Origin of the sequence: Amycolatopsis sp. NPDC051903, from assembly GCF_044452505.1 — a bacterium.
Classification (GTDB): Bacteria; Actinomycetota; Actinomycetes; order Mycobacteriales; family Pseudonocardiaceae; genus Amycolatopsis.
This window is the reverse complement of the sequence record NZ_JBITBT010000054.1, coordinates 1-56,440: the sequence shown is the minus strand read 5'-3', so window position 1 is coordinate 56,440 and position 56,440 is coordinate 1. Positions and strand designations below refer to the sequence as shown.

At 69.5% G+C, this 56,440-nt stretch carries 53 protein-coding genes and 1 pseudogene; 26 read left to right on the top strand and 28 right to left on the bottom strand.

Annotated features, from left to right (window positions below; all coding sequences use genetic code 11):
• Positions 1-126: 126 nt before the first annotated feature.
• From ACIA77_RS48530 to ACIA77_RS48510, 5 genes are all read left to right on the top strand, one after another.
• Complete coding sequence (locus ACIA77_RS48530; protein WP_395892999.1) at positions 127-918, top strand: TetR/AcrR family transcriptional regulator; 792 nt, start codon at positions 127-129, stop codon at positions 916-918.
• A gap of 391 nt (positions 919-1,309) precedes the next feature.
• Entirely contained in the window at positions 1,310-1,510 is a 201-nt protein-coding gene (locus tag ACIA77_RS48525) for a hypothetical protein (protein ID WP_395892998.1), read from the top strand.
• 155 nt (positions 1,511-1,665) lie between these two features.
• Positions 1,666-2,634 carry a DUF389 domain-containing protein gene (locus ACIA77_RS48520; protein WP_395892997.1) on the top strand — a complete coding sequence of 323 codons (969 nt, stop codon included), beginning with the start codon at positions 1,666-1,668 and terminating at the stop codon, positions 2,632-2,634.
• Positions 2,635-2,765: 131 nt separating this feature from the next.
• A complete protein-coding gene (locus ACIA77_RS48515) occupies positions 2,766-3,137 on the top strand; it encodes a YciI family protein (RefSeq protein WP_395892996.1) in 372 nt (123 codons plus the stop codon).
• 17 nt (positions 3,138-3,154) lie between these two features.
• Positions 3,155-4,369 (top strand): RNA polymerase sigma factor, encoded by a 1,215-nt coding sequence (locus tag ACIA77_RS48510; RefSeq protein ID WP_395892995.1) that lies wholly within the window; start codon positions 3,155-3,157, stop codon positions 4,367-4,369.
• Positions 4,370-4,560: 191 nt separating this feature from the next.
• Here the strand turns inward: ACIA77_RS48510 and pip are convergent, their stop codons facing one another.
• The gene (pip, locus tag ACIA77_RS48505; protein ID WP_395893003.1) at positions 4,561-5,535 is read right to left on the bottom strand and encodes a prolyl aminopeptidase; all 975 of its coding nucleotides are present in this window, start codon (positions 5,533-5,535) and stop codon (positions 4,561-4,563) included.
• 201 nt (positions 5,536-5,736) lie between these two features.
• On the opposite strand from pip, the gene ACIA77_RS48500 reads away from it, so the two are divergent.
• The gene (locus ACIA77_RS48500; protein WP_395892994.1) at positions 5,737-6,567 is read left to right on the top strand and encodes a phosphotransferase family protein; all 831 of its coding nucleotides are present in this window, start codon (positions 5,737-5,739) and stop codon (positions 6,565-6,567) included.
• Positions 6,568-6,570: 3 nt separating this feature from the next.
• Here ACIA77_RS48500 and ACIA77_RS48495 read toward each other — a convergent pair whose 3' ends face one another.
• The 5 genes from ACIA77_RS48495 to ACIA77_RS48475 form a co-directional block, all read right to left on the bottom strand.
• Entirely contained in the window at positions 6,571-7,416 is an 846-nt protein-coding gene (locus ACIA77_RS48495) for an SAM-dependent methyltransferase (RefSeq protein ID WP_395892993.1), read from the bottom strand.
• Between the two features lie 201 nt (positions 7,417-7,617).
• Entirely contained in the window at positions 7,618-8,511 is an 894-nt protein-coding gene (locus ACIA77_RS48490) for a hypothetical protein (protein ID WP_395892992.1), read from the bottom strand.
• Positions 8,508-9,059, bottom strand: a complete 552-nt coding sequence (locus ACIA77_RS48485) for a hypothetical protein (RefSeq protein WP_395892991.1) — start codon at positions 9,057-9,059, stop codon at positions 8,508-8,510. The genes ACIA77_RS48490 and ACIA77_RS48485 overlap by 4 nt, the downstream gene beginning before the upstream one ends.
• An 84-nt stretch (positions 9,060-9,143) precedes the next feature.
• On the bottom strand, positions 9,144-9,578 hold the full coding sequence (locus ACIA77_RS48480) for a hypothetical protein (protein ID WP_395892990.1): 435 nt from the start codon (positions 9,576-9,578) through the stop codon (positions 9,144-9,146).
• A gap of 110 nt (positions 9,579-9,688) precedes the next feature.
• Positions 9,689-10,714, bottom strand: coding sequence for a sigma-70 family RNA polymerase sigma factor (locus ACIA77_RS48475; RefSeq protein WP_395893002.1), 1,026 nt, complete (start codon positions 10,712-10,714; stop codon positions 9,689-9,691).
• Positions 10,715-10,875: 161 nt separating this feature from the next.
• On the opposite strand from ACIA77_RS48475, the gene ACIA77_RS48470 reads away from it, so the two are divergent.
• The 6 genes from ACIA77_RS48470 (at position 10,876) to ACIA77_RS48445 (ending at position 18,898) form a co-directional block, all read left to right on the top strand.
• Entirely contained in the window at positions 10,876-11,463 is a 588-nt protein-coding gene (locus ACIA77_RS48470) for a dihydrofolate reductase family protein (RefSeq protein WP_395892989.1), read from the top strand.
• A gap of 251 nt (positions 11,464-11,714) precedes the next feature.
• Entirely contained in the window at positions 11,715-13,172 is a 1,458-nt protein-coding gene (locus ACIA77_RS48465) for a sugar porter family MFS transporter (protein WP_395892988.1), read from the top strand.
• Between the two features lie 2 nt (positions 13,173-13,174).
• Entirely contained in the window at positions 13,175-16,498 is a 3,324-nt protein-coding gene (gene otsB, locus ACIA77_RS48460) for a trehalose-phosphatase (RefSeq protein WP_395892987.1), read from the top strand.
• Positions 16,482-17,270, top strand: a complete 789-nt coding sequence (locus ACIA77_RS48455; RefSeq protein WP_395892986.1) for an HAD family hydrolase — start codon at positions 16,482-16,484, stop codon at positions 17,268-17,270. The genes otsB and ACIA77_RS48455 overlap by 17 nt, the downstream gene beginning before the upstream one ends.
• A complete protein-coding gene (locus ACIA77_RS48450; protein ID WP_395892985.1) occupies positions 17,267-18,271 on the top strand; it encodes an ROK family glucokinase in 1,005 nt (334 codons plus the stop codon). Before ACIA77_RS48455 ends, ACIA77_RS48450 begins: the two co-directional genes overlap by 4 nt.
• A gap of 159 nt (positions 18,272-18,430) precedes the next feature.
• Positions 18,431-18,898, top strand: a complete 468-nt coding sequence (locus tag ACIA77_RS48445) for a hypothetical protein (RefSeq protein WP_395892984.1) — start codon at positions 18,431-18,433, stop codon at positions 18,896-18,898.
• Positions 18,899-18,994: 96 nt separating this feature from the next.
• On the opposite strand, the gene ACIA77_RS48440 is transcribed toward ACIA77_RS48445, so the two are convergent.
• Both ACIA77_RS48440 and ACIA77_RS48435 read right to left on the bottom strand, forming a co-directional pair.
• A complete protein-coding gene (locus tag ACIA77_RS48440; RefSeq protein WP_395892983.1) occupies positions 18,995-19,219 on the bottom strand; it encodes a hypothetical protein in 225 nt (74 codons plus the stop codon).
• The gene (locus ACIA77_RS48435; protein ID WP_395892982.1) at positions 19,212-19,544 is read right to left on the bottom strand and encodes a hypothetical protein; all 333 of its coding nucleotides are present in this window, start codon (positions 19,542-19,544) and stop codon (positions 19,212-19,214) included. The genes ACIA77_RS48440 and ACIA77_RS48435 overlap by 8 nt, the downstream gene beginning before the upstream one ends.
• 51 nt (positions 19,545-19,595) lie before the next feature.
• Here ACIA77_RS48435 and ACIA77_RS48430 point away from each other — a divergent pair, with 51 nt between their 5' ends.
• Both ACIA77_RS48430 and ACIA77_RS48425 read left to right on the top strand, forming a co-directional pair.
• Positions 19,596-20,303, top strand: coding sequence for a DUF3558 domain-containing protein (locus tag ACIA77_RS48430; protein WP_395892981.1), 708 nt, complete (start codon positions 19,596-19,598; stop codon positions 20,301-20,303).
• A 21-nt stretch (positions 20,304-20,324) separates the two neighbouring features.
• A pseudogene (locus ACIA77_RS48425) lies at positions 20,325-20,588 on the top strand (hypothetical protein); the annotation flags it as partial.
• Here the strand turns inward: ACIA77_RS48425 and ACIA77_RS48420 are convergent.
• Together ACIA77_RS48420 and ACIA77_RS48415 are read right to left on the bottom strand one after the other, a co-directional pair.
• A complete protein-coding gene (locus ACIA77_RS48420) occupies positions 20,585-21,769 on the bottom strand; it encodes a cytochrome P450 (RefSeq protein ID WP_395893001.1) in 1,185 nt (394 codons plus the stop codon). The pseudogene ACIA77_RS48425 and the gene ACIA77_RS48420 sit on opposite strands and share 4 nt — an antisense overlap.
• A 107-nt stretch (positions 21,770-21,876) precedes the next feature.
• On the bottom strand, positions 21,877-22,323 hold the full coding sequence (locus tag ACIA77_RS48415; RefSeq protein WP_395892980.1) for an anthrone oxygenase family protein: 447 nt from the start codon (positions 22,321-22,323) through the stop codon (positions 21,877-21,879).
• 90 nt (positions 22,324-22,413) lie between these two features.
• On the opposite strand from ACIA77_RS48415, the gene ACIA77_RS48410 reads away from it, so the two are divergent.
• A complete protein-coding gene (locus ACIA77_RS48410) occupies positions 22,414-22,992 on the top strand; it encodes a TetR/AcrR family transcriptional regulator (protein ID WP_395892979.1) in 579 nt (192 codons plus the stop codon).
• A gap of 384 nt (positions 22,993-23,376) precedes the next feature.
• Positions 23,377-24,828, top strand: a complete 1,452-nt coding sequence (locus tag ACIA77_RS48405) for an amidase (RefSeq protein WP_395893000.1) — start codon at positions 23,377-23,379, stop codon at positions 24,826-24,828.
• A gap of 198 nt (positions 24,829-25,026) precedes the next feature.
• Here the strand turns inward: ACIA77_RS48405 and ACIA77_RS48400 are convergent, their stop codons facing one another.
• A complete protein-coding gene (locus ACIA77_RS48400) occupies positions 25,027-25,776 on the bottom strand; it encodes a methyltransferase (RefSeq protein ID WP_395892978.1) in 750 nt (249 codons plus the stop codon).
• A gap of 102 nt (positions 25,777-25,878) precedes the next feature.
• Between ACIA77_RS48400 and ACIA77_RS48395 the strand changes: the two genes are divergently transcribed.
• Positions 25,879-26,238: an HPF/RaiA family ribosome-associated protein gene (locus ACIA77_RS48395; protein WP_395892977.1), complete on the top strand. Its 360-nt coding sequence runs from the start codon at positions 25,879-25,881 to the stop codon at positions 26,236-26,238.
• 283 nt (positions 26,239-26,521) lie between these two features.
• On the opposite strand, the gene ACIA77_RS48390 is transcribed toward ACIA77_RS48395, so the two are convergent.
• From ACIA77_RS48390 to ACIA77_RS48375, 4 genes are all read right to left on the bottom strand, one after another.
• Positions 26,522-26,902 carry a hypothetical protein gene (locus ACIA77_RS48390; RefSeq protein ID WP_395892976.1) on the bottom strand — a complete coding sequence of 127 codons (381 nt, stop codon included), beginning with the start codon at positions 26,900-26,902 and terminating at the stop codon, positions 26,522-26,524.
• Positions 26,903-26,905: 3 nt separating this feature from the next.
• A complete protein-coding gene (locus ACIA77_RS48385; protein WP_395892975.1) occupies positions 26,906-28,600 on the bottom strand; it encodes a SulP family inorganic anion transporter in 1,695 nt (564 codons plus the stop codon).
• A 432-nt stretch (positions 28,601-29,032) separates the two neighbouring features.
• Entirely contained in the window at positions 29,033-29,686 is a 654-nt protein-coding gene (locus ACIA77_RS48380; protein WP_395892974.1) for a hypothetical protein, read from the bottom strand.
• A gap of 158 nt (positions 29,687-29,844) precedes the next feature.
• Positions 29,845-32,211, bottom strand: coding sequence for an amino acid permease (locus tag ACIA77_RS48375; protein WP_395892973.1), 2,367 nt, complete (start codon positions 32,209-32,211; stop codon positions 29,845-29,847).
• Between the two features lie 504 nt (positions 32,212-32,715).
• Between ACIA77_RS48375 and ACIA77_RS48370 the strand changes: the two genes are divergently transcribed.
• The gene (locus ACIA77_RS48370; protein WP_395892972.1) at positions 32,716-34,146 is read left to right on the top strand and encodes an aldehyde dehydrogenase family protein; all 1,431 of its coding nucleotides are present in this window, start codon (positions 32,716-32,718) and stop codon (positions 34,144-34,146) included.
• Between the two features lie 41 nt (positions 34,147-34,187).
• Entirely contained in the window at positions 34,188-34,709 is a 522-nt protein-coding gene (locus ACIA77_RS48365) for an MmgE/PrpD family protein (protein ID WP_395892971.1), read from the top strand.
• A 136-nt stretch (positions 34,710-34,845) separates the two neighbouring features.
• Here ACIA77_RS48365 and ACIA77_RS48360 read toward each other — a convergent pair whose 3' ends face one another.
• The gene (locus ACIA77_RS48360) at positions 34,846-35,193 is read right to left on the bottom strand and encodes a TraR/DksA family transcriptional regulator (protein ID WP_395892970.1); all 348 of its coding nucleotides are present in this window, start codon (positions 35,191-35,193) and stop codon (positions 34,846-34,848) included.
• A 452-nt stretch (positions 35,194-35,645) separates the two neighbouring features.
• Here ACIA77_RS48360 and ACIA77_RS48355 point away from each other — a divergent pair, with 452 nt between their 5' ends.
• Positions 35,646-36,083, top strand: a complete 438-nt coding sequence (locus ACIA77_RS48355) for an SRPBCC family protein (RefSeq protein ID WP_395892969.1) — start codon at positions 35,646-35,648, stop codon at positions 36,081-36,083.
• A gap of 50 nt (positions 36,084-36,133) precedes the next feature.
• Here the strand turns inward: ACIA77_RS48355 and eda are convergent, their stop codons facing one another.
• From eda to ACIA77_RS48330, 5 genes are read right to left on the bottom strand one after another with little or no spacing between them, the layout of a single operon-like run.
• On the bottom strand, positions 36,134-36,817 hold the full coding sequence (gene eda, locus ACIA77_RS48350; protein ID WP_395892968.1) for a bifunctional 4-hydroxy-2-oxoglutarate aldolase/2-dehydro-3-deoxy-phosphogluconate aldolase: 684 nt from the start codon (positions 36,815-36,817) through the stop codon (positions 36,134-36,136).
• Positions 36,804-38,138 carry a mannitol dehydrogenase family protein gene (locus ACIA77_RS48345; RefSeq protein ID WP_395892967.1) on the bottom strand — a complete coding sequence of 445 codons (1,335 nt, stop codon included), beginning with the start codon at positions 38,136-38,138 and terminating at the stop codon, positions 36,804-36,806. Before ACIA77_RS48345 ends, eda begins: the two co-directional genes overlap by 14 nt.
• Positions 38,138-39,064, bottom strand: coding sequence for a PfkB family carbohydrate kinase (locus tag ACIA77_RS48340; RefSeq protein WP_395892966.1), 927 nt, complete (start codon positions 39,062-39,064; stop codon positions 38,138-38,140). The genes ACIA77_RS48345 and ACIA77_RS48340 overlap by 1 nt, the downstream gene beginning before the upstream one ends.
• On the bottom strand, positions 39,061-40,275 hold the full coding sequence (gene manD / locus ACIA77_RS48335; protein WP_395892965.1) for a D-mannonate dehydratase ManD: 1,215 nt from the start codon (positions 40,273-40,275) through the stop codon (positions 39,061-39,063). The genes ACIA77_RS48340 and manD overlap by 4 nt, the downstream gene beginning before the upstream one ends.
• Complete coding sequence (locus ACIA77_RS48330; protein ID WP_395892964.1) at positions 40,272-41,621, bottom strand: MFS transporter; 1,350 nt, start codon at positions 41,619-41,621, stop codon at positions 40,272-40,274. Before ACIA77_RS48330 ends, manD begins: the two co-directional genes overlap by 4 nt.
• Before the next feature lie 99 nt (positions 41,622-41,720).
• Between ACIA77_RS48330 and ACIA77_RS48325 the strand changes: the two genes are divergently transcribed.
• Positions 41,721-42,434: a GntR family transcriptional regulator gene (locus ACIA77_RS48325; RefSeq protein WP_395892963.1), complete on the top strand. Its 714-nt coding sequence runs from the start codon at positions 41,721-41,723 to the stop codon at positions 42,432-42,434.
• Positions 42,435-42,562: 128 nt separating this feature from the next.
• Here the strand turns inward: ACIA77_RS48325 and ACIA77_RS48320 are convergent, their stop codons facing one another.
• The 6 genes from ACIA77_RS48320 to ACIA77_RS48295 form a co-directional block, all read right to left on the bottom strand.
• Positions 42,563-43,480, bottom strand: coding sequence for a LysR family transcriptional regulator (locus ACIA77_RS48320; protein WP_395892962.1), 918 nt, complete (start codon positions 43,478-43,480; stop codon positions 42,563-42,565).
• Between the two features lie 52 nt (positions 43,481-43,532).
• A complete protein-coding gene (locus tag ACIA77_RS48315; RefSeq protein WP_395892961.1) occupies positions 43,533-44,315 on the bottom strand; it encodes an enoyl-CoA hydratase in 783 nt (260 codons plus the stop codon).
• Positions 44,315-44,791, bottom strand: coding sequence for a MaoC family dehydratase (locus ACIA77_RS48310; RefSeq protein ID WP_395892960.1), 477 nt, complete (start codon positions 44,789-44,791; stop codon positions 44,315-44,317). Before ACIA77_RS48310 ends, ACIA77_RS48315 begins: the two co-directional genes overlap by 1 nt.
• Positions 44,788-46,023: a CaiB/BaiF CoA transferase family protein gene (locus ACIA77_RS48305; RefSeq protein WP_395892959.1), complete on the bottom strand. Its 1,236-nt coding sequence runs from the start codon at positions 46,021-46,023 to the stop codon at positions 44,788-44,790. Before ACIA77_RS48305 ends, ACIA77_RS48310 begins: the two co-directional genes overlap by 4 nt.
• Before the next feature lie 67 nt (positions 46,024-46,090).
• Positions 46,091-47,440 carry an MFS transporter gene (locus tag ACIA77_RS48300; RefSeq protein WP_395892958.1) on the bottom strand — a complete coding sequence of 450 codons (1,350 nt, stop codon included), beginning with the start codon at positions 47,438-47,440 and terminating at the stop codon, positions 46,091-46,093.
• A gap of 389 nt (positions 47,441-47,829) precedes the next feature.
• On the bottom strand, positions 47,830-49,152 hold the full coding sequence (locus ACIA77_RS48295; protein ID WP_395892957.1) for a hypothetical protein: 1,323 nt from the start codon (positions 49,150-49,152) through the stop codon (positions 47,830-47,832).
• Positions 49,153-49,694: 542 nt separating this feature from the next.
• Here ACIA77_RS48295 and ACIA77_RS48290 point away from each other — a divergent pair.
• Both ACIA77_RS48290 and ACIA77_RS48285 read left to right on the top strand, forming a co-directional pair.
• On the top strand, positions 49,695-50,234 hold the full coding sequence (locus ACIA77_RS48290) for a GNAT family N-acetyltransferase (protein WP_395892956.1): 540 nt from the start codon (positions 49,695-49,697) through the stop codon (positions 50,232-50,234).
• 104 nt (positions 50,235-50,338) lie between these two features.
• The gene (locus ACIA77_RS48285; RefSeq protein WP_395892955.1) at positions 50,339-50,668 is read left to right on the top strand and encodes a hypothetical protein; all 330 of its coding nucleotides are present in this window, start codon (positions 50,339-50,341) and stop codon (positions 50,666-50,668) included.
• Between the two features lie 175 nt (positions 50,669-50,843).
• Here ACIA77_RS48285 and ACIA77_RS48280 read toward each other — a convergent pair whose 3' ends face one another.
• A complete protein-coding gene (locus ACIA77_RS48280; protein WP_395892954.1) occupies positions 50,844-51,866 on the bottom strand; it encodes an NAD(P)/FAD-dependent oxidoreductase in 1,023 nt (340 codons plus the stop codon).
• 115 nt (positions 51,867-51,981) lie between these two features.
• On the opposite strand from ACIA77_RS48280, the gene ACIA77_RS48275 reads away from it, so the two are divergent.
• The 3 genes from ACIA77_RS48275 to ACIA77_RS48265 form a co-directional block, all read left to right on the top strand.
• On the top strand, positions 51,982-52,341 hold the full coding sequence (locus tag ACIA77_RS48275; protein ID WP_395892953.1) for a hypothetical protein: 360 nt from the start codon (positions 51,982-51,984) through the stop codon (positions 52,339-52,341).
• Positions 52,342-52,452: 111 nt separating this feature from the next.
• Entirely contained in the window at positions 52,453-52,695 is a 243-nt protein-coding gene (locus ACIA77_RS48270) for a hypothetical protein (protein WP_395892952.1), read from the top strand.
• Positions 52,696-53,735: 1,040 nt separating this feature from the next.
• Positions 53,736-56,440: glycosyl hydrolase (locus ACIA77_RS48265; RefSeq protein WP_395892951.1), on the top strand; the 2,705-nt coding region annotated here is incomplete at its 3' end.

The following is a 56,440-nucleotide window of genomic DNA, read 5'->3' as shown; positions in this document are numbered from 1 at the left end:
CGGTGGCGGTCACCCCGACGCTGGAGGCCAGGTCCCAGGTATCTCCGTCGCTCCTCCCGGAAGCCATGCGCTGTCCCCTCATTCCGTCGAGCCGGGTCGTCTTGAGAAGTGCGTATTTTTCAAGATTTGGCTTGGCTTGCCGGGCTCGGAAAGTTCGCAACCAGAGGGTGGTCGATCTCCCTGCCCCGACGATGCCGAGCCGGTGGTGTCTGCGCGTTCTGTTCGATCAGGGCTGATCAGTGGACCGTAGCGGACACCCGCTTCCGTCCCGCTAAAGTGAGAGCGGTGACCGCTCGTTTGCCTCGCAACCGGCGTTCCGACGCCCGGGACAACCGCGCCCGCATCCTCGAGGCCGCCCGCTCGACGTTCGTCACCGATGGCCTGGACGCGCCGATCCGGGAGATCGCCCGGCGAGCCGAGATCGGGCCCGCGACCGTCTACCGCCACTTCCCGACCAAGGAGGTGCTGTTCACCGACGTGTTCACCGAGCAGAACCTCGCATGGCGATCCATTTTGGACGAAGGGCTCGCCACCCTTGATCCCTGGCACGGCTTCTGCCTCGCGGTCGAGAAGCTCTGTGAACTGCAAGCACGCGACCACGGCTTCACCGCGGCCTTCAAATCCACCTTCCCGCACGCGATCGACTTCGCCGCGAACCGCACCTCCTCGCTGATCTCCGCGGCCGAACTGATCCGCCGTGCCAAGGACACCGGTCACCTGCGCCCCGACGTCGTCTTGGACGACCTCGTCCTCATGATCATGGCCAACGACGGCATCCACGCGGGTACACCGGCAGCACGAATCGCGGCCTCCCGGCGCTTCGCCGCGGTCATGATCCGAGGATTCCACGCGTCGCCGGCGTCCTCGCCACTGCCGCCCGTACCGCGACACGGACCAAGAGGCGGAATCGCACGGTGATCGAGCGTCGAACGCCCGGTCACCGTCTCCTCGGTGAATGCCGACGCCCGGTCGAATCAGCCAGCAGAGCTGCTTTCGCCGGTAAGCCCCGGTGGTTCGACCTCCCTCCAGCACCACGGCAGACTCGTCCGGCGTGTCATTCCGTGGTGAGAACGCCGAGGAAGGCGGTCGCCACGGGGTGGCGTTGGCGCGCTGGGTCATGGGCGAACGGGAGCATCACGACCGCGAGGCCCGGCGCGTGATGTGGCTCGCGGTGGCCGGCGGTTGCGCAATCCCGCGCAACCAGAGTGCAAAACTGGGCATGGCACCCAGCGAGATGAGGTAGGCGAAGCCAACGACGTGCCAGGTCAGCCTCACGCTCGCCGCCGCACCGGACACCTTCGAAGCCGCCATGTCGATCAACACGCTGGGGTACAACACGTCCATCGCGCTCGGGGCGTTGTTCGGCGGACTGGTCGCCGACGATTTCGGTGTCGACGCGGCCGTCTGGTTCGGCGTCGCGCTGACGGCGGCTTCGGTCCTCGTCACGCTCGGCACCCGGAGCACGACGTCGAGCTCCGTCGAAGAAGACGAACTGGCCGCCGGTGAATGAGCCGATACCCGGGAAGGAGCTCGAGTCGACGAGACGGGTGCGTAACCGGCGGTACAGTGGGCACTTCGTCGGGTTTCCGCACACCAGCCGCGCTCCTCCCTCGCGCGGAACGGGCGGCTTCCAAGCCCGCGACTCACCCGCAGCCGGAGGTTCGGATGGACCTGATCCACATCCGGGCGGTGAGCCCGCCGGACCTCACGGACCGCACCGTAGCTCTGCTGCGCGCCGAGCCGTGCGTCCTCAACCTCATCGTGCAGCCCGGCAGCGTGCGAAACCCCGACGGCGACGCCATCGAGTGCGACGTGCTGACCGGAGCCGCGAACGAAGTGTTGCGCGGCCTGCGAAATCTCGGCATCGACCACCACGGCTCGCTCGTCCTCACGCCGGTCGATCTGGCGTTCTCGGAACGCGCGGCGAAGGCGGGAGCCGAGGAGCTCGGCACCCGGGCGCGGGCCCCGGTGTGGGAACAGGTCGAGGCCCGGATCCGGGGCGAAGGCAAATATCCCCCGAGCTTCTACCTCTTCCTGGTCGTCGCCGGCGTCCTCGCCGCGGTCGGCATCATCACCAACTCGCAGATCCTCATCATCGCGGCCATGGTGGTCGGACCGGAGTACGGCGCCATCTCCAGCATCGCGCTGGGGATCGACCGGCGCTCCTGGCCCCGGATCCGGCGTGGGCTCAGGGCGCTGGTCGTGGGCTTCCTGCTGGCCATCGCCGCCACGTTCCTCTTCAGCGTCCTCGTCCGAGGACTGGACCTGCAGCCGAAGGCGTTCGAGCTGGGCTTCAGGCCGGTGTCGAACCTGATCGACACGCCCAACTTCTTCTCGCTCGTGGTGGCGGTGCTGGCCGGCGTCGTCGGCATCGTGTCACTGAGCGAGGCCCGGACGAGCGCACTGCTCGGGGTCTTCATCTCCGTCACCACGATCCCGGCGGCGGCCGACATCGGCGTGTCGTGGGCGTTCGCCGCTGCGCGGGAGGCTTGGGGGTCGCTGTTCCAGTTGCTCCTCAACATCGTCGTGCTCATCCTGGTCGGGACCGGCACGCTCAAGTGCCAGCGGGCGATCTGGCGGCGGGTCAGCCGGCAGCGCGATCAGCGTGCGAGCAGCGGAACGGCCGAGGGCTGAAGAGCGAGGATCGGGGGGCCGGCCGCGTCGCCGCGAGAAAAATTTTCCGAAACCGTGTTGATCCGCGGGCCGCTCGTTCGACACAGGGGGGCGAGGGCCGAGACGCGGCCCCGCCGGATGAGGAGAACACGATGCCGAAGTACATGCTGATCATGCGGGGTACCGACGAGTCGAACGCGGCGATGATGGCGAACATCGAGGAACTGATGGTCACGACCCGCCGGTACATCGAGGACCTGGTCAAGGCCGGCGTCTTCCTCGCGGCGGAAGGACTGGACGCCGCGAGCGACGGCGTCGTGGTCGACTTCAGCGGCGAGACCCCGGTGGTCACGGACGGGCCGTACGGCGAGACCAAGGAGCTGTTCGGGGGCTTCTTCCTGATCGAGGTCGCGTCGAAGCAGGAGGCGGTCGAGTGGGCCAAGCGGGTCCCGGCGGCACCCGGGTCCAAGATCGAGATCCGACGGGTTCCCGGGGAAGAAGAGGTTCCGCAGGTCGACGCCTGATCGGGCAGGACAAAGCCATGAGCACTGCCGATGTCGAGGCCGTCTGGCGGATCGAGTCGGCGCGGATCGTCGCCGCGCTGACCCGGTTCACCGGCGACTTCGGGCTGGCCGAAGACGCGGCCCAGGAGGCGGTGGCCGAGGCCCTGGTGTCGTGGCCGCTCGACCCGCCGGCCAATCCGGCCGGCTGGCTGAGGGCCACGGCCCGGCGGCGGGCCATCGACGCGATCCGCCGCCGGACCGCCCTGCGGGATCGCTACGCCCTGCTGGCGGCCGCCCCGGAAACCGACGACGACCTCGACCCCGACCGGATCGACGACGACGTCCTCGCGCTGATGTTCATCAGCTGCCACCCGGTGCTCTCCCCCGAGGCCCGGGTGGCACTGACGCTGCGCGTGGTCGCCGGCCTGTCCAGCGAGGAGATCGCCCGCGCATTCCTCGTCCCCGTGCCGACTGTGCAAGCCCGCATCACCCGCGGCAAGAAGACGATCGCGGCCGCGGGGGTGCCGTTCGAACTGCCGCTGGCCGGCGAGCGCCGCAACCGGCTGGGCGGCGTGCTCAGCGTCATCTACGTGATCTTCACCGAGGGGTCGACAGCCACGTCGGGCGACCGGCTGCTGCGTCCCGACGTCGCGTACGAGGCGATCCGGCTGGCCCGCACGCTGGCCGCGCTGCTGCCGCACGAGCCGGAGGTGCACGGCCTGCTCGCGTTGTGCGAACTGACCGCCGCGCGCTTCCCGGCGCGGACCGGCCCGGACGGTGCGCCGATCCTGCTCGAGGACCAGGACCGGCGCCGGTGGGACGTCTCGGCGATCCACCGCGGACTGGCCGCGCTGGCCAAGGCCTCGCCCCGCGGCCTCGGCCCCTACGGCCTGCAGGCCGCGATCGCCGCCGCCCACGCGTCGGCGCCGTCGGTGGAGGCGACCGACTGGGACCGGATCGTGGTGCTCTACGAAGCCCTGGGCCGGGTGGCGCCCTCGCCGGTGGCCGAGCTCAACCGGGCCGTCGCCGTAGCTATGGCCTCGGGCCCCGAGCAAGCACTGGCCATCGTGGACGACCTCGTCGCCGCCGACCGGCTCCCCGGCTCACACCTGGTCCCGACCGTCCGCGGCGAACTGCTGGCCCGCCTCGGCCGGCACCCGGAGGCGCGCGCCGAACTGGAACTGGCGGCGAAGCTGTGCGCCAACGACCGTGAACGCTCGGTACTGCTGCGCAAGGCGGCCGCGCTGGACTGAGTTCTCCTGCTCGGCCAGTGCCGGCGCCGCGCGGTCCTGATCTCGGGCAGCCCGCTGACGTCGATCGCACCGGCCGCCGGTGCGAGTCGTCGACCGGATCGCGACGGGAGCAGGTGCAGGGGTTCTCGATCCGGCGGCCGCGGGTGGTCGTGTCGAGCCGGTCGGCGATGCGGTGCGGCGGCGGGCCGCAATCACTCGCCCTGACCGCCGGCGAAGCGGTCGGTGGCGGCGATGATCGCCGCGGTCATGCTGCCGCCGCCGTGGCCGGTGTCGTCGAGCACGACGAGTTCGCTTCCGGGCCAGGCCCGGTGCAACGCCCAGGCTGTGCCGAGTGGACCGCTGACGTCGTACCGCCCGTGGATCAACACGGCCGGAATCCCGTGGAGCCGCTCGATGTCACGCAGAATCTGCCCCTCGTCGAGAAAGCAGCCGTGGGACCAGTAGTGGGTCACGATGCGGGCGATGGCCAGCTGGAATGCCGGGTCGGCGACCGACAGGGACGGTGCGGCGTCGGGGGCCAGCGACATGTGCGTGTCCTCCCACTCGCACCACCCGCGGGCGGCCTCGGCGCGGACGTCGGGGTCGGGATCGTGGAGCAACCGGCTGTAGGCGGCCGACAGGTCGCCGTCGCGTTCGGCGGCGGGCACGCCATCGCGGAACCGTTCCCACTCGCGCGGGAAAACGCGGCCCATGTCACGGGTGATCCAGTCGGTCTCGCTCCGATTGCCGTTGGTCACGGCTGCGAGCACCAATTCGGTCACCCGCTCCGGATGTGCCTGCGCGTAGGCGAGAGCGAGGGTGACGCCCCACGAGCCACCCTCCACCAGCCAGCGCTCGATTCCCAAGTGGACCCGCAGCGCCTCGATGTCGGCGACAAGGTGCTGGGTGGTGTTCGTCGACAGGTCGACGACCGGGTCGGTCGCCGAAGGGGTGCTGTGCCCGGAGTTGCGCTGGTCGAACACGACCACGCGGTAGCGGTTCGGGTCGAACAGGCTCCGGTATCGCGGAGAGCTCCCCGAGCCGGGACCGCCGTGCAGCGCGACGGCCGGTTTGCCGTTGGGGTTACCCGACACCTCCCAATACAGCGAATGGCCGTCGCCGACTTCCAGCATGCCTGACTCGTGGGGCTCGATCGATGGATAACGCCGGTCGGATGTACTCGCCATACCGGCATGATCGCGTACCGGCGCGGCGCAGGACACCGTGGCGTCTACCTGGCCGACCGGGTGCTCGCCCTGTCGCTCTCCCCCGTTACCGTCGTGCAGACGCTGAAGACGGGCCTGCCTTCGCCGCGGGACCAGATCACCAGCCGGGGCGGCGACTCCTGCGTACGCGGGGCCCACCTCATCCGGCGCTGAGGGGATTTCGTGGACGACCTGCTGGAGATCGCCGGCGCGCTGCTGCCCGGCGTCCGACTCGACTCGGCGCGCTTGGCCGCCGACGGCAACGTCCACCACGTGCTGCTGATCCCGGGCGTCGCCGCCGTCCGGGTCAGCAAGCGTCCCCTGGCCGCTTCGGCGATGCCCGCGCGCGTGGCGGTGTTGCGGCAGCTGGCCTCCGCGGGTCTGCCGTTCCAGGTGCCCGAGCCGCTGACGCCCGTCACCGTGTTCGGCGATCGGGCCGCCGTCGCCGTGTCGTGGATCGACGGCGTCGCCCTGCCCGAGGGGGCCGGCGATCCCGTTCAGGTCGCCGAGGTCCTGGCTGCCGTCCGGGCCGTGCCCCTTTCCCCGGAGCTGATGGGCGTTCTGGACGGCCGGGGTGCCGGCCGTCCCTGGTCGGAGCTCATCACCGACGAGGTGCTGCCCCGCCTGCCTTCCCGTTGGCAGCAAGAGGTTCGCCGTCGGCTCGACGCCGCGCTGGCCCTCGACCCCGTGCCCGATGCCTTGGTGCACGGAGACCTCGGCGGATCCAACGTCCACTGGTCGGCCGACGGCAAGCTGGTCGGGATCCTGGACTGGGACCTGGCCATGCCCGGCGACCCCGCCATCGACGCGGCCCTGATGGCTTGGCACGGCTGGGACAACGTCCGGCAGGCCGTTTCCGCGCAGACGTACCGGCGGGCCCGGGTGTGGGACGCCCTGCTCGGCGTCGGCCACCTCGTCGCCACCATGAACGGCCGGGCGCTAACCAACCCCGACGGCTTCCTCGCGGCGGTCCTCCCCTGGCTCGAAGCCACCACCTCCGAGAGTCCCGCCTAGCGGTCAAGGTTTGCGGGCGACTCCGCCGACCATGATCCGCTGCGCGACGTTCGGGGGATTGAGCAGCGGTCCGTCCGGCCACCAGTCGATCAGCGGCACGATCTCCGGGACCCGATTCGGCCCGGGTGGGATGAGTTCGGCCTCGTGGAACAGCTCGCGGATCTCGGCCTTGGTGCGGGCGATCACGCCCTTCAGCGAGCCCGACCGCAAGACTTCCTGGAGTTCCGCGATGGCCTTGTCGTCGCCGGATCCGTCGCTCGGGTCGACGAGGTGGGAGATGACGACGTACGAACCCGAGGGCAACCGCTTCACGAATTCCGCCGTGACCTCGGCGGGCCGGCCCCGGTCGCCCTTGTGGTGGTGCAGCGTGGCGACGAACAGGACGGCGATCGGCTGGTCCCAGTTCAGGTGCGTTCGCACGGTGTCGTCGTCGAGGATGCTCTCCGGCTCGAAGATGTCGGCCTCGACGTAGCGCGTGCGGTCGTTGTCTTCGAGCAACACGCGGCCGTTCGCGGCGACGATCGGGTCGTAGTCGGTGTAGACCACCTTCGACTCGGCGTTGATCCGCTGGACCACCTGGTGCACGTTCTCCGCGGTCGGCAGCCCCGACCCGCAGTCGAGGAACTGGGTGATGCCCGCGTTGGTCGCGAGGAACCGGCACACGCGGATCAGGAACGCGCGGTTCTCCCGTGTCGCGTCCGCGATCTCCGGCATCGTGACCATGATGCTCTCGGCTACCTTGCGGTCCGCCTCGTAGTGGTCTTTCCCGCCGAGCAGGTAGTCGTAGACGCGGGCGACGCTGGCCCGGGTGGGGTCCACCCCAGGAGGAGCGTTGAGCTCATCCGCCACAGGACACCATCCTCCTCGGAATCGTGGCTTTCGCCACACACAGTGTAGTCATTGGTCCGGACGTCAGCGCGCCGGATCGCCCGCGGGCCAGCGTCGGTGTCGCCGTTCGAGTGACTCGACCGCGTGAATCCCGCCGGCTGCACCGGTGACGATCGGAGCGGGCCTGGTCAGCACCCCGGAACCGCCACCACGCGGGGCCGCTCAGGTGAGCATCGGCTCGATCGGGAACGGCCGGTAGCCCGCGATCTCGGGGACGTCGAAGTGCTCGAACACCCCACTCCGCAGGTGCCACCGGATGATGCGGTGGGTCGACACGTGGTGGGGCTGGGAGAAGACCAGTGTTTCGGGCGTTTCCCAGATCGGGGCGAACGGCGGGGTTTCGCCGACTTCGCAGCCCGCGGGGAGCGGGTGCTCGGTGGTCGTCCCGGTGGCGAGGTCGAGCAGCACCACGGTGGGCCCGTTGTGCCGGAACGAGTACACGCTCGCGCCGCCCGGGACGAAACGGCCGGGCGGAGTGCCCATCGTCTGGCGCCGCTCACCCGATGCCGTGAACGCCGTCGGTCCCTCGGCTTCTTCACGGACAGTGGCGCCGGACAGCGGGTCGAGCCGGTGGACCGGCGAGGCGAGTTCCAGGGGTTCTCGGCCCGGTACCCAGCGAGAGGTGGTGAACGTCCCTCCGCCCGGCCGCGTGAAGAAGTGGACAGCACCGTCGTGGATGTCCAGGACGTGGCGCGTCAGGTTGCCGGACTTCGGCAGGCTCCGCAGTTCTTCCGTTGTCACGTCGAAGAGATGCACCTGGTCCCACGGTCGCCGGCCGGTGCGCATCTGGACGCCGGCCAAGTACCGGCCGTCCGCGCTGCGAACGGGCCGGAAGCCCAAGTCCACCGGAAGCCGGCGCGTGGCCCCGTCCCAGGTCATCAGGTGTCCTCGCCCACCGGAGGCGGCGACGTAGATGCCGGCCCTGGTCTCGAACGCGCGGTAGCGGTGATCGCTCTCGACCCGGCCCAGGACCACGGGCTCCCCCGCACGCCACACCACGACCGTGCCATCGCCGGCAACGAACCCCACGCGCGGCGGCGCGCCGGACACGGTCACCGGCTCCGCGCGGCGAACGCTCCGCGCGACCAGCCGTCGAACCGGCGCGGCCCGTGGCGCCGGGCGGGGAAGCGCGCCGTGACGGCACCGTTCGCCCGGCGGATCAGCCTGTCGCTGACCGCGAACTCGAGCAGCGGTTCGACGGTTTCCGCGGGGACAGCCAGCAAAGCGGCCAGCTCCTCGACGCGCGCCGGATTCGACCACGCGGCGATGCTGGTGACATCGGACGCGAGCCAGCTGTACGCGGTGCGAAGTGCGCCGGCCTCCACTCGGGCTCCCACTGTGCCCGGCAGATCGAGCACTTCCGTGGCCGGCCGCGGCGTTCCCGCTGAGAACCCCCCGGCGCCGTCGTCCACGAGCAGCCCCGCGGCGACCAGCAACGGAATCGCGTCCCGGCGGGTACGCGGCGGATCGACGCCGAGCTGGGCGCACACGCTGTCCGGCGGCTGGGCAGTACCGGGCAAGGGTTCGTCGAGCCACCCGTCCGGTCGCTGCACACCGGCGAGCGTGAAGAACCACGACACTTCGACGACGTGGTAACCGAGCACCTCCCGCCAGCCCGGGTCGGGCCGGTGAACCGCCGCTCGCGTGCGGGTGAGCCACCGCGGCGGCTCCGGGGTGCCCGGCTCCGGTCAGAACTGGATCAGCCAGACGTCACCTGCTTCGCCGTCCTCCGCGGTCTTCCGGCACACCCGGACGCGAAAGAGCCCCTTGGCACCCAGATCCAGCTCGTCGCCGTAGGTGCCGCCAGTCAGCTTCGCCAGGCTCACGATCCCCGAGCGGCTGTGGAACGGCGTCTCGACGACCTCTTCCCAGTCCCCGAGCCGCACTCCGGGCGGTCCGTCGTGCGCCTCCCAGCGAATTGCTTGGTACGGATCACCGGTCGTGCCGTGCAGCCAGCCGTCGCCCGCCGTCGCGACCGTGCCGGACAACGCCGTCGTCGCGAGCTCGCCGAGCAGCTCGTTGCCCAGTGCCGGCAAACCGTCCGCGCGGTGGACGTCGCGGAGCACCACGGTGCCGTGGTCGGGCAGGTACTCGTCGTCTTCGCAAAACCCCAGAAGCGTCACGTCGGGGACGCTATCGCCGCGGACCGACAATTCAGGGCCGTCCGCTGGTTCTCCGGCTCGGATCGCCGCCCTGCCAACCAAAACCCCACCGGATCATCGACGAGTCACGGTCACCTGTCGCTCACACCCGGCTCTCGGCTCGGGAGCGAGCGAGGGAGGCCGAACGACGGGAGCACCGTGTTCTCGAACCGGGTCATGGCCCGGATTCCGTCGCGGGTGAGGGTGAGGACGTACAGGCCCGTCCCGTGGCTGACGCCGTTCGGAGTGCGCAGGTAGGCGCCGAACGCGGGCTGGCCGTTGGCCCGAGTCGGCACGAGGTCGAACCTGCGGCCCGCGCCGAACAAGGTGGTGAAGAACCCGGCGACGACGGCACGGCCCTCGTATTCGAGCGGTAGTGGTGGCATCGACACGAACACGTCGTCGGTCAGGAGTGCCACGAGCGCGTCGATGTCGGCGGACTCGTAGGCGCTGACGAACTTCGCGACGATCGTTTCCTCGGCGGACGAGCCTGCGGACGGCGATTCGCGGTCGGTGCCCGGCAACCGTCGGCGCTGCAAGCCGGCGCGCGCCCGTTTGAGCGCGCTCTTGACCGAGTCGACCGTCGTGTCCAGCATGCCGGCCACCTCGTTCGCCGGGAATCCGAGGACGTCGCGCAGGATGAGCACGGCAAGCTGGCGCGGCGGCAAGGCTTGGAGAGCGGTCACGAAGGCCAGGGAGATGGATTCGGTTTGCTCGTACCGGGCCTCCGGGCCGAGCGGCACGGTGATCGCGCCTTCGAGCAAGGCGTCGGGATACGGCTCGAGCCAGACGACTTCGCCGAGCCGCGTCGGCTCAGGCGGCTCGACCCCGGGAACGTCCCACGCCTTGGCGGGGCGCCGGCTGGCCGCGCGAAGCACGCTGAGACACCGGTTGGTGGCGATCCGGTAGAGCCAGGTGCGGATCGACGCACGACCGTCGAAGCCGCCCAGACCCCGCCAGGCGGCCAGCAACGTGTCCTGCAGGGCGTCCTCGGCGTCCTGGAACGAACCGAGCATCCGATAACAGTGCACCTGCAGCTCACGGCGGTGCGGCTCGGTCAGCGCGCGGAACGCTTCCCCGTCGCCCGCCCGCGCCCGGCTGATCAGGTCCGCTCTCACCGGCTCCACGATGACCACCTCGTCTCCCGCGTCTCGTCGCGCTTCCACCTCGTGGTGACGCCGGGCGAAGGCGGAAGGGGGCGGTCGACGAGCGCCCCTTTTCCGGACATCGCGGCGTCTGCCCGAGTGGCCGCCGACAACACCAAGATAGGAGAAGGAAAATGGGGAAGATCGTGATCAGCGAGAACGTCTCGCTCGACGGAGTCATCCAGGACGACCCGACCGGCGAGGACGGCGCCGGGCGCGGCAGCTGGTTCACCCGGATCAGCACCAAGGACCGCGAAGAGTGGGCCGAGGTCGAGTTCAAGGAGGCGCTGGGAGCCGACGCCCTGCTGATGGGGCGGCGCAGCCACACGTGGTTCGTCGAGCGTGGCTGGGCTTCCCGCACCGGCGAATGGGCGGACAGGCTGCGGAGCCTGCCCAAGTACGTCGTCTCGTCCTCCGCCCTGGAACGTCCCGAGTGGACCAACTCGACGGTCCTCACCGGCGATCCGGTGGCGGCGGTCTCGAAACTCAAGCACCAGGTGCCCGGCGAGATCGTCGTCTACGGCAGCGGCCGGCTCGTGCACACGCTGGTGGACCACGGCCTCGTCGACGAACTGCGGTTGATGACCTACCCCGTCGTGGTCGGAGCGGGCGAGCGGCTCTTCGGCGCGACCGGCGGCGTGAAGCCCCTGCGCCTCGTCGACACCCGCACCATCGGCGACGCGCTCGTTCTCCTGACCTACCAACCCGTTCACGAAGGCTAGGCCTCGGTTGCGCGGGACCGGTTCCGGCCGGGCGGTTGCGGCGATCCGTCGCCGTCCGTTGAGAAGCGGCGGAAACCACGTCCGCACAGCCAGCCTCCCGTCGCGCGCTGCTGAGCGCTGGCAGACCTTCAAATCCGGGTGGGGTATCAACCTCTTGACGAGATGTGATTTCAGACACACTCTGTAGAGAAGTGTGAGGGAGCCCGTCGAGCGCAGACCGCCTCGGAGCCCCTCGCGCAGGGGAGGTCCATGTGGGGACCACATCGGGCGGGCAGCCACCGCCAAGCGATTCTTCCCAGCAGCCGGGCGATCCCGCCCAGCAGATCACCTACGCCACCCCGAGCACCGGTCGCACCGTGCTCGTCGCGGCGACGGCGGCGCTCGGCGGCTTCCTCTTCGGCTACGACACCGCGGTGATCAACGGGGCCGTCAAAGCCGTGGGCGAAAACTTCGCCGCGTCACCCTTCGTCCTCGGCTTCGCGGTCGCCGCGGCGCTGATCGGCTGCGCGATCGGCGCCTGGTTCGCGGGCGCGATCGCCGACCGCTACGGGCGCATCCGCGTCATGTGGCTCGCGGCGATCGCGTTCGCCATCAGCGCACTGGGCAGCGGGTTGGCGTTCTCGATCTGGGACCTCGCGTTCTGGCGGCTGATCGGAGGTCTCGGTGTCGGTGCGGCCTCCGTGATCGCGCCCGCCTACATCGCGGAGATCTCGCCGGCCTACCTGCGTGGCCGGCTGGGTTCGCTGCAGCAGCTGGCCATCGTGACGGGCATCTTCGTCGCGCTACTCGTGGACTACGCACTGGTCGCCGGTTCCGGCGGTGCGTTGGATCCCCTGTGGTTCGGGCTCGACACCTGGCGGTGGATGTTCCTGTCGCTGCTGATCCCCGCCCTCGCCTACGGCCTCCTGGCCCTGACGATCCCGGAGTCCCCGCGGCACCTGGTCCAGAAGCAGCAGCTGGCCAAGGCGGCCGAGGTGCTGCGCCGGTTCGTCGGCGGCGACGTCGACGCGAAGATCGCGGAGATCGTCCGGACGCTCAGGGGAAAGACGGAACGCACCGGCTTCGTGACCATCCGCGGCCCCAAGCTGGGGTTGCTGCCGATCGTGTGGGTCGGCATCGGGCTGTCGGTTTTCCAGCAGTTCACCGGCATCAACGTGATCTTCTACTACTCGTCGGCTCTCTGGCAGGCGGTGGGGTTCAGCGAGCAGAACGCACTGGCGATCACCGTGATCACATCGGTGACCAACATCCTCACCACGGTCATCGCCATCGCACTCGTCGACCGGATCGGCCGCAAGCCACTGCTGCTGATCGGCTCCATCGGCCAGTTCGTCTGCCTGGGCGTCCTCGCGATCCTCTTCGGCACCGCGCCGATCGTGAACGGCACGCCGGACCTGGGTGCGGCCGGGCCGGTCGCGCTGATCGCCGCCAACGTCTACGTCGTGTTCTTCGGGGCGACGTGGGGCCCGGTGGTGTGGGTGCTGCTCGGTGAGATGTTCAGCAACAAGATCCGCGCCATGGCCCTGTCCGTCGCCGCGGCGGCGCAGTGGCTGGCCAACTTCCTCATTTCGACGACCTTCCCGGCGCTGTCGGATGTCGGGCTGGGTCTCGCTTACGGCGTCTACACGTTCTTCGCCTTCGTGTCGATCTTCTTCGTGATCAAGTACGTCAAGGAGACGAAGGGGCGGGAGCTGGAGGAGATGGCCTGACGATGACCGAGCCGACCTCGACGGTCCGAGACCTCCCCCACGCACTGCGCGACGGTGATCGGTTCGCCGAGCGGCTGGCCGGCCGGCGCCCGGCGGTGTTCCTCGACTACGACGGGGTGCTGGCCCCGATCGTGGCCCATCCCGAGGACGCCGTGATCTCCGACCGGATGCGGGACACGGTGCGAGCGCTGGCCGTGCGCTGCCCGGTGTGCGTGGTCAGCGGCCGCGACCGGCTCGACGTGCAACGGTTGATGCGGATCGACGACCTGGTGGTCGCGGGCAGCCACGGCTTCGACATCTGGAGCCCCGCCGCCGGCGAGATCCACCACGACGCCGCGAGCGGGTTCGAGGACGTCGTCGGCGAAGTCACCGACCGCCTGCGCGCGGAAACCGGCTCGATCCCGGGCGTGGTGATCGAAGCGAAGAAGGCTTCGGTCGCCGTGCACTACCGGCTCGTCGATCCGGACCAGCGCCACCGGATCACCACCGCGGTCGACACCCTCCTCGCCGAGCACCCGGACCGGCTGAAGATGACGCCGGGCAAGATGGTCTACGAGCTTCAGCCGAAGATCGACTGGCACAAGGGCAAAGCCGTGCTCCACCTGCTGCGCACCCTGCGCCTGGATTCACCGGACGTGGTCCCGATCTACCTCGGCGACGACATCACCGACGAGGACGCTTTCCGGGCGCTGGCCGATCGTGGTGGCGTCGGGATCTTCGTCGGCAGGGCCGACGACCCCGAGGTGGCCGATCGGGCCACGGCGGCCGACTTCATCGTCTCCTCCCCCGAACAGGTCGAGCAGCTCCTGTCCACTTTGGCCGCCGACGAGGGCGCGGCTGCGGACGAGCGGAAATCCGCGTCCGACTGCGTTCTCGTCTACGACCACTTCGATCCCGGCGCCGAGGGGCTGCGGGAGTCGCTGACGTCGACGGGCAACGGGTACTTCTGCACCCGCGGCGCGGCCGAGTGGGAGGACGCCGGCAAGGTCCACTACCCCGGCACCTACGCGCACGGCGGGTTCAACCGCGAGACCACCATCCTCGGCGGGCACCCGGTGCAGAACGAGGACCTGGTCAACCTGCCGAACTGGCTGGTGCTCAAGCTGCGCATCGACGGCGAGGAGGCGATCAGGCTCGGCAACGTCGACGTGATCTCCTACGAGCACTCCTACGACATCCGGCTCGCCACCGTGCAGCGCGTCCTGCGCTTCCGCGACCGCGCCGGCCGGGAGACGACGCTGCGCAGCCGTCGCTTCGTGAGCATGGCCCACAGCCACCAGGCGGGCATCGAGTGGACGCTGACGCCCGAGAACTGGTCCGGTCGCGTCGAGGTGATCTCGGGGCTGGACGGCCGGGTGACCAACCAGATGGTCGCCCGCTACCGCGAGCTGGAGGGGCGTCACCTCGATCCGGTGTCTCCCCGTACTTTCGGCCCGGAGACCATCGCGCTGAAGGTGCAGACCCGGCAGTCGAACATCTACGTCACCGAAGCCGCCCGCACCCGCGTCTTCCGCGACGCCGAGCAGCTTCCGGCGGAGCGCACCCTGCACCAGATGGACGACTACATCCAGCAGGTCATCGCGTTCGACGTGGCGCGGGGACAGCCGGTGCGGGTGGAGAAGATGGTGTCGCTGTTCACCTCGCACGACAACGCGATCACCGAGACGCTGGCGGCGGCCGGCCGGGGCGTCCTGCGCTACCCCAGCTTCGCCGAGGCACTGGCGGAGCACGTCTCGGCGTGGAGGGAGCTGTGGGAGGTCTGCGACCTCCGGCTCCCGCGGGAGCCGCGCGTGCAACTGCTGTTGCGGTTCCACGTGGCGCACGTGTTGCAGGTCTGCTCCCGGCACACCGCGCGGCACGACGCGGGCGTCCCGGCGCGGGGGCTCAACGGCGAGGCCTACCGCGGGCACGTGTTCTGGGACGAGCTGTTCATCTACCCGTTCCTCAACTTCCGGCTGCCCGGGATCACCCGCGGGCTGCTCCTGTACCGCTACCGCCGGCTCGCCGAGGCCCGCGCGGCCGCCCAGGAGGCGGGCTTGCGGGGCGCGATGTTCCCGTGGCAGAGCGGCAGCGACGGCACCGAAGAGACCCAGATCGTCCACCTCAACCCGCTCTCCGGCCAGTGGGACCCCGACCTCAGCCACAACCAGCGCCACGTCAACGCCGCCATCTTCTACAACGTCTGGCAGTACTACCAGGCCACCGACGACCGGGAGTTCCTGCGCGATTACGGCGCCGAGCTGATGCTCGAGATCGCGCGGTTCTGGGCCTCGATCGCCCGGTACAACCCGGAACGCGATCGCTACGAGATCCACGGCGTGATGGGGCCCGACGAGTTCCACGAACGCTACCCCGGCAGCGAAAACGGTGGCCTGAACAACAACGCCTACACCAACGTGATGGTGGCCTGGATCGCCGACACCGCGCCGCGGGTGCTGAGGTTGCTGCCGGCCAGCCGCCGAGCCGCGCTGCGCGCCCGCCTCGGGTTGACCGACGAGGAGCTGCGCACGTGGGACGAGATGAGCCGCAAGATGTACGTGCCGTTCCACCCGGACGGCATCATCAGTCAGTTCGAGGGTTACCTGGACCTGGACGAACTCGACTGGGAGCACTACCGGGCCGAGCACGCCAACATCCAGCGCCTGGACCGGATCCTGAAGGCGGAGGGCGAAGAACCGGACCGGTTCAAGCTGGCCAAGCAGGCCGACGTGGTCATGTTGTTCTTCCTGTTCTCCGACGAGGAGCTGCGCACCCTCTTCCACCGGCTCGGGTACGAACACGACGGGGAGCGGACGCGGCGCGCGATCGACTACTACGACCGGCGCACCTCCCACGGTTCGACGCTGAGCCTCGTCACCCACGCCGGCGTGCTCGCCGCGCTGGACCCGAAGAGTTCCTGGGACCGGTTCATCGTGGCGCTGGAGAGCGACATCGGTGACGTGCAAGGAGGAACGACCAAGGAAGGCATCCACATGGGTGTCATGTCGGGGACCTTGGACCTGCTGCAGCGCTACTACGCCGGCACCACCGTCCGGGACGGTGTGCTGTACTTCGCGCCGACCCTGCTCGACCGGCTCGACGGGCTGGTCTTCTCGATGCAGTTCCGCGGCGCACCGCTGCGGGTGTCGATCGCGGGCGACGAGCTGACGGTGTTCGCGCTTCCCCAGGGCGTGCGCGGACCGATCCGCGTCGGCGTCGGGGACGAGGTCCACGAACTCGGGGCGGGCGACAGCCGGGTCTTCACCGTGTCCCGCGAATCCGGACCCGCAACCCGGGAGAGCCACCGGGACCACGCGGAAGGGAGCCACCATGGCGACGGGCTTTGAGGGCGCGATCTTCGACGTCGACGGCGTGCTCGTCGACTCCCCGCACGAGCGGGCCTGGAAGGATTCGCTGCGCGAGCTGATGGAGACCGACTGGGCCGACATCCGCGACCGGACCACGTGGTCGGACGACCGCTTCACGCCCCAGGTCTACCAGCAGGTGATGTCCGGCAAACCGCGGGCAGCCGGAGCGCTGGCCGCCCTCGAGCACTTCGAGGTCCCCGACGCGAAGGATCGCGCCGAGACCTACGGTGCGCACAAACAGGCCATGGTCATCAAGCTCATCGAGGCGGGCGAGTTCGAGGCCTACCCCGACGCGCTGCGCTTCGTCCTCGCGGTGAAGGCCGCGGGCATCCCGACCGCCGCGGCGTCGTCGTCGAAGAACGCCGGGCTCTTCCTGCGCCAGATCCGCCTCGACACCTTCGCCGCGCAGAACGGGCTTTCCTACGACTTCGTGACGCCCGGGCTGAGCCTGCTCGGCTCCTTCGACGCCGACATCTCGGGCCGCGACTTCGCCCACGGCAAGCCGCACCCGGAGATCTTCCTGACCAGCGCTGCCGAGCTCGGTGTCGCCCCCGAGGACTGCTTCGTCGTCGAAGACGCGGCCAGCGGCATCGAAGCCGCAAAGGCCGGCAGGATGGCGGCGCTGGGCGTCGCCAGGGCCGACGACGAAGCGCTGCTCACCGCCGCGCGGGCCGACCTCGTGGTGACCTCCCTCGACGAGATCGACGTCGCGGCGCTCGGCAACCACGAACTGGCCGGGCGGGCGTCGTGACCAGCCAGGCGCCGGCGGCGGAAGCGGTTCCCCGGCAGGTCCGCGAAACCGCCGAGAAGACGCTCGCCATCGGCGTCGACATCGGCGGCACCAAGATCGCCGCGGGGGTCGTCGACGAGGCCGGGCACATCGTCGCCCGCACCCGGCGCCCGACCCCCGCCGACGACCCGGTGCGGACCCAGGAGTCCATCGCCGACGCCGTGCGTGAGCTGGCCGCCGAGTACCCCGTGGCCGGTGTCGGTCTGGGCGCGGCGGGCTTCGTCGACGAGAAGCGCTCGACCGTCATGTTCGCGCCCAACCTCGCCTGGCGCGACGAGCACCTGCGCGAGGCCCTGGAGGACCGGCTCGGCATGCCGGTGGTCGTGGAGAACGACGCCAACGCCGCCGCGTGGGCCGAAGCCCGCTTCGGCGCCGCCCGCGGCGAGACCCACGCCGTCATCCTCACCATCGGTACCGGGATCGGCGGTGGCGTCGTCGTCGACGGGAAGCTGTTGCGGGGCCGGTACGGGCTGGCCGCCGAGATCGGGCACTACACCATCGTCCCCGACGGCCGGCGCTGCGGGTGCGGCCTGCACGGCTGCTGGGAGCAGTACGGCAGCGGGCGGGCGCTCGTCGTCGAGGCGCAGGAACAGGCGACCGTGGCGCCCTCGATGGCCCGGGAACTGCTGCGGCTCGCGGGCGGGCGCCCGGAGGGCATCAACGGCCACATCGTCACCGCGGCCGCGCAGTCCGGGGACGTGACCGCGCTGAGCTGCTTCGACGAGCTCGGCAAATGGCTCGGGCGCGGGATGGCCGCGCTGGCCGCGATCCTCGATCCGGGCATGTTCGTCATCGCCGGCGGGGTGTCCGAAGCCGGGGAGATTCTCCGTGCACCGGCCGAAGTCGTGTTCCGCAAGAACCTCACCGGCCGCGGACACCGCCCCACCGCGAAGGTGCGCATCGCCGAACTGGGCAACGAAGCCGGGCTCGTGGGCGCCGCCGACCTGTCCCACTTGCGGTGAACTCCAGGCACCATCGGGAATTCGCACCGGGAAAGTCCTTTGTGGACCTCTCGGCAGAGGTGGTGCCGCCGACGTCTTCTTCGGGGCACGGAGACCTTGCGCGGCGCATTATCATGAACTAGTACACCTTGTCAAGGGCTGACCGAGTGGGTGGTCTTCATGCGCAGGTACCTCGTGGTCGCGAACCAGACCCTCCTGGGGCCGGAGCTGCAGAAGGAGCTCCGCGCCAGGATCGAGGCGGGGCCGAGTTCCTTCTACGTGCTCGTCCCGAACACCGCCGCCGCGCACTACCACGCGGTGCCCGCCGCCGGTGGTGTCGTGCCGATGCCCAGCGTGGTACTGGACTTCGGCCGGCCCGCCTCCGACGAGGAGGCCACGGCGCAGGCCCGGCAGCGGCTGGACCAGGTGCTCGCCGACCTCGCCGCGCAGAAGGTCGAGGCGGACGGCGACCTCGGGAGCGCCCAGCCCCTCGAAGCCATCGCGAAGGTGCTCGCGGATCGCCACTTCGACGAGATCGTCGTGGCCACACTCCCCCGGCGCGCCTCACGCTGGCTCAAGGCCGACCTGCCGCACCAGGCCGAGCGCCGCTTCGGCCTGCCGGTCACCACGATCACCGCGAAACGCTGACCGGCGCCTGCCGCAGGTGCGCGGGCGCTGCACTGGATCTCGCGCCGACCCCTGCCAGGGACGCGCCTGGTTCGCCTCGACGACGAACGGCATCCGTCAGGCCGGCTGAGCCTTCACCGCGAGCAAGCTCTCCGCCGTGTCCACAATGGTCTCTTCGACCGGCCGCGGGGACCAGCCCAGCAGGCGCCGCGTTTTCTCCGAAGTCGCGTCGAAGTTCCGGCCCAGCTGGGGCAGCAGCAAGCGCAGCGAGGGGTTGACGCCCGCAGCACCCGCACCGCGCTCTCCCGCGGGCACGATCATCTCGTCTTCGTGTTCAGGCACCTTGGTGAGCGTCGGCGAGGCTACGTGCACCACGTAGTCGCACCGCCTCGCCCCACCCGGCGTCCTGCCGCAGACCCGCCTGCACCACCACGACCTTCGCGTCATCCGGCGCCGCGCTTTCTCCGAGCATCGCCCGCAGCTCGGGCTTCTTCTTCAGGTTCCGCACCGTCGTGCGCACGGAGTGCCCCTCCGCGAGCAGCGCGAGCACGCACCAGCTGCCGATGTACCCCGAACCAGCCACAGTCTGTAGCGGCTCCGGCTGTTCCTCCTCCGGCTCTCCTGCGTCGATGAGTCCCAGTAAGATCCACAAGGCACGTTCCGTCACTCAACGGAACCCCGGAGTGGGGAGTTGGATGCCCGACGCCATGCTGCGGTCATGAGCACGCCGCGCCATCATCTGCGGCTGATGTCGCGCAGGCCCGAACCACGCGGACAACGAGAAACAATGGCGCATCGAGCCCTCGGCAGCCACGGCACGAGGACCTTGGTGGTCGCCGGGATCGTGCTCGTCGCGGCGGGCCTGCTCAGCGGGTGCGGGCCGGTGAAACCCGACCGCGTGCTCTCCCAGCGACCGGCACCGGCGCAAACCGGCGCGCCGCTGCCGCTCACCCAGGTCGATCACCCCGTCAACCTCGCCAAGTTCGACGCGGACCCGTGCAGCCTGCTCACCAAAGACCAGGCCGCCGCCGTCGTGGCCGACCCACCCAACGACATCCGCGCGAACGTACGAAACGGTCCCGTTGACTTCGGCTGCTCCTGGAACAACCACCTTGGTGCGCTCATCTCGGCACTGAAGCCGATCGGAACCCCGAAGACCCTCGCCGAACTGTCGGTGGACGGCTTGAAGAAGGACGGCGAACTCGAGCCCTGGACCGAGACCTCGATCGCCGGCCTCCCGGCCGTCGTCTACCACGTGTTCCAGCACACGTACGAGTGCTCCGTCTCCGTCCAAGTCACCCAAAACCAGATGCTCACCTTCGACATCCAAGGCAAAGACCTACCCGGCAGCTACTGGGACAACGACCGCTGCGGCGGACTCGCGAAAATGGCCGAATTCGTCATCGGCAACCTCCGGCAAAGCTGAAACGCCCGGGCCGGCACGGCCTGTGGCGACAATGACTCGGTGAAGAGCGTGAACGAGCTGATCTCCCCGCTCTCCGGGAGGATCCGCACGGTCAACGACGCTCTGACCAATGACCCCAGCCTCGTCAACACCAATCCCTGCCAGGCCGATTGGCTGTTCGCGGTCGAGCCGGCTCAGGCCACCCTCGAAAGCGCGCCGGCCGATCTGTTGGACGCCCAGCCCTGCCTGACTGATTTCTCGCGATCGGTGGATCCAGCCGGCGACGAGGCGCCCGAGCGACGCTAGGCCACGGTGACCGGCAGGACGCTGAGCCCGCGCAGCGTCGCCGTGGCCGCCCATTCCGGCTCGCCGCCGAGCCGCAGCCCGGGTGCGCGGCGTGCGAGCTCCCGCAGCACCGTGCGGCCTTCCAGCCGGGCCAGCGGGGCGCCGAGGCAGAAGTGGATGCCGTGCCCGAACGCCAGGTGCCGCGCCGGCGGGCGCGTGATGTCGAACGTGTCGGGTGCGTGGTGCGCGCGGGGGTCGCGGTTGGCCGCGCCGACGAGCACGAGCACCGAGTCGCCCGCGGCCAGCTCGACGTCGCCGAGCTTCGCGTCGTCGAGCGCGGTGCGCGGGGCGAGCTGGATCGGCGAGTCGTAGCGCAGGATCTCCTCGACCGCCCCGTCGACGAGTGAGGCGTCGCGCGAGAGCGCGGCGTATTGCTCGGGGTGACGCAACAGGGCGAGCACACCGTTGCCGATGAGGTTCGTGGTGGTCACGTGCCCGGCGAGGAGCAGCAGGGTGAGCGTGACGAGCAGCTCGCCTTCGCTCAGCGTCTCCCCCTGGTCGGACACCGCCACGAGCGCGGACAACAGGTCCTCCCCCGGCTTGCGGCGCCGCTCGGCGGCCAGGTCCCGGAAGTAGGCGATGAACTCGCGGCGCGCCTGCGCGGCCCGCTCGCCGACGCCCGGCGGCAGCAGGAACCCGGGATCCGAGGCCCGCGCCATCGCCGCCGACCAGTCGCCGAAGCGTTCCCGGTCTTCAAGCGGCACGCCCAGCAGCTCGGCGATCACCGTCACCGGCAGCGGCACGGCCAGGGCCGCCATCAGGTTGGCCCCGCCGGCGTCGAGGATCCGGTCGACCGCCTCGGCCGCCAGCGCCTCGATCCGCGGCTTGAGCTCCTCGACCACGCGTGGTGTGAACGCCTTCGACACCAGCCGCCGCAGCCGGGTGTGGTCCGGCGGGTTGAGGTACACGAACGCACGCACCACCCGTCCCCGCGCGTCGACGGGGTGGTCCGGATCGCCGCCGTCGACGACTTCCGGAGCTGGGTGCCCGAACTCGGCGCCCCGCAGCACCTGCTCGGCCTCGCCGTGGCCGAGCACCACGAACGGCCCGCCGGCCCTCACAACCGGCGCCTTCTCCCGCCACCCGGAGTACACCGCGTACGGGTCGGCGCGATTCCTCGGGTCGAGCAGCTCTGCGAGCATGTTCACCACGGCACTTTCTCACGCTGGGCGGCCAAGTGACGTGCGAACGCACCAAGTCGACCGCGCCGTCGCCCGGGGTGCGGGGAATGTGCACCGCGCGATGCCAGTCAGGTGAGGGCGGCGGCCAGCAGGGCGAAGGCGGCGATGAGGACGGCGACGCGGACGTAGTGGTAGCGGTCCCAGCGGTTCATCTGCTCCTTCCAGTCCCCAGGCCGGTTCTCGGGGGTCCACGTCTTGCCCCGGTTGTTGATCGGGACGAGCAGCAGCAGCGACATGATCACGCTCACGATCAGCAGCGCGGCGGCGAGGACGACGAGGCCGGTGCCGGGCCGATGCCATCCGGCGATGGCCCAGACCGCGCTCAGGACGAGCGAGCCGACGTACCAGAACGGCATGAGCGCGCCGAGCATCCGGCCCCCGTGGGCGCGGCCGAGCTGGTTGCTGTCGTCGGGGAGCCCGTTGAGGATCGGGTTGACGACGAAGGCGACGGAGAACTCCACCCCCACCATCACCCCGACGACCACGACGGTGACGACCTCGAGTGCGCTGAACATGGCGACCTTCCCGGAATCTAGTGTTGCTAGCTGATGAGGCAACGCTAGTACTACTGTCGCTCGATTGTCTAGCAGTGCTAGGATCGAGTCATGTCGGTACAGGAACGCAAACAGCGCGAACGGGCGGACCGCGAGCGCCTCATCGTGGCGACCGCCCGCGAACTCGCCGAGCAGCAGGGCTGGGACGCGGTCACCACCCGCCTGCTCGCCGAGCGCATCGAATACAGCCAGCCGGTCCTCTACAGCCACTTCCGCGGCAAGCGCGAGATCATCGGCGCCGTCGCCCTCGAGGGCGCCGCTGAGATGGCCACGGCACTGCGCGCCGCGACCGCCGCCACGGACGGCCCGCGCACCCGCGTCACCGCCCTCGCCCGCGCCTACCTCGACTTCGCCGAACACAACCCGGCCGTCTACGACGCCATGTTCCAGCTCGACGGCGGCCTGACGTTCGCGAAAGACGACACCCCGGAGCCACTGAAAGACGCCTTCGCCGCCCTGCTCGAAACCCTCGGCGCCGTCGCCGGCGACGGCGTCCACCCGGGACTGTTCACCGAGCTGTTCTGGGCGTCCCTGCACGGCCTGGCCACCCTGACCCGCGCCGGACGGCTGCCACCCGAATACGCCGAACGCAGGATCGAGCTACTGGTGGACCGGCTCCCCCTGCTCTGACACACCGCCCCTGCGGGCAAGACCGGGCACCGAACGCACCGTTGACTGAACCAACTGCAGGGTTCGAGCAGCGCTATGCGGCGCGGACGTCGGGGAACAGGACGACGATTGCCCGTCGGCAAACGATGTTTCGGGCAGGACCCGTGGTTCGGGAACATCAATGGTCAGCGGACAAGAATTGAGACATCCGTCCTGTTGCCCGACGCGGCATTTCGTGGCCGATGCCGGTGGAGTTGGCCCACTGTCGACGCTGTGAGCTGCGGTGGGCCATTCCCGATGGCAGAACGAGTGCGCGACTTCGCCGGTGCACATGGCCCGTTCGACTTCCCTATTGCAGAAAATTGCGTTTCATGGCCTCTGCGGCAGGCCGATAGCTTCGGATTCATGGACTGGAGTTTTCTCGCGGCCGACGACCTTTCGGCTGCCTTGCGCGCCGGTGACGTGACCTCGGTGGAAGTGACCGACGTGGCGATCGCCCGTATCGAGTGCGACAACAAGGTGATCAACGCGATCTGCGTGCCGGACTTCGACCGTGCGCGGGCCGCCGCGCGCCGTGCCGACCAGGCGCGCGCCCGCGGCGAGGATCGGCCGTTGCTCGGTGTTCCGGTGACGGTCAAGGAGTCCTACAACATCGCCGGGCTGCCCACGACGTGGGGCATGCCGCCGCACCGGAACTACGTGCCGGCCGAGGACGCGGTGCAGGTGTCGCGGCTCAAGGCCGCAGGCGCGGTGGTGCTCGGCAAGACCAACGTGCCGTTGGGGCTGCAAGACATCCAGAGTTTCAACGAAATCTACGGCACCACCACCAACCCGTGGGATCACGGTCGTACCTCGGGCGGGTCCTCCGGCGGGTCGGCGGCGGCCCTGGCGTGCGGATTCGGCGCGCTGTCCATCGGCTCCGACCTCGCCGGCTCGTTGCGCACCCCCGCGCACTTCTGCGGTGTCTACGCGCACAAGCCGACACTGGGGCTGGCGGCGAACCGAGGGATGGTCCCGCCGTCCGCGCCGGCATTGCCGGCCGATTTCGACCTCGCCGTCGTCGGTCCGATGGCGCGCACCGCCCACGACCTCACGCTCCTGCTCGACGTCATGGCCGGACCGGACCCGCTGACGCTCGGCGTCGCGCACCGGCTGGCACTGCCGCCCGCCCGCCACGAGCGGCTCAGTGATTTCCGGGTCTTGGTCCTCGACGAGCATCCGCTCATTCCGACCGGGTCCGCCGTGCGGGCCGCCGTGAACCGGGTGGCCGCCGCGCTTGCCGACGGCGGCGCCCACGTCGAACGGCACAGCCCGCGGCTGCCGGATCTGACCGAAGCCGCGACGCTGTACATGCAGTTGCTGATTTCGGGCTCCGTCGCGCGTTTTCCCATCGAATCGGACGAGCAGCTGCGGACCCGCGCCACCGGATTGAGCGCGGGCGACCAGAGTCTTGACGCCGTGCGGCTGCGCGCCATGGCGTTCAGCCACCACGACTGGCTCGAGGCGAACTACCGCCGCGAACTCCACCGCCACGGCTGGCGGCAGCTGTTCGCCGAGTTCGACGCCGTGGTGTGCCCGATCACGCCGACGCCCGCGTTCCCGCACGACCACACCCCCAATCCGATGGAACGGCGCCTCGACATCGACGGCGTCGAGTACCCGTACTTCGACCAGCTCGTCTGGGCCGGTCTGGCCACCACGCCCGGCCTGCCCGCCACCGCCATACCCGCGGGCCGCTCCCCCGAGGGCCTGCCGGTCGGAGTGCAGCTCATCGGTCCGGCGTTCGAGGACCGCACCCCGCTGCTGCTGGCGGAACTGCTCGAACAGAAGATCGGCGGCTTCCAGGCACCGGAATAGGGCGTACTGGCAAGGCGGGTCCGAGCAGCCGTGCTGCGATGTGGACGGACACGCCGGTGGCGAACATCGGCCTCGTCGCCGCACTTGCCTTGTGCCGCCGTATTCGTGTCGCCCTTGACGTGGCTCGATCGCGGCCCGTGGTCACGACACCGTCGTCGGGCTTCGTGGTGCGTTTCCGGCTTTGTGACGGGGTGGATGTCACGGTGACGGGAAGTCCTGGGTCAGGCGGAACGTGAAGTAGTCGACCCGCCAGCCGTCCTTCTCCAAGCCCTCCTGGGCGACGACCTCTGTCCTGAAGCCTTCCCGGTCGGCCAGGTGCTTCAGGTAGGCCAGGTCGCCGGAGGTGCCGAAGAAGATCAGCATCCTGCCGGTCGGGGTGAGGTGGCGCTTCGCGGCGCCGAAGAACTCGGTCATCGCGCGGTAGTTCTCGTCGGTCATCGCGGCCTCGAGCCGGTCCCGAGGGGCGAACCACCGGAACGGGGGGTCGAAGACGATCAGGTCGAATTCGCCGTCGACAGCGCTGAACACGTCGCTGCGACGGACCTCGACCCGATCCGCGACGCCGTTGCGCGCGGCGTTTCGCCGGGCTGCCTCGACAGCGCCGGGGTTGATGTCGACCGCCAGGATGTCGGCGGCGTCCGAGGCCGCGAGGATGGCGTTGACGCCGCTTCCGGTCCCCATGTCCAGCACGCGGTCGCTCTCGTGGACCTCGGCCAGGACGGCCTCGCCGAGGAGGTGGGACACGCCCGTGATGGGCATGACCTCGGGCGGGATGACCAACGTCCGGCCCAGGTAGGTGACCGTTCGACCCGGGCCGGCTTCCGCTTTCCCGCTGTTGTAGGCCTTCTCATGCCAGTGCCGGATGCGCTCGGCGTGCTCCTCGGTGACCATCGGGGTGTAGTCAGCGGGGCTGGCTGGGCGTGGGGCTGGCGGGTCGGTTTCGGCCATGTCGGCACCTTATGCAGTGCACTGGCTCGTTCGTGCGGGCTTCTGGAGAATTGGCCGCGCGGCTTCGCAGACCGCGGCGGGTTCGGAGAAAGGAAGCACGGAATGCAGATCCAGATGAGCACGGACAGCAACCTGCGCGGTGGTGAGGAACTGCTCGAGCGCCTCGAAGCCGAGCTCACCTCGAAGCTGGCGCGGTTCAGCGACCACCTGACGACGCTGAACGTCCACCTGAGCGACGAAATGGGTAAAGGCACCGACGGTGAAGACCTGCGCTGCGTGATCGAAGCCCACCCCGCCGGGCGGAAGCCGGTTGCTGTCACGAACTACGCGGGCTCGGTGGCCGAAGCGTTCAACGGCGCCGTGCACAAACTCGAGCGGGTCCTGGAAACGCTGTTCGGCCGCGCGGGCCACCACAAGGGCGGCGAAACCATCCGGCACATGAAGGAGGACGGAACCAGCTGAGCGGGTGATCGGCTCCGGTCGAGCGGCTGGGCGGATGAGCCCGCACTTGTCCGGGAACCGGTTCCGCAGGACCAGCTTCTGCTCAGTGTCCGCCCGGGTCGCGTGCAGACCCAGGGCGACGTGTCCATCACCTCGTCGGTACCGAGCCGGCAGACCTTGGCGCCCGCGATTACGCGCTGGCGGAGTTGGTGGGGGCAAGCCAGGCGAGAGCGCACTGGGCAAACCGGATTCGCCAGTGCCCCGCGTGATGACGACGGCTGGGCGGGCCGGCCGCGACGCGCAGTCAGACCGCCGGCGCTATTCGGCAAGGGATGTCGGTGTTCTCGTCGGTGTGGTAACTCGCGCACACCCGGTGGTAGCCGTCGGCGATGTGCAACGCGATACCGCGGCGCAGGTCGCCGCGCACCAGCAGGATCGGCGAGAGATCCTTGTGGTCGTGGATTTTGCGCAGATCGGAGCTCACGTGCGGGTTGTCGGCCGGTAGCAGCGGCAGGCCCGCGGCGCGCAGGATGTCCTTGGCCTTGAAGGAGGCGGCGTTGCGGCCGTCCCGCAGTTCTTCGATGAGGTGGTCGACGAGGTCGGCGCCCGCGATCAGGGTGAGGTAGGCGGCGGCAGCCGGGTAGTCGTGGTGCTGGGGTTCGTCGAGCCAGGTCACGGTGGTCATGGGTCAGGCCTTTCGCTCGTCGAACGCGTCCAGCGCTGCGCCCGCGGTGGCGAAGTAGCTGTCCGCGCCGATCGTCCGGGTCAGCCCGTACCGGTCCAGTTGCGCGCGGACCTCGGGCAGCACGCCGGAGAGCACGAGGCGCGTGCCGCGCGCATCGAGGCCTTTGGCGACCGTGGACAACACGCCGGCCGAGGTGTAATCGACGTCGCCGACGGCAGCGCAGTCCAGGCAGAACCAGGCCACGGCGCGGCCGCCGGTGAGCAGGGTGGTCACATCGGTGCCCAGCCGCATGGCGTTGGCGAAATACAGGCTGCTGCCGAAGCGGTAGACGATCATGCCCTCGGTCGTGCGGCGGCCGGGCGTGACCGGCTCGGATTGCCAGTGGCCCGCCGGTGATTTGACCAGAACGCCGCTGTGCGGGCGGTAGCTGTGCCGCAGGTGATCCACGATGGACACGACGATGGCCAGCACGACGCCCTGCTCGACGCCGGTGAAAACCACGGCGGCCGCGGTCAGCAGCGCCACCACGAATTCCGCGCGCCGAACCCGGAAGATGCGGCGCATCCCGGCGACGTCGATCAGGTGGACGCCGATCAGGAACACGACGGTGGCCAGCGCCGCCAGCGGCAGCGCGCCCAGCGGACCGGTGAGGAAAACCAGCACGACCACGGCGACCACCCCAGCGGCCAGTGGCGCGATCTGGCTACGGCCGCCCGCTCCGTCCACGATCTGCGTTTTGGTGGGGCTGCCGTTGACGACGAAGGTGCCGGTGAACGCCGCGGCCACGTTCGCGGTGCCGAGTCCGACCAGATCGGCGTCTTCGTCCACGGTTTCCTCGTAACGGGCTGCGTACGCGCGCGAGGTCGCGGAACTCTGGGCGAGGATCACCACGAACATCGACACCGCGATGCCGAGCAACGTGGACATGTCGGGCAGGTCGAAGGAGGGCAGCGCGACGTGCGGGACGCCCTGGGGAACCACACCCAGCACGGCGACCCCGTGCGCGGACAGGTCGAGGAGCTCGCTGACCACGATCGCGCCGACGACGGCGATCAACCCGCCCGGCACCTTCTTCGCCACGAGGCCGATCCCGACGACCACGACGACCACGGCCGCGGACACCAACGCGGTCGTGACGTTGACGTGGCCGAGACCGCGAACGAGGTTGATCAGCCTGGGCACGGTCTCGCTGCCGACGGCGGGCACACCGAGCATGTCGGGCAGCTGGCCCGCCGCGACCTGGATGCCGACGCCGGTGAGAAAGCCGACCAGGACCGTGCGGGACAGGAAGTTGGCCAGGAAGCCGAGCCGGATCAGCCGGGCCAGCAGCAGCATCGCGCCGACCAGCAACGCGGCCGTGCCGGCGAGCCGGACGTAGCCGGCCGACCCGGGAACGGCCAGCCCGGCCAGACCGGCCGCGAGGATCGCCGCGGTCGCCGAGTCCGCGCCGACCACCAGGTGCCGGGACGCGCCGAACAACGCGAACAGCACCACTGGCGCGAGCATCGTGTACAGGCCGGTGACCGGCGGCATCCCGGCGATCTTGGCGTAACCGAGCACCTCGGGGACGGCCAGCGCGGCCAGCGTGACACCGGCGAGCGCGTCGGACCCCGCGGCACGCCGCCGGATCGGCACGATCCCGGCCAGCAACGGGACCCGCCGGGCGGCGCTCGGAGGCGGCGCGTCCTCATGGGGCATCTGAGGAATTGTGGCAGCCGGCCGGAATCGCCGCAGCTCCTCACCCCCGCCGGGCGGCTGCTGGTGCGATGCGTTGAGCGAGCCCTGACGGAACCGGGCATCGACCCGCCGGCGCGAGGTTGCCGCTGCTGCCGCGACCGACTCGCAGTCAAGTGGCCGTTCATCCCCCACGTTAAATGTACGTACATTTGATCGGTTCTCACCCGGGCCGCGCTGCACAGCACATCCAGGAGGAGAGCCATGCCCAACGTGGACACCACGCACTTCGATCTCGTCGTGACCGAGTTCAGACGGGGTGGCAAGACGCTCGCCGCGATGGACGCGCCGGCCGGCGCGCCGCCGTGCTCGAGCGGTCGGCGGAGATGTCCGGCGGCACGTGCCCCACTTCCCGGAGCTGGCCGAGGAAAAGCGATCCGGTCCACGGCCTCAGTGCTACTTCTTGACCTCGATCATGCAGTAGACGTACTGCTCCACTGGCACGCCGTTCATCGTGTACTGCTCGCCGAAGGAGAACGGCGTGCGGGGGTTGCGGTAGGTGTCGCACTGGTGGAGATCGCTGGTGCCGGTGAGCGCGTGGATCACCTTGTAGTGCGCGGCTTTCGACGAGCACGGCACCTCGGTGAGGTCACCGGCAGGGACCTCGACGCCGCTCGTGTCGGGGATGGTGCCGCTCAGGCAGACACCCTCGTCGTAGTGGTCACTCGTCGAGGTCGCCGCCGCCGCGCTGGTGGCAGGAATCTGCGGGGCGGGCGACGGAGCGGAGGCAGTCGACGGGAGTGCGGAAGTGGGCAGCGGCTGGGCCGCCTTCCCGGTAGGCGCAGTGACGTTGACGGCCGGCGCGGTGAAAGCCAATCGGCCGGCGAAGATGGCGGCGGCCACCACGACCACCGCCAGCGCGACGAGGCAGGCCTTCCGGTGCCGCCGGAAGAACCCTGCGATGCTGCCAGTGAACCGCCGCCACCGCGACTCGGGCCGCGTCCGCACTGTCCCGAAACGCGCGGCGGACACCACTGGCGGCTGCCGCTGCATGCGACCCCGCTCGGGATTCCAGTACCACGGCCCGTCGTCATCCGGACTATCCCCCATGAACCGATGGTGACAGAACCAGCCTCGCGAGACGCGAGGAATGCCTCAACTCGTCCTTCGAAAAGCCTTCCCGCAAACCGAGTTCACCTGCATGGATCACCACCGGCAATGGTGGCGTGATCAGCGGAGCCGTAGGTTGGCGACGGGGTTCGAGGTGATCAGTCACGCCCGCCGGAACCGGTGTCCGAGTGCTCTTCGGTGTCGCGGGTCGCTTCGAGGATCCGGTAGGCGGGATCACGCAGGACGAGGGGCGGGCCCGGCTGGACGCGTCCGGTGAGGCACAGGCGCTGCCCGGGTTCGAGATCGGGGTGAGCCTGGTGAAATTCGAGGGTGAGCGTTCCGGAGGCGTCGACGAGCTGCCCGGCCAGAACGGCGCCGCGGCCAGGGGCGTCTTTCCTGAGGGCCAGCTCGTGCAGCCGGCCGTCGACCGTCGCGGTCGTGTCGGGCCGCAGGTCGGCGATGGGAGTGCTGCCGGGTTCAGCGGCGGGCTGGTCATCGGTGGTCGCGGAATCGCCGGGGTGCGCCGAGCCGGTGCGGGTGAGGAAGCGTTCGACGACCGTGGTGATGTGTTCCTCGGGCAGGGTCGGCATCTGCGCGCGGATCCGGGTCTGGACGTCGTAGGGCACGATCGTCGCGGCGGCGTGCGGGATCCGGCTGACGACCCGGGCGATGCGGTCGGCGGTGCGGTCGTGCAACAGCCGGCCCAGCAGCGGCGCGTAGCTGCGCCGGGGCAGGAGCACGGTGATCCCCGTCCTCGGCGCGGCGGCGATCATCTTCTGCACCAGGGTGTACGCGGCGCGGGCGATCCGCCGGTCGGGGACGTCGATGAGCCGCAACGCCGTGTTCATGCCGAGCTCTTCCCAGCGGGCGCGGAGCCGTTCGGCGGCCTGGGCGTCGATGACGAAGTGGACGGCGGTCACCTTGTCCGGGCGGAGGCTGCTGCCGTAGCGCAGGGCTTGGATGACCGCCACGTCGATGGTGTTGACGAAGACCACGACCTGGTGGCGCGCGTACCTGGTGGGATTGGCCCGGTCGGCCGTGATCCGCTCGAGCACCGCCGCTTCCGCGCGGTATTCGCGGTTGAGCCGGATCAGCACGAACACCAGCACGGGGAAGACCACGACGACCAGCCAGGCGCCCTCGGTGAACTTGGCGATGGCGAAGATCGCCACGACCACCGTGGACAAGATGCCCGCGGCGAGGTTGACGCCGAGGTTGAACCGCCAGCCTCGCTCCCGCAGCCGCAGGTGGTGTTTCGTCATCCCGTACCCGGCCATGGCGAACCCGGTGAACACCCCGATCGCGTAGAACGGCACCAGCGCGGTGACCGTGCCGCCGGAGAACAGCAACAGCGCCACGGCGAGGACGGTGAGCACCAGGATGCCGTTGGAGAAGACCAGCCGGTGGCCACGGGTCGTCAGCTGCCGGGGCAGGAAGCGGTCGCTGGCGACGAAGCTGGCGAGGAACGGGAAGCCGTTGAAGCTGGTGTTGGCCCCGGTGTAGAGGATCAGGGCGGTCGCGGTCTGGATCGCGGCGAACATCACCTGCCCGAAGGCGCCGTGGCCGAACACCGCGCGGGCTTCCTGCGAAACCACCGACGGGTACCCGCTCTGGTACGGCGTCGCGTGGGTGAAGTACGCCAGCAGCGACACGCCACCCACGAGGAAGCCGAGGATCGTCGCCATCGCGACGAGGACCTTGCGGGCATTGGGACCGCGGGGACTGCGGAAAGCGGAGACCGTATTGGAAATCGCTTCAACGCCGGTGAGCGAGGAGCCGCCGTTGGCGAACGCGCGCAGCAGCACCAGGATCGTGGCACCCTCCACCAGGCCGGACCCCTGCCGCACCGGTATCGCGCCTGGCAGGCTGGCGGAGTCGTAGGTCGGCAACCCGACGGTGGCCGCCTTGACCAGCCCGACCACGATCATCGCGACCAGCAGCACCGAGAACAGGTAGGTCGGCACGGCGAACGGCCGCCCGGCCTCGCGCAGGCCCCGCAGGTTGGCGTAGCAGAGCAGGACGACCACGCCGATCGTGATCTCGAGGCTGTAGGGCCCCAGCGACGGAATCGCGGACACCACGGCCACCGTGCCGGCCGAGGTCTGCACGGCGACCGTGACGACGTAGTCGATCAGGAGCGCTGCGGCGGCGACCTGCGCGACCCGCGGCCCGAAGTTCTCCCGGGCGACGACGTACGACCCGCCGGCACGGGTGTAGGCCATCACGACCTGCCGGTAGGACGCGGCGACCAGCACCAGGATCACCAGGATCACCCCGGTGATCGGCAGCACCAGACTGAATGCGGCAAGCCCGGCATACGGCAGCAACTCGACCAGGATCTGCTCGGTGCCGTACGCCGACGATGAGATCGCGTCGGGGGACAACACGCCCAGGGCGGTCGTATTCGACAGCCGTTCGTGCGTCAACCGCGCCGTGATGAGGGGCTTGCCCAGGAACACGCGCTTGATCGCGTATCCGAGCGCACCCGGCTCCAGTCGGCGCACCGGTTCCTCGGATTGCGTCACCCCATCAGAATGCCAAGAAACAGCGGTTTTGACACGACGTTGACGCCGGTCAATTCCATTTTTACCCCGGCAAATCTCAAGCCGAGAGTTACCTTCTCTTCAACAGTCATGAAACGTCAAAATTATCGAAAAGTTCGTCAATATTTCGTCAAGAGCGCGGTTTGCTCGCAGACGCTTCGGCACACTGCGCTACTAATTGGCCCTGAGTTGTCCGTTTTGGACGGATGGGCGGGCGGAGTCGGGCTCGAACCGACGCGGACACGGCGAACCGCCCGTCGACCACTCCACGTGCCACGCCGCTTCCCCACGCGAGGAGTACCGCCTCGTCCACAGTGGATGACTGCTCGCCCCGCCCATCGACTCCCCCTCTGCACGGACACTTGCTGCTCGCGGCCCTCGGCGGTGCCTGCCCCGTCCGGCTTCGGCCGGCCCCACGCAGGCCACGCTCAGCCAGGGATAGATCGAACATGGATGAGCAGCCGCCGGGCGCCGATCGTGGTCGGTATGAGCGACAATTCGACTGACTTCACCATCACCGGGCACTGGATCAACGGCCGCACCGTCCCCGCGACCGGCCAGCCGATCCCCGTCACCAACCCGGCCACCGGTCTGGTGATCGCCACCGCGCCTGGCGGGACGCCCGCCGACGTCGACGCCGCCGTCGCGGTCGCGCGCGCCGCGCTCGCCGGCTGGGCTGCCACCACGCCTCAGCACCGCGCGTCGTTGATCACCGACCTCGCGGCCCAGCTCACGACGCGGGCGGAGGAGATCGCCCGAGCCGTGACCGCCGAGATCGGCGCGCCGATCTCGCTCGCGCGTGCCGCGCAGGCGGGCTTGCCACCGATGGTCGCGATGACGACCGCCGGTATCGCCGGCGAAATCGCCTGGGAGAAGGAGATCGGGAACTCGCTGGTCGTGCGCGAACCGGTGGGCGTGGTCGGCGCCATCACACCGTGGAACTTCCCGTTGCAGCAGATCATGACCAAGCTCGCCCCGGCGCTGCTGGCCGGCAACACCCTGGTCCTCAAGCCGGCGGAGCTGGCGCCGCTGACCGCGGGGATTCTCGCCGCGGCGGTCGCGGCCGCCGGCATCCCCGACGGCGTCTTCAACGTCGTCTACGGCACCGGGCCGATCGTCGGCGAGGCGATCGCCGCACACCCCGGTGTCGACATGGTGACATTCACGGGGTCGACGGCCGTCGGCAAGCGCATTTCGGTGCTCGCGGCCGAGAAGGTCAAGCGCGTGGCGCTCGAACTCGGTGGCAAGTCCGCCAGCGTCGTCCTCGACGACGCCGATCTGGAGCTGGCAGTCGGCAAGACCGCCGAGACCGCGTTCGTCAACAGCGGCCAGGTTTGTGGTGCGTGGACCCGGATGATCGTCCCGGTGTCCCGGCAGGCGGAGATCACGCGGTTGCTCGCGGCCGTCGCGCAGGAGTTCACCCTCGGCGACCCCAGCGATGAAGCGACCCGCGTCGGCCCGCTCGCCTCCGAACGCCAGTGGCAGCGCGTCAACGGCTACATCGAGCGCGGCATCGCCGAAGGCGCCACGTTGGTCACCGGCGGCCCCGGCCGGGTTCCCGGCTTCGAAACCGGCGCCTACATCCGCCCCACGGTGTTCGCCGACGTGGACCCGGGCGCGGCCATCGCGCAGGAGGAGATCTTCGGCCCCGTGCTGTGCGTGATCCCCTACGAGGACGAGGAAGACGCCGTGCGCATCGCCAACGACAGCATCTACGGGCTCACCGGCGCGGTCTTCGGGGAGCCGGAGCACGCCCTCGCGGTCGCGCGCCGCTTGCAGACCGGCCAGGTGGACGTCAACGGCGCCCCGTTCAACCCGCTCGCGCCGTTCGGGGGCTACAAGCAGTCCGGCAACGGACGCGAATTCGGGCACCTCGGCGTCGAGGAGTTCACCGAGGTGAAGGCGATCCAGCGCTGACCCGGCCGCGGCGGCCGTCGCCTTTCCCGAAGGGAATCCGAATGCCCGACAACACCCTCGCGACTCGCCTCCGCACCTGGGTCGCCGACCTCGACCCGGCGGCTGTCCCACCGGACGCCGTCGAAGCCGCGAAGCTGTTGATCCTCGATCAGCTCGGTCTTCAGCTCGCGGGCGCGACCTCACCGGCAGTGCAGCCGGAGCTCCGGCTGGTCACCGCACTGGGCGCGGCCCCGGAGGCGACCGTCGCCCACTCCGGCGTCAGAACGGCCGCGAGCTACGCCGCGTTCGCCAACGCCACCCTCGCCGACAGCAGCGAGTTCGACGACGTCCACACGCTGGCGGGCCACCTCGGCTCGCCGGTCGTGCCGACGGCCCTCGCGTTCGGCGAAGCAGTGCGGGCGCCCGGGCGCGAGGTGCTCACCGCCGTCGTCGCCGGCGCGCAGGTGATGTCCCTGCTGGGAGCGCGGTCGATCGTCCCGATGGTCGTGCGCGGCCGGCCCGGCTCGAAGATCCTGGGGACCTTCGGCGCACCTGCTCGGCCTCAGCGGCCCCTCGACGGGTGAGCGAACTGCACCTCGAAGAGGGTCGAAGTCGGCCGTCAAACCACGGCCGGCACGATCTCGGACTTGCGGGTAACGCCACGCCCCGTGGACTGGTGCTGGTTCAGGGCTATCGCCGCGTCGCCGTCGGGTGTTCGCGTCACCTTCGGTTTGCGCAGGCGATGCAGGTTCGCGTCGCCGGCAGGGCCGTGAGCCGGCCTTCGGCGATCGGACCGCCACAGCGTTCACAAACCTCGTAGACGCCGGCGCGCACCCGCTCGGCTGCTCGGTCGAGTGCCGCGAGTTCGTCTCGGGCTTGCGTCAGCAGTGCCTGGACCTGCGCCCGTTCGAAGGCGATGGTGGCGCCTTCCGGGTCGTGTTCGTCGTCGCCACTGGTGAACTCCGACGACGCCACGATCTCGTCTCGCTGCCGCGCCAGCGCGGCGGCCAATTGCGCGGTCTCGGACCGCGCCCGCTCGACCAGCTCCATCGCGGCGCGCTCATCCATGACGCACAACCCGCCGCGCGACGACCAGCCCCCACACCACAACCACCTCCAGGAGCCCGACACCGGGTGCAAGCACCACCCCTACCATCGTGCAGCCCGCTCAACCCACGACGCATCCGCGCCATCGCCTTTCCCGTCGTGACCTGCGCGTTTCGGGACGTGGTTGGTCCATCGGACGTAGCCCGGCCGCCGGTAGCGCGGGACAAACGGCCTGCCGCCGGGGTACCCATAACGAAGACTCATGACCTGAGACACCGCGCACCGGAGCGGAGTTGAGGATCATGGGCTCCGATGATGTGGCGGACGGAGTCACCACCAGACAGCACAACGGCGTGCCGGGTCGGGCTGACCCCGGCGCGGCGTGCGGCCACGCTGCGGCCGGACGTCACCGCCGGGGAGCCCTTCCGTGATGCGCCGGCATCGAAATCGTTCACCGACACCTTGGAGTAACCATGCCGCGTCCCTACGCCAGCGGAGTCGTCGCCGCACCCGCCGACCAAGTCTGGGCCCGCGTCCGCGCCTTCGGCGACATCCCCGACTTCCTCGCCGCCATCGGACACAGCGAAATCGTCCAAGGCACCGACGGGCAGGTCGGAGCCGTCCGCCGGCTCACCCTCGCCGACGGCGGAGACCCCTTCGACGAACGACTCCTCGTCCTCGACGACCCCGGCCGCACCCTCACCTACACCTTCACCGGCGCCAACCCCTTCGGCGTCCGCCGCTACATCTCCACCGTCCGGGTCGCCCCCATCACCGACACCGACCAATCCTTCGTCGAATGGTGGGCCGAATACGACGCCAACGCCGACCAAGAAGAAGAACTCACCCAGACCTTCGCCCAAGGCGTCTACGGCACCGGCATCGAAGGCCTGCGCAAACTGTTCACCTGACACCGCCCTCCGGGATCGGTGTGGACGTCCGCACCGATCACCGGAGGCCCTCATGACCGGCGCTGACTTCGACCGGGCGGCCGCGTCTGCTCGCTGTGTGGTGGACGAGCGGCGAGCGGCGGGTTGCCGACGAGTGCGGCCAGTCTGGTGAGCTCCGCCCAGTCGCCGCGCGCGACGAGCGGGGCGGGGGTGAGCCAGCTTCCGCCGGCGCAGGGCACAGTGGACAGAGCGAGGTAGCGGGCGAGGTTGTCGGCGGTGATCCCGCCCGTGGGGCAGAACCGCGCCTGCGGCAGCGGACCCGCCAGTGCGCGCAGGAAAGCCGCGCCGCCGCCGGCTTCGGCGGGGAAGAACTTCATCTCGGTGAGACCGCGCTCGAGCAAGGTGAGCACCTCGGTCACCGTCGCGACTCCGGGCAGCACCGGCACGCCCTGCGCGAGCATCGCGTCCAGCAACGCCGGCGGCGAACCGGGCGACACCAGGAACCGCGCTCCCGCCGCGACCGCCCGCTCGGCCTGCGCCGGAGCCACGACCGTGCCGGCGCCGACGACGAGCTCCGGGACCTCGGCGGTGATGCGTTCGATGCCCGCCAGCGCGGCGGGCGTCCGCAGGGTCACCTCCATCGTCCGGACTCCGCCTGCCAGCAACGCTTTCGCGAGCGGGACGGCCCGCGCGGCGTCGTCGAGGACGACCACCGGGAGCACCGGCCCGAGCGCCATCAGCTCACGCGCGTCCATCGAGCACCTCCCGCAGCACCGCGCGCGGGTCCTCCGTCACGAGCCGGTCGTGGGCCGCGGCGACCTGAGCGCGGAACACCGGGTCGCCGCGGAAGATCACGTCCAGCGGGAACGCGGCGGCGCGCAGATCCGCGGCCAGCGGGTCCGCCAGCCGCACGGCGGTCGCGACGTGCCGCGTCCAGGCCGCGACCACGAGCGGGAGCCAGCGGGGTTCGCGTCCCGCCGCGCGCAGGTCCGCCACGGTGCCGAGCAGGCGCGGGCCCAGCTTCTGGGAGCCGTCGCTCGCGACCTGCGCGGTGGTGTGCCGCAGCGCGCGGTTGGCGAAGCGGGCCAGCGTGGTCCGGACGTACCCGTCGACGTCCACTTCGGACGGTGGGCGCAGGACCGGCAGCACGTCGTCGGCGAGCATGGCCGAACACGCGTCGCGCAGCACGGGGTCGTGCACGGCGTCGGCGATCGACGCATGACCCAGCAGGAGCCCGAAGTAGGCGAGCATGGAGTGGCTCGCGTTCAGCACGCGCAGCTTGAGCCGTTCCCACGGCTCAATGTCCGCGGTCAGCACCGCGCCGGCTCGGTCCCACGCCGGCCGTCCGGCGGCGAAGTCGTCCTCGAGCACCCACTGGCTGAACGGTTCGGTCACCACCAGCGCGTCGTCGCGGTAGCCCAGCTCGTGTTCCGCTTCGACGAGGTCGGCACCGGTGGTGGCGGGTGCGATGCGGTCGACCATGGTGCCCGGGAACCGGACGTTGTCCTCGATCCAGTCGTGCAGTGCGGTCAGTCCGGCCGCCTGGCAGAACGAGCGGACCAGCGCGCGCAGGAACTTCCCGTTGCCGGGCAGGTTGTCGCAGCAGACGACGGTGATCGGCGGGCCGCCCAGCCGGCGCTGCAGGCCGTGGACGAGCTGCCCCACGACGGTCTTCGACTGCCCGCCGGTCAGGTCGGCGGCGATCTCCGGGTCGGCGAGGTCGAGCAGACCCGTGGCGGGGTCGTGCCGGTAGCCCTTCTCGGTGACGGTCAGCGTGACCACGCGGATCGACGGCCGCGCGAGCAGGTCCGGCACCCGCGCGCCGGGCACGACGCCGGTGAGCGCGCCGACCACGCGCGGCGGGGCTGCGCCCTCGCCCCGCTCCAGCACCGTGTACAGGTAGTCCTGCGGCGCCAGCACCGGGCGCATCCGGCTGCTGACGCCGATGATGCCCCACGAGCGGTCCCCCGTGACGCGCATCGCGTCGTCGGTGTACACCGCCTGGTGCACGCGGTGGAACGCCCCGAGTCCGAAGTGGACGATCCCGGCCGATTCGGGGCGGAACCGCGCCCGCATCACGCCCGGACTCCCGCGTGCGCCCGCACCTCGGCCAGCGGGGCGATGCGGCCGGTGCCGCCCTGCCCACCGACGGCGAGCGAGGCCGCCGCGGCGCCAAGGCGCACCGCTTCGTCGATCGGGTCGCCCAGCGCGAGCCGGGCGGTGACGGTGCCGGCGAACACGTCCCCGGCACCGGTCTGGTCGACCACCTCGGGCGCCGGCACCGCCGCGTACCGCCGTTCTCCGCTCGCGTCCGAGACGTGCACGCCCGCACTGCCGCAGGTGACGGCGACGGACCGCGCTCCCCGGGCGAGCAACGCCTTCGCGGCCGTCGCGGGATCGTCGGTGCCCAGCAACACCGACGTCTCGCCGGGCGCCGACGGCGTGACGAGCGCCGCCAGCGGCGCCAGGGTGGCCAGCACCTGCGCGGCGTCGCCGGGCGCGCTCAGCCGCGGCCGGTGGTTCGGGTCGTAGACGAACCGGCGGCTCCACCCGGCCGCGGTTCGCACGGCCGCCCGCGCGGAAGCCGAGACGGCACAGGCGATCCCGCTCGCGAGCACCGCCCCGGCCGACGTGATGACGGCGCGGTCCAGATCCGCCGGCGAGAGCTGCGAACCCACCGAACCCGTTCTGGCGTAACAGAACTGGCGATCCCCGTCCGGGTCGCTGTACTGCACGTACACGCCCTGCTGTCCGGGGACCCGTCGCAGCAGGGCGTCGTCGATGCCCAGCTGCCGGATCCGGGTGGCGACGGCGTCCCCCAGCTCGTCGTCGGTCACGCGGGCGACCAGCCCGACCCGCGCCCCGGCCGCCGCGGCCGCCGCGGCGGCGTTGACGACGTCACCGGAGATGCCCATCCGCGCCGGGACGCCGTCGCCGAACGGCGCGAGCGTCGAGAACTCCACCAGCGGCTCGCCGAGGAGCACCACGTCGTAGCGGCTCACCAGTCGTGCACCGACCCGTCGCGGCGGCGGTTGACCGGCAGGTACTTCGGGTCGTAGGGGAACTTCGCCGCGGCCGCCTCGTCGACCTCCACCCCCAGCCCCGGCACGTCTCCCGGATGCAGGTAGCCCTGCGCGAACGTGTACGAGGTGTGGAAGACCTCGCTCGCCGGCTCGGCGTGGCCCATGTACTCCTGGATGCCGAAGTTCGGCACCGAAAGGTCCACGTGCAGCGCGGCCGACAGCGAGACGGGCGACAGGTCGCCGGCGCCATGCGAACCGGTGCGCACCCCGTAGAGCTCCGCGAGGGCGAAGATCCGGCGCAGGTGCGTGATGCCGCCCGCGTGTGAGACCGAGGTGCGGATGTAGTCGATCAACCGCTCGGTGATCAGGTGCTGACAGTCCCAGATGGAGTTGAACACCTCGCCGACGGCCAGCGGCGTCGTGGTGTGCTGCCGCACGAGCCGGAAGGCCTCCTGGTCTTCCGCCGGCGTCGGGTCCTCCAGCCAGAACAGCCGGTGCTGCTCGAGATCGCGGCCCAGCCGGCCCGCCTCGATCGGGCTGAGGCGGTGGTGCACGTCGTGCAGCAGGTGGAAACCGAACCCGAACCGCTCGCGCACCGCACCCAGCATCTCCGGGGCGAACCGCAGGTACGGTGCGGTGTCCCAGAGATCCTCCTGCGGCCGTGCGCCCGAAGCCGGCTCGTACACGGTCTGGCCCTCGGCCGGGATGCCGTACGTCTTGTCCAGTCCCGGCACCCCCGACTGCGCGCGCACCGCGAGGTAACCCTGGTCGAGGTACCGCGCGACGTCGTCGAGCAGCTCCGGTACGTCGCCGCCGCTGGCGTGCCCGTACACCATGACACCGTCGCGGGCCGCGCCGCCGAGCAACTGGTACACCGGCAGCCCGGCGAGCTTGCCCTTGATGTCCCACAACGCGACGTCCACGGCGGCGATCGCCGTCATCGTCACCGGGCCGCGCCGCCAATACGCACCCTTGTACAGGTACTGCCAGACGTCCTCGATGCGGTGGGCGTCGCGGCCGATCAGCAACGGGCAGACGTGGTCGCGCAGGTAGGCGGCGACGGCGAGCTCACGGCCGTTCAGGGTCGCGTCGCCCCAGCCGACGACACCTTCGTCGGTGGTCACCTTGAGCGTCACGTAGTTGCGGCCCGGCGCGGTGACGAGCACTTCGGCGCCGACGATCTTGGTCATGCGGGCTGTCCTTCGGTGGTGGTGCGGTCGGCGGATCGGGGCCAGTCGGCGTACTCCTGGCCACCACGGCGGCCAGGTGCTGTCTCCGGCATCCAGCGCAGGGCGACGAGGCTGATCAGGATGAGCACCCCGACGTACACCGCGTCGAGGGCGTAACCCCCGCCGGAAGCGGCCAGCAACGCGGCGGCGACGACGGTGAACGGTCCGCTGGCGATCATCGAGCCGAACTGCCAGACGATCGAGACCCCGCTGTAGCGCGCGCGAACCGGGAACAGCTCGGGGAAGTAAGAGGCCTGCGGCGCGTACGCCCCGCCGTGCCCGAACGCGAGCCCCGCCACCAGCAGGAGCGTGATGAGCACGCTGTTCCCCGTCTGCACGGCCAGGAAGCTAGGCACCACGAGCACGAGGTTGAGCACGGTGGCGGCGAGGTAGACCGGCCGGCGGCCGACGCGGTCGGTCAGCGCGCCCCACACCGGCAGCAGCACCAGTTCGGCCACGATCGCGATGATCACGCCGTCGAGCACGATGCCGCTGTCGATGCCCTGGCTCTTGGCGTAGGACACCAGGAACACCGTGTAGAACGGGAAGACCGCGGCCTCGACGAACTTCGTCAGGGTGCCCGCGACGACCTCGCGCCGGTTGTCGCGCAGCAGGATCTTCACCGGTGCGCGGTGCGACCGCTCGCTCTCCCGGACCGCGCGGAAGGTGTCCGACTCCTGCACCCGCAGCCGGACGTACAGGCCGACGAGCACGACGATCGCGCTGAGCAGGAACGGGATCCGCCAGCCCCAGGCGACGAAGTCGCGTTCGGGCAGCTGCGCGTCCAGCAGCGCGAAGAGCGCGCTCGGGATCAGGTAGGCCGCGGGCGAGCCGAGCTGCACGAAGCTGGTGTAGAACCCGCGCCGTCCGGCCGGCGCCGCCTCGGCGGTCAGCAACACGGCACCACCCTGTTCACCACCGACGCCGAAGCCCTGGATCAGCCGGACGAGCACCAGGATGACCGGCGACCAGAAGCCGATCTGGTGGTACCCCGGCATCAGCCCGACGGCGAAGGTGCCGAGCCCGGTCAGCAGCAGGGTGTAGACCAGGGTGCGCCGGCGGCCGACGCGATCCCCGAGGTGGCCCCACACGATGCCGCCGAGCGGGCGGGCGAAGAAGCCGACCGCGTAGGTCGAGAACGCCGCGAGCGTGCCCAGCAGCGGACTCACCGACGGGAAGAAGACCTTGTTGAACACCAGCGCCGACGCGGTGCCGTAGATGAAGAAGTCGTAGTACTCGGCCACGGTGCCGATCACCGAGGCGGCGACCGTGCGCCACAGGGACGCGGGGGTGAGATCGGTCGGCATCGACCCTCCTCGAGCTAGCGCTTCCACCATGGAAGCACTACCATACAAGTGCTGCCATGCGGCGACTGTCAAGTCCTTCCCGACCGGTAAGGTGAGCGAATGGCCAGAGCAGCAGCGAAACCGTCCGCGCGGGTGGTCGTGCACCGTGAGCTGAGGAACCGGATCATCACGCTGAAGCTGCCACCCGGTGCCCCGCTGTCGGAGAACGAGCTCGCCACCGAGCTGTCGGTCAGCCGCACGCCGGTGCGCGAGGCGCTGTTGCTGCTCGCCGAGGAGGAACTGGTCCAGGTCTTCCCCCAGCTGGGCACCTTCGTGTCCCGCGTCGACCTGAAGCGCGTGGCCGACGCCCAGTTCGTCCGGGAGGCCATCGAGGTCGCCTCCCTCACCGACGCCGTCCAGCGGCTGGAGGTCGAGACGCTCGCCTCGCTGCGGCAGGCGCTCGAAGCCCAGCGCGAAGCCGAGCACGACACCGAACGCTTCTTCCGGCTCGACGAGGAGTTCCACCAGCTGCTGCTCGCCGCCGGCGGGCACGCGAACGCGTGGCGCACGGTCGTGTCGGCCAAGGCCCACCTCGATCGCGCCCGGCGGCTGGGGATGCGGATGGTCAGCCCCGTGTCGTCGCTGATCGAGCAGCACACCGCGATCGTCGACCACCTGGCCGCCGGCGACCTCGACGCGAGCGTCGAGGCGATGCGCGCGCACCTGCGACTGGTCTTCTCCGACGTCGAGCGGATCCGCAGCCACTCCCCCGAACTGTTCGCCACCGACAGCAACCAGCGCCCGGTCCGCAAGACCATCACCGCCTGGGCCTGAGGCCACCGTGAGAGCAACCAGGGCGGGGTATCCGCGCTGCCGCTGCTCCGACGACCACGCGCTGAGCCAGACCACCGGGTCGAGCTTGACCATCGATGTGGCCCGTGTCCACACTGGACTCTTCTCCGTCAGTCCACTTCGGCCTGATGGGTGCCGGGAGTCGGGAGGACGGACTCGGAGAGCTTGAGGACGGTGTGCACTGCGCGGTCGTCGTTGGCGGCGCGCCAGGCGATCCGCCGTTCGACGGGCGCGATCGGGTCGGAAAGGCGGAGCATGCGCAAGTGGGGGTCGGTGATGCTCTCGACGACGGACGGCAGCGTCAGCGAACACCCGACGTCCGCCGAGACGAGCGCCGTGGCGGTCCACGAGTTCGAGACGTACTGCGCGATGGTGACGCCGAGGTTCGCGGTGGCGGTGAGTTCCCGCAGCCGGTCGAGCAGCAGCGTGCCCGTCTCGGGAGAGAGGGAGACGAAGGACTCGCCGTCGAAGTCGCGGATCGACACCCGCTCGCGATCCGCGAGCCGGTGGGTTTCCGGCACGGCGACGACGAGTTCCTCGACCGCCAGCACGCGCGACTCGATCCCGGTGGGGATGTGGTCCCACCAACCGAGCGCGATGTCGACCCGCCCGTCGGTCAGCAGTTTCATCGACGCCTGCGCGAAGCGCTGGCTGAGGAAGTCGAGCTGAATACCCGGATGCGCCTGTTTGACGCCGCGGGCGAGCTTGCCGACCATCACGTTCCAGGATGCGGTCGCGAACGCGAGGCACACCCGCCCGACCTCGCCGGTCCGCGCGAAGCGCGCCGTCAGCTTCACGCGCTCCATCGCGTCGAGGGCCTCTCTGGCGGGCTCGACCAGCGCGCGGCCGACCGAGGTGAGCGTCACGCTGCGGGTGTTCCGCTTGAACAGCGTGGCGCCCAGTTCGCGTTCCAGCTGCTTCACGGTGCGGCTCACGGGAGGCTGGGCGAGGTGAAGACGCTCTGCCGCCCGGCCGAAGTGCAGTTCTTCAGCCACCGTGAGAAAGATGCGCAGCTGGGTGGGATCCATCACCTGAGTGTCTCACCCCGCGAGGTGCGAAACGGACGCCCGGACACCGGTGTCACCGGTTCCTGCGGCTGAGGAACGGCTCCATGTAGCGGCTGGGCTCGTCCGTCGTGAACGCGTCGCCGAATGCGTCGACGCTGCGATCGATGCCGGCTTCGGGGCTCGCGTCGCGCCAGTAGCGCAGCAGCGACTTCTGCGCGCGGACCGCGCGCGGGCCGGCCGCGACGATCGGCTGGACCGTGCGCTCGACCAGCTCGTCGAGTTCTTCCGGCTCGCTCACGAACTGGAGGAAGCCCCAGCGCAAGGCCTGGCCGGCGTCGACGTTCTCCCCGGTGAGCAAGAGCCAGTTCGTCGCGCCGGGGCCGATGAGCGCCGGCAGCAGCACGGCGTGGATCACCGAGGGGATGCCGACGCGGACTTCGGGCATGCCGAAGACGGCGTCGTTCGAGCCGAGGCGGATGTCGCACGCGGCAGCGACCTCGAGGCCACCTCCGAGGCAGAACCCCCGGATGCGGGCGATCGTGGGGACGGGGACGGAGGCCAGGGCGTCGCACAAACCGCGCAGGCGGGTGATGAACTCGCGTGCGGACTGCGGCTCGAGCGCGGCCATTTCGTGGATGTCCGCACCGCCGATGAACGCGCGTTCGCCGTCGCCGCGGAAGACGAGCGCGCGAGCGTCGGCTTGCGCGGCGACCCAGCGCACGGCGTCGGTGACGCTGAGGGTCACCGCGGAGGAGAGGATGTTGCGGCTCTTGGCGTCGCGGATCGTCACGGTGTAGACGTGGCGCTCGTCTCGCGTCACGTGCGCGTGCGCGAAGGTCGGGATGAAGCTGGTCATCAAGGTCCTTCCGGGGGTGAGCAGGCGTCGGGGTGGCGCTTGAGCAGGTACTTCTGGAGGCCGTCCAGCACGAGTTCGCCTCGCTGGTTGTGGATGGTCGACGCCAGCGTGACGACGCCGGTGGTGCGCCCCTTCTCCAGGTGGGCGACCTTCAGGTGCGGGTACAGGGTGTCGCCGGCGTAGACCGGCTTCAGAAATCGGCTGGACTGCTCGATGAACCCCTTCATCGAGTCCTCCACGCAGCTCGGGAACCAGCCTGCGCCCGCGGCGCTCTGGATCAGGATCTGGAACCCGTGCGCGCCCCGGTCGGGCATGCCGTGCTCGCGGCAGTATTCGACGTCGTAGTGGCTGGGGTGGTTGTCGGCGCTGGCCAGCTGGAACGCGCCGAAGATCGCGTCGGTCATGGTGCGCGACGGGATCGGGAATTCCTCGCCGAGCACGAAGTCGTCGAACCAGTACTGCGTGAAGTGCCTCATTCCACTCCCCGGGCGTCGCGGGCCGCGGGCGCCAATCCGTCCTCGACGTCGACGCCTTGCGCGACGACACCTCGTTCGACGAGGCTCCGCACTTCCTCCGGCGACAGGCCCAGCTCGCCGAGGACGTCCTCGGTGTGCTGCCCCAGCAGCGGAGCGGGCCGGGTGATGTCGCGCGGCTGCCCGTCGAACTTGACCGGCAGGCCGACGGTCTGGACAGGGCCGAGCACCGGGTCTGCGTACCGGACGAGCAGTTCGCGGGCGTCGACCTGGGGGTGCCCGAGTGCCTGCGCGAGTGTGTTGATCGGCGAACACGGGACGCCGCTGGAGCGCAACAGGGTCAGCCAGGCTTCGGTCGTGCGCCGGCGAATCACGTCCGCGACGAGACGTACGGTGACCTCGCGATGGGCGACCCGCGAGGCGGTGGTCGCGAACCTGGGATCTTCGAGGAGGTCGTCGAGCGACGCGGCGGCGCACAACCGTCGCCACTGCGCGTCGTTGCCGACGCCGACCATGAGGTCGCCGTCCGAGGTCTCGAACGCCTGGTACGGGCACAGGGCGGGGTGTCCCGTCCCCATCCGCCTCGGAGCCTCGCCCGATGCCCAGTAGTTCTGGGCGAGGTAGCCCATCTGCGAGATCGCGGTGTCCAGCAGCGAGACCTCGACGTAGCTGCCCGTGCCGGTGCGTTCCCGCTCGATCACCGCGGCCAGCACCCCGCTGAGCGCGTAGGAGCCGGTGCCGAGGTCGACGGGCGAAAACGGTGCACGCGCGTAGCGGCCCTCGGGTTCGCCCATCGTGCTGATCATGCCGCTGAACGCTTGCAGCATCACGTCGTAGCCCGGCTCGTCGCCCAGGGGCCCGGTGCGTCCGTAGCCGGAGATCTCGACGTAGATCAGCCGCGGGTTGAGCTCGCGGAGGGTGTCGTGGTCGACGGCGAGCTTGGCCGCCGTGCCGGCGCCGAACCCCTGGATGACGATGTCCGCGCCGGCGACGAGCCGGTGCACCAGCCGCTGCCCCTCGGGCGACTTCAGATCGACGGTGAGGCTGCGCTTGTTGTGGTTGACCGCGAGGAACGTCGCCGACTGGTTCCCGTGCCGCGGCGGCCACGCGCGGGTGTCGTCGCCACCGCCGATCGGCTCGACCTTCAGGACGTCGGCCCCGAGCGCGCCCAGGAACTGGCCGCACAGCGGCCCCGCCAGGACCTTGCTCAGGTCGACGACTCGCAAGCCGCTCAAGGGTTTCATGGCACTCCCATCACTGCAGTGGATCGCTCGAAAGCCGGCTGGGGCCCGATCGCGGTGGTCAGTCCTCGCGCAGAGGGCTGCGCCCGGTCTCCTTGAGCAGGAAGACAGCCGTCAGCAGGGAGACGGCCGCGAGGACGCTGACGTACAGCGCGGACGACTGCGGCCGGCCGGTGACGCTCAGCAGCCAGGTCGCGACGAACGGGGTCGTGCCGCCGATGATCGTGGCGAGGTTGTAGCCGATGCCCAGGCCGGTCGCGCGCAGCGTGGCCGGGAACAGCTCGGTGAGCGTCACCCACTGCGCCGACAAACTCACCGAGCACACCTGGCCCAGCACGACGAGCGCGAGCACGGCCCACCCGGGCGAGACGGTCATCAGCAGGTACATCGGCAGGAGCAACACGATGAACCCGAGGTTCGTGGCGATCTGGACGGGCCGGCGGCCGAAGCGATCCGACAGGCGCGACCAGCACGGCAGCGTGGCCGCGGTGAGACCGAGCGCGAGGACGATCGCCCACGACGCCCCGGTGCCGCTCATCAGCCCCTGTGTCTGGAGGTAGGAGGCCGAATAGGTGAAGATCAGGTAGTAACCCGCCTGGATCGACAACGTCAGCAGTGCGGTGACCGTGATGCCGCGCCCCTCGCGGCGAAACGCCTCCCGGATGGGGGCGCGCTGGACGATCCCCTCGGTCTTCAGGTGCTCGAACGCCCGCGACTCGTCCATCAGCTTCCGGATGATCACGGCGGCGACGCCCATCGGCAGCGACAGCAGGAACGGGATGCGCCAGGCCCAGTCGAACAGGGCGTGCGCGTCCACCACCAACCGCAGGATCGACACGAGCAGCGAGGCGGTGAACATCCCGCCGATGACACCGACGTTGACGAAGTTCGTGAAGAACCCGCGGCGTCCGTCGGGCGCCTCCTCGATCAGGTAGGAGGCTGCGCTCACGCTCTCCCCGCCGGCGGACAGCCCTTGGATCACACGAAGCAGCACCAGCAGCGCAGGCGCGGCAACGCCGATCGCCGCGGCGCTCGGCAGGAGACCGATCAGGAAGCTGGCGGCCGCCATGCCCACCACGGCGATCGTGAGCGCGAAACGGCGGCCGCGCCGATCCGCGATCGCGCCCAGGATCACGCCGCCGAGCGGACGCACGACGAAGGAGATCCCGAACGCCGCGAAAGTCGAGAGCAGACCCACTGCCGCGCTCTCCGACGGGAAGAACAACTGCGCCATCACGGTGGCCAGGAACGCGTAGGCGATGAAGTCGTACCACTCGATGAACGTTCCGATGCCGGCACCGAGGACGGCCGTGCGGGCACGTCGCGTCGCCTGCTTGCTCGCGGCTCCGGAGGCGCCCGGGCCCGGCTTGACGGCGGTCGACGGCGGACCGCCGGAACGAGCTGTGTTCATGAGATCCTCTTTGATCTTCGACGGGAAGACATCGTGCGTGGCTGCAGCGGGCTTGAGCGTTGCAGCGGCCGGTATTCCACGTCCAATACCTGATGACGGCATGACTATTGCGAATTTTGTATAACTCGCGCACCGTTCCGGACCGGCTGGCAGTCCAGGCGCGGGCGCTCACCGCAGGGTCTCGGGCTCACCGAGATCGCCTACTATGTCTGCTGTGGACAGACGTGCTCGGCGACACGCAGGATCAACCTGATGAGGAGGCGTCGGATCTCCGCTGGCGTGAATCGGATCAGGCTGGTCCGGCGGCGGTTCCCCCTTTACGGCAAGGGATCCGGCGACGGGGAGCCATTCAGCGATCCTGAACCCGTTTTACGGGGCGGCCGAGGACATCAAGGAATCTGCTTCACACGATCGACGATCTTGTTCACGACCCTGCCGAAAACCGCGTTGAGCGTGGGCTGCTGGTAGTCCTCGTGCTTGAACGCCCACATGGTGACCACGTGGCGGCCGACTTTGAACACCAGGTGCGGGCTGCCGCCGGTGGGCACCCAGCAAGTGTCGCCGTCTCCGAGCTTGGCGTTCGTTTCCTCTGGGGGCGGGCCATCCGGGCCGTCGGTGTGCGGGCGGCATGACACGTGGTCGGAGTAGGTTGCACCCTCGACGTTGTCGTACGTGTCGATCTGAACCGTCAACCCGTCCTGGTTGACCAGATTGCCCGTGTTGGCGTGATTCATGCGGTAGCAACTGCTCCACACGTAGTTCCACGGTCCCCTGCCGGGATCCTGAGGATCGGCAGTGAGCTGCACCGGCCCGATGGAGGACTGTTCTTGAACCCGGCCGGACGCGGTGTCGTCGGTGAACGACAGCCCCCAGTCTTCCGGCTTGTACACGTCACATGCGGTCGGCGTGTTCCACGGAGCCCCGTACGCGTATTTGGAATGCCCCACCTTGTCGGGGCCGGCGGCCAGCTTGCCGGCAACCTGATCGGTCAGGAACTTGAGGGCGTCGGTGGGGTTCTTGGTGATGCCCGGGGTGTCCTCGGCGGTGCCGTAGTCACTGGCGTGCATGTCCAACGTGGCCCAGTACTGGTCACCGCCCCAGAAGAAGTACACCTGGTACTCATCCGGGTAGACGGGAGTCCCCATCGTCACGTAGATCTGCACGTCGCCACGGGTCTCGTGACTGACGGTGTGGGACTGGACGCTCTGCTGCGCCTCAGAGTTGGTCGCGAGGCGCCAGACGGTATCCCGGTCGCTCGACAGGTCGGTGCTCTCGTACTGCTTCTGGTCGATGCTCAACGAGAGGTTGTACTTGTCGTCCTTGCCCGCCATCAGGCACTCGGATGCGGGCTCCGGTGAGATGTGGGTCCCCGACGGATCGTAGGTGACAGCGCCGGGGGCCGGCGGACCGTCGTCGCCGGTGAACTTCTTCTGCGTGAAGGTTTTCTCGGGGTTGATCACGAATCCTGCTTGCCGCATCAGGAACGGGTTCATGATCGCGCAGGCGTCGTAGACGGGCTGACCGGCGTACGTCATCGCCTTGGCCGGAGCCGTGGTCAGGTTCTGAAGAGCGATCCCGGTCTCGGCCTGTTTCGCCTCAGGCGAGCTGTCCGGGCGAGCCTGACCGGCAATCGAGGAGCTGCACCCGGCCACTGCCAGCGCCCCTGACGCGGCGAGACAGGCCCACATCCTGGCCTTCTCGGAAGCCTTCACCACAGACCCACCCCGTTGATTTTCGACACATTTCGAATTGCGAATCCTGCCACCTCTTTCGAGAGTCCGCAGGGATCCGTCACCTGGGGATTTCCGGTGCAGAGGCGGGAAATCACCGTGTGCATCGTCTTGTCGCGCAGGCCTCCGCTCGATGGTGTGATAACTCCTTCGCGGAGGTTGGGGGGTGCCGTTGGCGCCGCGCTGCCGGCCCTCGTCGACGACGTGATGACAACCGCGCCGGCCGGCAACGTCCGGGTTCGCGTCAAGTCGGTCCCTGGTGAAACTGCGGAGTGCCTCCAGTGTGGCGTGGCGTAGTGCGCGCAGGAGTTAAACCACTCGATCGTGCCCTCATGAACACCACCTGCGCGGGGGTCGGCCTCGAGGTGGGCACCGAAGATCCGTACCGCGGAAGGTCTTGGTCGAACTGGTACAGCACCGCCTTGACGTTGCCCGGAAGCGCGCCGATCGTGATCGTCGTGGTTTGGTGCACTGGTAGCGCCATGGTGGGCGCGGCACGGGAAGGCCTGCGTATGTCACGTCACTTGCCTGAGCTCAGCCTGCGGCCCGTCGCCGAGGCCGACCTCGACATGTTCCGGCGCTTCCTGGTCGAGCCCGGCCTGATCGGCCTGGACTGGACCGGGTTCCGCGACCCGCAGGCCGTCCGGCGCCGGTTCGACACCGACAGCTATCTCGGCGAGGACAACGGCCGGCTGATCGTGGACGTGGCTGTGGAAACCGAACCGGGCAAGGAATCCGCCGGCCTGGTGTCCTACCGGAAGCGCCACCACGGCGCCCAGGGGTTCTGCTGGGAGATCGGCATTGCACTGCTGCCGCAGTGGCGCGGCCGGGGCATCGGCTGGCGCGCCCAGACGATGTTCTGCTCCTACCTGTTCGAGCACACACCCGTGCAGCGCATCGAGGCGGCAACGCATGCGGAGAACACCGCGGAACAGCGCTCGCTGGAAAAGGCCGGGTTCACGCTCGAAGGCGTCCTGCGCGCGGCCGAATTCCGCGCAGGCCAGTGGCGCGACGGCTACCTCTACAGCCGCCTCCGCACCGACCCCGACCCCCTCACGGACTAGCCACGCCCGCCACTCCTGCCTGCGACGCAGTCGGCTGCGCGGACCACGACCGACGAAGTGCCGACCGCGCCGAACGGATCGTGGAAGAGTGCGGGTCCGGCGAGGTGCACCCCGACGAGGCCACCGGTCAAGTGCTGGCCTGCACGGGCAGCGCCGAGTCGACCGTGACCTTCCCCGGCTTCACCTACGCACAGAACGACGAGGTCGAAGCGCTCGCGAGGAACCTGGGCGCGGACCGGCTGTCGGAAGCGGATCAAGACCGGATCCAGCAGCGCATCGACGACATCGTCGCAACCGTGCCGAGCTCGGCCCGCCCGCACCACGACGAGGGCGTGTCACTCGGCCCGCTGTGGGGCGCCGGACTCGCTTGGGCTGGCGGCGCCGTGCTCATTGTCGGCCTTGTCGGAGCGGTCGTGCTCGTTCGCCGATCTTGAACCACGGCCGTGGCGGGTGAGAGGCGGTAGCGAGATGGGTCAGAAGGTCGGGGCCCGGCCGGCCCGCTCGAGCAACCGATGGTCTGTCCGAGCAGCCGCAGGCGAAGGGTGTGGACCTGGTGGTGCTGGACCACGGCATCGACACCTCCGCCGCGGTCGTCCCAGATGCGGGACATCAGAAGCGATCGAGACGGCAACCCGACAACGCCGGCTCGACGGTGCCCTCGACCACCTCCCGCGCCACAAGGCGGCCCACGGCCGGGGCGAGCGTGACCGCCGCGTGCATCACCGCCAGGTAGAGACCGGGGACCTCGGCGACCGGACCGACGATCGGCTCACCGTCGACCGGCATCGGGCGTGCTCCGAGGCGGGTGCTGAGCAGCTCGACGCTCCCGGTACCGCGGAAAGTGGACCGGATGGCGGCCAAGGTCCGTTCGGGGGAGTCCGCGGCGGCGATCAGCCGGTCCGCTGCGACCTGCCGGAGATCGAAGTCCTGAGTGTTGACCACGGTGCGGACCAGACGGGCCGGCGCGCGAAGCCGGAAGAGCGGGCACGGCGACGGCTCGACGGGGACACTCACGCCGAGGGACGCGCCCAGCGCGGCCGTGGCAACACCGGCCGCCAGCACCACAGTCGTACCGGAGAGGGTTCCGACGGCCGTCTCGACCCCGGCAACCCGGCCCGCCGCATCCCGGCGGATCGCCGTGACCGCGGTGTCCAGATGTACCTGGGCGCCCTGGGCGCGGGCGCCGGCGACCAGCCGCTCGGTCACGCCCACCGAGTCGACGGCGCCGTCGCCGGGTGCCCAGATGGCCCACTCCGGGGGCTGCCGAAGGTGGGGCTCGAGCGCCATCACGGTGGCGGCGTCCACGATCTCCTGCCCGGGCCCGGCCTCCGGCTCGCCGCACTCCGCGCGCCAGCTCAGTGAACCGGACCAGACCACCGGGAGCCCCGGCAACTCGGCCTCGACCCGGCGGTACTCCTCGGTCGCGGTGGTCCGTATCCCGGCCGCCGGACCGGTACGCACGCCGGACGCCGCGACCCAAGCGAACGAGTCCGCCGTCACGGCGGCGCCCGGCCGCCCGGCGTCGACCAACGTCACCGCGGCGCCGGCCCGGGCGGCGTGATAAGCCACCGACGCGCCGACGATGCCGGCTCCGACGACGACCACGCGCCCACCCACCGCTGCACTCACCACGGTGCCGACCCTACTGTCCCTGACAGCTCCGCCCATGCGGCCCAATGGGGTCGACACCCGGCGGCCGACGACTGCCCGTAATCGGGATCGCCTTGCAGGGACTGGTGATGTCCTCGTGGACGGAGCAGGCCAGTTCTCGGTGTCCGATGAACATTTCGGTGACTTCGACGGGCCACTGGGGCTTGTCCACGACGTCGAACTCGGCGCAGTACTCCAAAGGACTGGCCTTGGGGTGGGCACGGGGATGGTGGGCGACGTCGCCGTACCCGGCGACGACGAGGCCGAACATGGCGGCGCTGCCGGTGCGGAACAGCGTCCCAGCGTGCCCGTGGTGCACGAAGCGGTCCTGATTCTCGCGGTACCGGAGCTGGGGATACTCCTGATCGAGGCGCACGCGCTCGGGGACACCGAGTGCGCGGACGTCTCCACCACACCCCATCCGAGGCCGACCGGTCTGGTGGCCTGGAAATCGTGATCGGCTAGGGCGACGAGGCCCGTCGGCTTCCGCTGTCCGGCGTCGAGCCGGGGCCAGCAGTGGGAAAGCTCGCGCAGACGTACGAGCTACCGCCTCAGGCGCAAGGAGAACGTGACCGGGGAAGGCAAGTTCCACGGCCGCCATCACCCCACCTCCGCCGAGCTGGCTGCCCAGTGGGGCGATCCCCTCTTCAGCGCCAACGCGATCCAGCCGCGCGCCGACTACCAGATCCTCATCGACCACTACCGCAGCGAAGGACCACTTCCTCACATCACCCAGACTCTGCGCCGGGGTGGCGTCGAGCGCTCGAACCGTTCGTCAACACGACCGCACGGCGACTCACCCGATGTCTGAAGTGCGGTTGTGAGGCCCACTACCGCTTTCGAGTGCACCCTCGACAAAACCGCCTCAGCACCCACGTTCCGAGCCTGCAACAGGCGCGCAGCTTTGCCGACGCTTGGCGCACGATTCCGGGCCCCCTGCGTACCCGAGCCTCACTTCCTTGACAGGCGGGCGATCACGCACCACTACTGGTCGTGTACTGACTCACCCGGTCGGCGCCAAGGGATCCGCCTCAAAGCGCGCCAGCCGGGCTGACGAGCTGTGCCACTCGCGTGAAACCTTTCAAGCTGGGACCTAACCAGTGTTCCCCGGGAATGTCAACGTCGGGCAATTCCGAGGTTGCGGCAAGGTTCGCGGTGCCCCATGATTCCGTTGCCCGGGACGCGAACCCCACGTCCCGGATTTCTGCGAGCGCAAAGCGGTCTCGCAGCGAAGAATCCGGCGTTTATCCTCCGTACGCTGAACCGATTCCGCGGCCCGAAGGCGATGGTTGACGCTTGACAACCATCGCGCGGAACCCGGAAACTAGAGTGACCAGAGTTGAAACGTTTAAATTCTCGAGTCCTCAACGGAGAGGCCAGTGACTGCGTACGGCACCACCGCAGGGGTACCGCACCGGCCGGAGGCGCGCCGGCCCGCTGTCGCGGATGCCTGGTCGCAAGCTGCGCAGGGCGGCGGCATCGAGTCCGCTGAACCCGGTCTTCCACCCCCATCCGCGTGTCGTCGATGGGCGATCAACGTCCGCACCCCGGTGCGCGTGCGCTACGCGGCGCGGCAGACGACGCACTGCCGGCGCTGCTCACATCGGCGGTCGAGCCCATCACTACAGGCGACGGCGTAGCCGCCGCGCTCGTCCCACAGCTGCCGGGCCGGCCGCACCTGGCAGGCCTGCAAGCTGCGGTGTCCGCTCGCCGGTGCGACCACGCGCGCGGGCGACGACCAGTCCGTCCACCCCGAACGCCTGCACATGCTTCGGCCGTACGGCAGCGCAACGCTCCACGATCCCTTCGCCAAAAAGCAAGAACCGTTCCCCACCTGTCCCGGGAGGACCGATGGAAGACAGCAACCCCGGCTTCGACCGCAGAGATTTCCTCAAGATCAGCGGCGGCGTCGGCATGGCGCTGGCCCTCTCAGGCTGGACCGGCGCCGCCTCCGCCGACGCTTCCCCGACCAGTGCCGCCGACACGTTCATCAAGGCGCAGCACGCGTTCCTGGACAGCCCGGAAGGTAAGTACCGGCCGGGTACGCGGTGGTGGCTGGCCGAAGGCCTGCACACCGACGCGACCATCAAGGCCGACATGAAGATGCTCCACGACATGGGCATCGGCTCAGTCGAGATCGTCTGCATGCCCGAGCCCAACGTGGACAGCAACCTCAGCGACACGGTCTTCGTCACCAACACCACGGGGAAGACGCCTCAGCAGATCTACAGCTGGGGGTCGGATGAGTGGAAGAACGACACGAAGCTCATCATCCAGGAAGCCAACAAGTACGGCATGGGCTTCTCCATGACCAGCGGCACACACTGGGCCAACGCGAACCTGCCCATCGAAAACCTGAAGTTCGACGACGACGGCGCCGGAAAGGCACTGGGCTACGCCATCCACACCACCACCGGCGGCACGACGTTCAGCGGCACCCTGAGGCGCTCGGCGATGACGGTGGCCGGAACAGTCCGGCAGGACCTGATCTCCGTGGTCGCTGTGCAACGGGCCGAGAGCAACACCGGCTCGGTCACCGCCGACGGCAGCATCTCCGGAACCATGAGCTACACCGACGACGCGGTCGTGCTGACCGGCAACGTCACCCTCGACGGCGCCCCGGTCACGCAGACGACGATGAAAGACCCCACCGGCAAAGCGAATTACTCCCTGACCTGGACCCCGCCGGCGGGCACCGGGACCTGGGACATCTACGCGTTCTGGATGCAGGCGACCGGCCAAGCCCCGACCCCCTCGTCCACCACGAACGTCACCATCAACTACATCGACCCGGCCGGCATGCAAGACTTCATCGACTACTACAAGAACCACATCTTCAGCGACCCCGAACTGAAAAACGCCATCATCGCCAACGGCCGCGGCGAAATGTACATGGACTCCCTGGAAATCGACACCACCAACTCCAACGGCGGCGAATTCTGGGGCACCACCCTCATGAGCGAATTCCAGAAACGCCGCGGCTACAGCCTCGAACCGCACCTGCCCTACGTTCTCAGGAAGGACGGCAGGGCCGGCCTGTCCTCATTCCTGGTGATCGGCGCCGATCAGGTGACGGTGACCAAGGTCCGCAACGACTTCTTCCAGACGATCACCGACATGTACACCGACAACGTTCTCAAGCCGCTGCGGACTTACCTGAACGACGACATGAACATGAAGCTGCGGGCTGAGATTTCCTACAACGTGGGGTATGAGATCACCACCCCAGCCCAAGGGGTGGACTACGTGGAGACCGAATCGCTTGATTTCGGGAACCAGCTGGATTCGCAGCGGACGTTGGCGGGTGCGGCCCACGCTCATGGGTTGCGTTACTCCAGTGAGACCGGAGCGATCAGCGGCGAAAACTACACCTGGCCACAGGACCGGTTCATGCAGATCATCAACACCCAGTTCGCCTCCGGCGTCAGCCACACCGTGTTCCACGGCTACTCGAGCATCTCGGGCGCCGACTCCCACGACCCGTCGAACCCCTGGGACGGCACCTACTGGCCAGGCCACGAAGGCATGTACGCCCGGTACTCCGAGCGTTGGGGCCCACGTCAGCCGGAGTCCACGCAGTACACCGACTACATGCCGATGATCGCCCGCACCCAGGCCGTGCTGCAACAGGGCAAGCCGCAAATGGACCTGGCGGTGGTGCGCACCGACTACGCCTTCAACAGCGACCACCCCCACCCCGACTTCATGCGGCACCGGAGGGCCAACTACTTCAAGGATCTGCAACTGCAGGACAACGGCTACACCTACGACTACTTCGCACCGGAAATCCTCGAGGGCCGGAGCGTCAAATACAGCAAGACCGACGGCCTGATCCCCGAAAACGTGGGATACCAGGCCGTCGTCATCTACCAGGATTCCATCCGGCTGAAGAGTGCCCAGGCCATCTACGCTCTTGCCCGGCAAGGTCTGCCCGTTGTTGTCGTCAACGGTTTGACCGAGACGGTGAGCGCGACCCGGAACTACCTGAACACCAAGGCCGCAGTTCACACCCTCGGCAACGAAGGCACCGACGCCGACCTGGCGAAAGTGATGGCACGCCTGAAAAAGCTCTCGAACGTGAAAGAGATCGACGCGGACGTTCCCCAGAGCGCGACCACCCCCGACCCGGCAGCCGAAGACTACGAACAGAAGTACTACTACGGCAAGACCGGGGTCTACGGCGCCCTGAAGCAACTCGGGGTACGCCCCCGGGCCGAATACGCCGCACCGAACCAGACCGTCCTCACGGCCATGCGCAAGACCAAGGACACGGTCTATCTGTGGGCGTACAACTACATGGAAAAGCGCGGCGACTACTTCAACAACCCGATCGACGCCGCGACCGCCACGACGACCATCAGCGTCGCCGCGGTCGGCAAGCCCTACCGCATCAACACCTGGTCGGGCCGCGTCGAACCGCTCGCCCAGTACCAGACCTCCGGCGGCCGGACCTCGCTCGAGGTGACCCTCGCCCCCGGAGAAACCACGGTCATCGCAATCGACCTCAACACCAAGACCGCCGCCCCCCTGCGAAGCACCACCGCACCCCAAAGCGT

Bases quoted from the DNA above. Each gene is read 5' to 3' on its own strand.
- ACIA77_RS48390 (WP_395892976.1), bottom strand. From the start codon at position 26,902: ATGACCACCGTGACCTGGCTCGACGAACCCCAGCACCACGACTACCCG.
- ACIA77_RS48405 (WP_395893000.1), top strand. From the start codon at position 23,377: ATGGACTGGAGTTTTCTCGCGGCCGACGACCTTTCGGCTGCCTTGCGC.
- ACIA77_RS48320 (WP_395892962.1), bottom strand. From the start codon at position 43,480: ATGGATCCCACCCAGCTGCGCATCTTTCTCACGGTGGCTGAAGAACTG.
- ACIA77_RS48400 (WP_395892978.1), bottom strand. From the start codon at position 25,776: ATGGCCGAAACCGACCCGCCAGCCCCACGCCCAGCCAGCCCCGCTGAC.
- ACIA77_RS48415 (WP_395892980.1), bottom strand. From the start codon at position 22,323: ATGTTCAGCGCACTCGAGGTCGTCACCGTCGTGGTCGTCGGGGTGATG.
- ACIA77_RS48515 (WP_395892996.1), top strand. From the start codon at position 2,766: ATGCCGAAGTACATGCTGATCATGCGGGGTACCGACGAGTCGAACGCG.
- ACIA77_RS48355 (WP_395892969.1), top strand. From the start codon at position 35,646: ATGCCGCGTCCCTACGCCAGCGGAGTCGTCGCCGCACCCGCCGACCAA.
- ACIA77_RS48300 (WP_395892958.1), bottom strand. From the start codon at position 47,440: ATGAACACAGCTCGTTCCGGCGGTCCGCCGTCGACCGCCGTCAAGCCG.
- otsB (WP_395892987.1), top strand. From the start codon at position 13,175: ATGACCGAGCCGACCTCGACGGTCCGAGACCTCCCCCACGCACTGCGC.
- ACIA77_RS48385 (WP_395892975.1), bottom strand. From the start codon at position 28,600: ATGCCCCATGAGGACGCGCCGCCTCCGAGCGCCGCCCGGCGGGTCCCG.
- ACIA77_RS48380 (WP_395892974.1), bottom strand. From the start codon at position 29,686: ATGGGGGATAGTCCGGATGACGACGGGCCGTGGTACTGGAATCCCGAG.
- ACIA77_RS48420 (WP_395893001.1), bottom strand. From the start codon at position 21,769: ATGCTCGCAGAGCTGCTCGACCCGAGGAATCGCGCCGACCCGTACGCG.
- ACIA77_RS48310 (WP_395892960.1), bottom strand. From the start codon at position 44,791: ATGAGGCACTTCACGCAGTACTGGTTCGACGACTTCGTGCTCGGCGAG.
- ACIA77_RS48325 (WP_395892963.1), top strand. From the start codon at position 41,721: ATGGCCAGAGCAGCAGCGAAACCGTCCGCGCGGGTGGTCGTGCACCGT.
- ACIA77_RS48370 (WP_395892972.1), top strand. From the start codon at position 32,716: ATGAGCGACAATTCGACTGACTTCACCATCACCGGGCACTGGATCAAC.
- ACIA77_RS48395 (WP_395892977.1), top strand. From the start codon at position 25,879: ATGCAGATCCAGATGAGCACGGACAGCAACCTGCGCGGTGGTGAGGAA.
- ACIA77_RS48455 (WP_395892986.1), top strand. From the start codon at position 16,482: ATGGCGACGGGCTTTGAGGGCGCGATCTTCGACGTCGACGGCGTGCTC.
- ACIA77_RS48470 (WP_395892989.1), top strand. From the start codon at position 10,876: ATGGGGAAGATCGTGATCAGCGAGAACGTCTCGCTCGACGGAGTCATC.
- ACIA77_RS48410 (WP_395892979.1), top strand. From the start codon at position 22,414: ATGTCGGTACAGGAACGCAAACAGCGCGAACGGGCGGACCGCGAGCGC.
- ACIA77_RS48345 (WP_395892967.1), bottom strand. From the start codon at position 38,138: ATGCGGGCGCGGTTCCGCCCCGAATCGGCCGGGATCGTCCACTTCGGA.
- eda (WP_395892968.1), bottom strand. From the start codon at position 36,817: ATGGACGCGCGTGAGCTGATGGCGCTCGGGCCGGTGCTCCCGGTGGTC.
- manD (WP_395892965.1), bottom strand. From the start codon at position 40,275: ATGACCAAGATCGTCGGCGCCGAAGTGCTCGTCACCGCGCCGGGCCGC.
- ACIA77_RS48525 (WP_395892998.1), top strand. From the start codon at position 1,310: ATGTCGATCAACACGCTGGGGTACAACACGTCCATCGCGCTCGGGGCG.
- pip (WP_395893003.1), bottom strand. From the start codon at position 5,535: ATGGCGAGTACATCCGACCGGCGTTATCCATCGATCGAGCCCCACGAG.
- ACIA77_RS48365 (WP_395892971.1), top strand. From the start codon at position 34,188: ATGCCCGACAACACCCTCGCGACTCGCCTCCGCACCTGGGTCGCCGAC.
- ACIA77_RS48520 (WP_395892997.1), top strand. From the start codon at position 1,666: ATGGACCTGATCCACATCCGGGCGGTGAGCCCGCCGGACCTCACGGAC.
- ACIA77_RS48445 (WP_395892984.1), top strand. From the start codon at position 18,431: ATGCGCAGGTACCTCGTGGTCGCGAACCAGACCCTCCTGGGGCCGGAG.
- ACIA77_RS48430 (WP_395892981.1), top strand. From the start codon at position 19,596: ATGAGCACGCCGCGCCATCATCTGCGGCTGATGTCGCGCAGGCCCGAA.
- ACIA77_RS48330 (WP_395892964.1), bottom strand. From the start codon at position 41,621: ATGCCGACCGATCTCACCCCCGCGTCCCTGTGGCGCACGGTCGCCGCC.
- ACIA77_RS48360 (WP_395892970.1), bottom strand. From the start codon at position 35,193: ATGGATGAGCGCGCCGCGATGGAGCTGGTCGAGCGGGCGCGGTCCGAG.
- ACIA77_RS48315 (WP_395892961.1), bottom strand. From the start codon at position 44,315: ATGACCAGCTTCATCCCGACCTTCGCGCACGCGCACGTGACGCGAGAC.
- ACIA77_RS48510 (WP_395892995.1), top strand. From the start codon at position 3,155: ATGAGCACTGCCGATGTCGAGGCCGTCTGGCGGATCGAGTCGGCGCGG.